A 57,671-nucleotide genomic window follows, 5' to 3' on the forward strand; every position below is an offset into this window, starting at 1 on the left:
CTTTTCTAAAAAAGTAAAAACTATTATTTTCATTAAAAAATACATTTTCTCTACTTGGCATAATAACGTTATTGTAGGCCTTATTCATTAGTATTTTTTCTCTCTCATAAGCTTTTGGCGCTACAAATTCATTAACATAAAACATAATTAATTGGGCAGAAAGAGAAAACATAAGTATGGCTGGTAAAAAATATTTGATAGAAGCTCCAGAAGCCTTCATTGCCATTATCTCACCATGTTCACTAAACTGACCTATCACATAAACCACAGCAAGAAATATGGCCATAGGAAAGGTATATGTTAAATAAGGTGGAATTTTGGTAATAAATAACTCAAGAGCAGTCTTCAAGGGTATAGATCTTGCAACCACAAGATCCATTATTATAAAAAGAGGAGAGACCAGCAAAATTGTAGTAAAAAGTAACAATCCAACAAAAAAAACAGGTATAAAATTTTGGAGAAAATACCTTGAAATTATCTTCATAAATCTAAATTGAGCTATCCAAAATTACTACCGTTGCACCCTCCCCTCCTTCGTTAGGAGGAGCAAGATAGTACTCTTTCACATAAGGCACCTTAGAAAGATAATCATGAACTGCATTTCTCAATTTCCCAGTACCCTTTCCATGAACTATTCTCACCCTTTTTAACCCTGCAAGAAAAGCCTTCTCAAGATATTTTTTAACTTCTTCTAATCCTTCATCCACGGTCATCATTCTTATATTTATCTCCCTTGGTATGCTCTCTTGATTTATTTTCTCCACTTTTACATAGGAAAACAATTGGCTCTCTTCTTTCAAAGAGGGAGCAAGCTCTGTCCATGGAACTTTTATCTTTAAAAGTCCCACTTGTACTAAAGCAATTTTTTCATCAGCATCTACCTCGATCACATATCCTTCCTTTTTTGTAGATCTTAATACTACCCTATCACCTACTTGAGGAACATAACTCAAAGCTTTAGGTTCTTCTCTTTCTTCTAAAACAAGTTCTTTTTTAAGCTTTTTAACTTCTTCTTGTAAACTTTGTGCGTCCTTCATGCTTAAACTTTCTTCTTGTAATCTCCTTATAATCTCTTTTAACCTATTTTCTATTTTAGAGATATCCTTAAATAGCTCTTCTTTATATTTAGTCTTCAATTTTTCCTTTTCTTTCTCTAAAATTTCCCTTTCCTCTAAAATCCTTTTCTTCTCTTCCTGCAACTCTTTTTTCACTTTATTAATCTTATCAATCTCTTCTTGATACTTCCTCCTGTCTTTTTGAAGTTCTCCTATTACCTCTTCTAGTTTTATCTCGTTTTCAGAAAGCAAACTAACAGCCCTATCAAGAATCTTTCGGGGAAGACCCAATCTTTTTGAGATCAATATAGCATTACTTTTCCCTGGAATTCCCATAGCTACTTTGTAAAGAGGTCTTAAAGAGATCTCGTCAAACTCCATAGAGGCATTTTCCATACCTGGATATTTGGAGGCAATCACTTTGAGCTGAGGATAATGAGTAGCAATGACATTTATAGTTCCTTTCTCATGAAAATATTCCAGAAGAGCCACAGCAAGAGCAGCACCTTCTTGAGGATCAGTTCCCGCTCCCAATTCATCTATAAGAACAAGTACTTTTTTATCCCCAGTCCTTTCTAAATAATCTATAAAAGAAATTATATTAGTCATATGAGAAGAAAAAGTACTTAAATTTTGCTCAATGCTTTGCTCATCCCCTATATCGGCAAATACCTGATTAAAAATACCAAGAGTAGTTCCCTCTTTCGCAGGAACAGGAATCCCAGCTTGATTTAACAATACAAAAAGACCAATAGTTTTCAAGGTTACAGTCTTTCCCCCAGTATTCGGTCCTGTGATCACAAGAGTATGGAAATAGCGGCCTACCTCAAGAGTTATAGGAACTGCTTTATCTCCAAGAAAAGGATGTCTTGCCTCTCTTAAGATAACAATAGGCTTATCTTTCTCAAGGATAGGAGTAATAGCCTTATACTTTTCTGCCCATTTCACTTTTGCATAGACAAAATCAAGTTCAAAGGAGGTTCTCAGGTTTTCTAATATCTCCTCTTTATAACTTAACAATACAGAAGTAAGCCTAGTTAATATTCTCTCTATCTCCCTTTTTTCTTCACTTTCAAGAAGAGCTATCTGGTTATTCAATTCTACAATAACTTGAGGTTCTACATAAACTGTAAGTCCTGATGTAGACTGATCATGTACAATTCCTTGAATTTTTCCTCTAAATTCTTGTCTTACAGGAACTACATATCTCCCATGTCTTATGGTTATTATTTGGTCTTGTAAATAGCCTCTCCATTCCTTTTGGATTATATTTTCCAATGTTTCCCTTACCTTTTGATTAAGTCTTTCCTTCTTCTGTCTTATCTGTTTAAGCTCTGGAGAGGCAGAATCTATCACTGCCCCATCCTGAACACATTTTCTTATTTGGATATAGAGATCATGAAGGTTATGTAGAGTATTTTTCCATAAATTGGGAGCTGTTTTCCTGACTTTTTCCTGATAATCTCTTAATTTCCCCCATACTTCCAAAGTTTTTACTATCTCCTCAAATTCATCAGGATAAACAATACCGCCTTTTTCTGCCTTATCAATATATATTTCAATATTCCTAATTCCAGAAAAGGATGGATATCCAAAAGAATAAATAGTCTTAAAAGCTTCTTCATTTAATAAGTGCCATCTATCTATAATTGAATAATCAGTTATAGGTTTTAAAGAACGGATTTTTGCCTTTCCACCTTCTGTCTCAGCTTCTTTCTCTATCTCGCTTATTATCTTTTCCCATTCAAGGATCTTTAACGCCTTTTCCATTACTTCTGCCTTAAATAAACTCCTTTTATAGATAAATCAATTAGTATTTTATTTATTATCTCGTCTACCTCTTTATCTTCAAGAGTATGATCATCAGCAAGGAAGAAAAGAGAAAAAGTTACACTCTTATATCCTTTCTCAACCTTCTCACCTTGATAGAGGTCAAAAATCCTTATCATTTTTAATAGATCTCCTGAGATTTTTAAAATCTCTTTCTCTACACTTTCTACAGGCATTTCTTCAGGAATAAGTAAAGCAAGATCCCTCCTAATTCCAGGATATATAGGAAGAGATTTATATTGAGGTCTTGGCTTCTCAAAATTCAACTTATCTAAATTGATTTCTGCAAAATATACTCTTTCCCTTATGTCCAAATTCTGGGTTATCCACGGATTGACTTCCCCCATAAATCCCACAATCTCATCTTTAAACACAATATAACCCTGTTTAGAAGGGTGCATAAAACTATACTCACTTTTTTTGAAAATTGGTTCCCTTCCCCATATTTTTTCAAATATGGCCTCGATTATTCCCTTAAGGTCATAAAAGTCTGCCTTTCTTATCTCATAAGGAATATTCCAGGGATCTTTGTAAGACTCGCCTGTCATAAGTATTCCTAAGTGTTTTTCCTCAAAATAGCTATTATCCTTCTTATAAAAGACTTTACCAATCTCATAAATAAAAACATCCCTCTGCTGTCTATTGATATTAATTTGAGCAACATTCAACAAAGAAGGCAAAAGAGAAGTTCTCAATATACTGTTTTCTTCACTCAAAGGATTAGAAATTTGAAGGAAAGAATTAAATGGCTCTGTGCTTAAAATACCAACCTTTTCTAAATCTTTAATTGACATGAAACTATAATTTATAGTTTCATATAACCCAAAGTTTGGTAATATTTCCCTTATTTTCCTTTCTATTATCTCTTCCATTAATGGGGGATCTACAATATGTCCTTTTTGTAAAGGAATTGATGGTATGTTATTGTATCCATAAAATCTTGCAACCTCTTCAATAAGATCTATTTCTTCTTTTATATCTTGTCTGTAAGATGGAATTTCAACTTCAAAAAGGGGATTTTGGGATTTTATGTTAAATCCAATCTTTGAGAGAATATTTATAATCTCATCCTCTTTTAAAGTAGTCCCAAGAACCTTATTGACTCTTTCTGGGCGTAAAAATACCTTAGTCAGGCTTGGCAATCCTCTATTAATATCAATTTTATCTTTGGCAATATTTCCTCCTGCAATAAGTCTTATCATCTCTGCAGCATAGTCAAGAATATCAGATGTTCTGTGGATATCCACTCCTCTTTCAAATCTTAATGATGCATCAGTGCGAAGACCAAGTTTTCTTGCACTTCTTCTAATATTTACAGGCAAGAAATAGGCCGCCTCAAGAAGAACATCCTTAGTATTATCATTTATTTCCGTATCCTTTCCTCCCATGATTCCACCTATAGCTACTGCTCTCTCTGCGTCCGCTATCACAAGGACATCACGATCTAATATCCTTTCTTCTCCATTTATTAAAACTATCTTCTCTCCATTTTCCGCTCTCCTAACGATCAACTTTCCTCCTTTTAAAAGATCAAAATCATAAGCATGAAGGGGCTGTCCTGTCTCAAGCATTACAAAGTTAGTAATATCAACCACATTATTTATAGACCTTAAACCAACTCTTTCTATTCTCCACTTTAGCCACAAGGGAGATGGAGCAATTTTTACATCTTTTATAAACCTTAAAGTAAATCTTGGGCATAAATCAAAATCAAGTACTTCGCAAGCTGCAAAATCCTCTATTTTAATATCATTTTTCTCTTGTACTTTTTTAAACTCAAAATTCAAAGGTATATTAAAATATCCTGAAAGTTCCCTAGCTATACCTAAATAACTTAGACAATCTCCTCTATTAGATGGAACTTCAACTTCTACGAGAAAATCGCCTTTTCCAAAATGGCTATCAAAGGTAGTGCCCACTTTAAAATCTTCTGGAAGAATCATAATCCCTTCTTTATCTTCAGAAAATTCTAATTCGTATTCCGAACATAACATTCCTTCAGATTTTACTCCTTCAAATTCTCTTACCCCTATGACCTCTCCTAGTATTTCTATCCCTGGTAAAGCTACAGGTACCTTTGCTCCTACGAAAACATTTTTAGCCCCCGTTATGACCTTGAGATTTTTTTCACCTGTATCTACCTCGCAAACTAATAGGTTTTCAGACTTAGGATGTCTCTCTATAGACTTTATCTCTCCAACTATAATCTTTTCCCAATTTTCTCCTATTCTCTTCTGAATAGTAGCATAAAGTCCAAGATTTCTTAAAGCATTTATAACTTCTTTGACTGGAATCTCTTCTTTAAAATAATCCATTAACCATCTATATGAGATTAACATCTTATACCCCCTTTAAAATTGTTTTAAAAATCTTACATCGTTTTCATAGAAAAGTCTTATATCATCAATCCCATAAATTTGCATAGCTATTCTATCAGGCCCCATTCCAAAAGCAAAACCAGTGTATTTTTCTGGATCAATCCCTACAATTCTAAATACTTGAGGATGAACCATGCCACATCCAAGAATTTCTAAAACTCCTGAGTATCCGCAAGCCTTACACCCTGCACCTTTACATACACCACATTCCACATACATCTCTGCGCTTGGTTCTGTAAAGGGAAAATAGCTCGGAATAAAGTAAACTTTCCTATCTTTGCCAAACAATCTATGAGCAAAAATAGTAAGTACTCCTTTTAATTCTGCAAAGGTTACATCAGTATCTACTACAAGTCCCTCAATCTGATGAAACATGGGACTATGAGTTGCATCAGGAATGTCCCTTCTATAACACTTTCCCGGAGCTACAACTCTAAGAGGTGGTTTCTTATTCTCCATAACCCTTATTTGCACAGGTGAGGTTTGAGTTCTTAAAAGATGCTCTTTATCTATATAAAAAGAATCATGAGATTCTCTTACAGGATGATCCATAGGAATATTTAACGCGGTAAAATTATAGTAATCTGTCTCAAGTTCCGGACCATATACTACCTGAAACCCCATTTCTTTGAATACCATAACTATTTCTTCTATAACTTGATTTATAGGATGAATCCTTCCAAGAATTTTTCTCCTCCCTGGTAAAGTTATATCAATTTTTTCCTCTTCAAGTTTCTTTTGCAAAGTTAAATATTTTAATTCCTTCTCTTTATTCTCATATAGACTCTCAAGTTCTTCCTTCCATTCATTAGCAAGCCTTCCCCATTTAGCTCTCTCTTCTTGGGGCATTTTACCTATGGATCTTAAAATCTGAGTAAGAAATCCTTGCTTTCCTAAATAAACTCTCTTAACCTCTTCCAGTTCAGTCAAATTCTGAGCCCTAAGAATCTTTTCTTTTGCTTCCTTAAACTTTTCAATATACTCTTCATTCATCTTTTATTCCCCCTTCGAAATATCTTTGTCTTTGAGCCTCAAAAAGAAAAACTGAAGCTGCTATAGAAACATTCAATGAATCTACACCTTCCCTTAAGGGAATTTTTAATAATATAGGATCTAAATCTATATATTTTTCTTTCCTAGTTCCCCATGCTTCATTACCAAGAATAAGAACGAAACTTTCCCTTAAGTTTTCTTGAAAATATACCTTACTACCCTTAGGATCTGCTATGATTACCTTCCATCCTTTAAAAAACTCTATAAAGGTCTTCTTGTCAGAAACCCATATGGGAACTCTAAAAATAGATCCCGTTGAACCCCTTATAACTTTATAGTTGTAAGGATCTACCGTATTCTCACTAAGAATAACAGCATCTACTCCTACCCCATCAGCTATTCTGATAATAGTTCCCAAATTTCCAGGATCTTGTATATCATCAGAAAAAAGTACTATTTTATTATTCTTTTCCTCTAAAAGTTCCCATTTAGGAAATAGAAATAATGGAAACACCCCCATAATACCTGGGGGTGTTTCCATAAGGGATATTTTTTCCATTAAATTATCTTCTACAATATATAAATCATAAGAAGAAAAACTTTTTAAAATCTCGTCTCTTCTCTTATTCCATAAACTCTTTGAAATTATTAGCTTCTCAATAAAAATCCCATTTTCTTTTGCGTCCTGTATTAATCTCCAGCCTTCTACTATACACTTTTTAAGTTTTTTTCTCTTATTCTTATCATGGAGCTTTATTACTTCCTTTATAACTTCGTTTGAAGGACTGGAGATAAACTTCATCTCATTTTACTTTGTTCACCAATGCCTCAAAAGCCTTTGGTTCATTTACACACAAGTCTGCAAGAACTTTCCTATTAAGCTTTATATTTGCTTTTCTGAGCAAGCCCATGAATTTACTGTAAGATAAGCCATAATTTCTTAAAGCCGCATTTATTCTTACAATCCAAAGTCTTCTAAATTCTCTCTTTTTTCTTCTTCTATCAATATAAGCATCATATAGAGCTTTAATTACTGATTGATTTGCAATCTTAAAAATTCTACTTCTTCTACCCCTGTAACCTTTTGCTAATTTCAGTATCTTCTTATGCCTTTTTCTTGTTATTGTTCCACCTTTTACTCTCATCTTTCATCTCTCCCCTATTTTTATAAATTGTATGGAAGCATCCTTTCAACTTTCCAGCGATCCACACTTTTTATTTCCCCAGGAATATCAAGTCTTCTCTTCCTGGATTCTGATTTTTTACTTAAATTATGCCTTTTACCAGCTTTTTTGTGCAGAATTTTACCAGTAGCAGTGACTTTAAATCTTTTTGCCGCAGAAGATCTCGTTTTAAGCTTACTCATCTTTTACCTCCTCTAATACAGCTTTTTTTGTAGAAGTTTTCTTTCCTGGAATCAACATAGTAACCAAAGACATACCCACCTGTTGCCCCTTTTTCTCGGCTGTACCCAAGTCAGATATGTCTTGTAAAATTCTTTCTAAAAGTTTATCACCCCACTCGTTATAAATCAATTGTCTTCCTTTGAAAAGTATTATTAAACGTACCTTATATCCTTTTTCAAGAAATTCTCTTATCTTCCTAAGCTTAACTTGATAATCATGCTCTTCAATGTTAGGTCTTATTTTTATTTCTTTAACTTCTGAGGCTATCTTTTGGTTTTTCTTTGCTTCTTTTTCCTTTCTTGCAAGCTCATACTTAAACTTACCAAAGTCCATTATTTTACATACGGGAGGATTAGCATTAGGAGCTACCTCTACTAAATCGAGATTTCTTTCTCGTGCAAGTTTTAAAGCTTCACTAACTGGCATTATACCTAATTGCTTTCCATCTTCATCAACCACCCTAATCTCCCTTGCTCTTATTTTCTCATTAACCCTGTAATCTTTATCTATTGAAATACACCTCCTTGAAAAGATTTTAATCTTCTAAATAATCTTTTATTTTCTTGCTCCTACTTGGATGTCTCAGCCTTCTTAAGGCTTTTGCCTCAATTTGTCTTATTCTCTCCCTGGTCACATTAAATAACTTACCAACCTCCTCTAAGGTTCTTGGTTGATTATCCTCTAAACCAAATCTTAATTTTAAGATTTCTCTTTCTCGTTCAGAAAGTTCGTTTAATAATTCTTCTATATCTTTTTTCAAAGACTTCTGTACAGCAATATCTGCAGGACTCAAATCTTTATTTTCTACAAAATCAGCTAACCTATTATCCTCATCTTCTCCTACAGGCATTTCAAGAGAAAGAGGCTCCTGTCCCATCATACTAATTTCTCTTACCTTTTCAGTTTGCTGTTTTATCTCCTCCTCAAGTACATGTCTTAATTCTTTAGCTTCTTCATTTATCTTCTCTTTGGTTAGTTCCTTTTTTCCTTTTGTCTTAAGGTGCAATTCTACAAGTTTTTTAGCTATTTCATCCAAGGACAACATGCTAATTTCTACAATCTCATCATCGGAAATCTTTTCACCCGATTCCTGGTATACTTCAAATTCCTGTAACTTCTGCTGTATGACAAGGAATTTTGCTATGTCCTCCTCTGTAGGTTTCCTACCTAAGCTCTGGGTAAGGAGTCTTGTAATCTTATGGATCTTGTTCATAGTTTCTACCATATGAACAGGAATACGAATAGTTCTCGCCTGATCAGCAATAGCTCTTGTTATTGCCTGTCTTATCCACCAAGTAGCATAGGTAGAAAACTTATATCCTTTTCTCCAATCAAATTTCTCTACAGCCTTTATAAGACCAAGATTTCCTTCTTGGATTAAATCCAGAAAAGAAAGCCCTCTTCCAATATATCTCTTAGCCACACTTACTACGAGTCTTAAGTTTGCCTCTATAAGTCTTTTCTTCGCATCTTCATCTCCCTGTTCCACTCTCTTAGCAAGTTCTATCTCTTCTTCAGGAGTTAATAAAGGAATCTTTCCTATCTCTTTCAGATACATTTTAACAGGATCATCTAATTCAATTTCCTCAGGAATTTCAACTTCCTCTTCCACACTTTCAGGAAGCTTATCTTCTTTAACATCTACATAAAGATCCTCATTATCTACTAACTCATGACTTTCAAGAAATTCTTCAACTTCTTCTATACTTTCCTCAGGATATGGAAACTCCGCAAGGACTTCCTCAGGAGTCACCTTTTGAATTTTCTTTTTAGGCATATAAAATCATCTCCTCCTCAAAGTTATTTTTTAATCCTTCACTTCTAAAAGACTTCTTAAGAAATAAATTTCTTCCATCAATTCCTTCTCTTTTGCAGGGTCTTCTACTTTAGATAGTTCTTCAATTAGTTTATTAATCTCCTTCTTTATCCTCAATTTTTGAAAATGATCCCATAAAAAGGGAATAACTTCCTCTTGATTAATAAACTCTTCTCCCGACGATATCGCCCTATCTATAAGTACTCTTTTATCCTCATCCCATAAATTCAAAAATTCCTCTAAGGTTCCTTCCCAAATTCTCCATTTTTTTAATACTTCTTGATACAATGGGAAGGAAAAGTCTTCAGGACTCATATTTCTAATCTGCGAATTATTTGTCTTTAAAAGAATCAAACCTAAAAGTACTTCCTCCGTTTTTGAGACTCCAAAATAACGTGTTATCTCAATTTTAACATCATTCCTATAACTCCTATCAGAGAAAATCCGCTTTTGAATTTCTCTTTGAAGACCCTCTTCGGGAACTCCCAGTTTCCTACTTATTACTGGGAGATATTGCTTTATTTTTTCCTGCTGGACTAGTATATTTTTACTACGAAGAATTGAAGATGTCAATATTTCTATAATTTCTTCTAATTTTTCTTTAAAGTTCATGGGAAGATTTAAGGTATTTTCAATTAAAAAATCTAAGGATGTTTTACTTTCTTTAACGAACCTCAAAAATTCTTCTTTTGAATACTTCTGAACAAATTCATCTGGGTCTTTTACATCATGAGGCAAAGAAAGCCAATAAACCTCAAGCCCCTCTAATTCAAGAAGAGATAAAGCTCTTTTTCCCGCTTGGTAACCTGCAGAATCTTGGTCATATCCTAATATTACTTTGTTAGTATAACTCTTTAACAGTTTTGCTTGATGGGAAGTAAATGCAGTACCCAAGGAGGCAACTGCATTAGTAATTCCTGCCTGGTGGAGAGAAATAGCATCCATATATCCTTCTACTAAAATAGCTTCTCCTTCCTTTTTAATGCTTTCCTTTGCCTGATATAAAGCATACAGATTTTTTCCTTTACTGAAGAGATCGCTTTCAGGAGAATTTAAATATTTTGGCTCCTCGCCTGTTAGGGTTCTACCTCCAAACCCTATAACTTTTCCCCTTGGATTCATTATTGGAAAAACAACTCTCCCAGCAAAAGGATCCTTCCATTCATCTTTTATAAAATAAAGTACCTTTGCTTTAAGAATATCATCTTTTGAAAATCCCTTCTTCTCAAGATATTTTAACAGTAGGGTTGGATTTAAAGGAGCATAGCCTAATAAAAATTTCTCTTGGATTTCTGATGACACACCTCTTTTTTTTAAATACAACCTACCCTCTGCCCCATATTTACTATTAAGGTATATGTGATAGAAAGTAGCTACTGCCTTGTTTATCTCTAAAAAAATATTAGCCTCAGCCGAAATCCTTTCATCTTTTTTTGGGAGTTCCAAACCAACTTCTCGAGCAAGTTCCTCCAAAGCTTCTCGAAAGGTAAGATTTCTATAATTAATGAGAAAGGAAAAAACATCTCCTGCTGCTCCACATCCAAAGCAATGATAAAGCCCTTTATCAGGACTAACGTAAAAAGACGGAGTTTTTTCTTGATGAAAAGGACACAACCCTACGTAATTTTTTCCTGTCTTTTTTAAATTTACGTACCTTGATATGACATCAACTATGTTAACTCTTTGTTTTACCTCTTCCACAAAATCTTCCCATGCAAGACTCATTTAGAAAAACCTCCATGGTTTTGGTATAAATACATTCTCATAAAGCTCTATGGCATATCTATCAGTCATTCCTGCTAAAAAATCTCTTATCTTTATTATAATATTCTCTTCCTCGGAAAGATTTTGAGGAAGCTTTTGAGGATTTTTCATAAAATATTCAAAGAGACCTGTTAATAATAATTTAACTTTATCATTTTCAGACTTCACATGTGGATTCACATATAATTTCTCATACAAAAAAGCTCTCATCTCCTCAATAGCATCAAGGATTTCAGAATCAAATACCAATCTATCTTTATTAATACTATTTGCCACAAGATTTTGGACCATAGTATTAATTCTTTCTCTATGAGTCCTTCCCAAAACATCTAACACCTTTTTAGGAATGTCTTTTTCTCTTATAACACCAGCCCTTATGGCATCATCAAGGTCATGATTCAAATAAGCAATAACATCAGAAAATCTAACCACTTCAGCTTCCAAAGTCTCGCATACTCGACTCCCAAAACATTTCCTAAAATCTTGCTGTCCTTTGCTATGTTGAAGAATGCCCATTCTAACTTCATAGGTTAGATTTAATCCCTTTCCATTATTTTCAAGCCTATCTACAATCCTTAAACTCTGCTCCGCATGAGAAAATCCTAAAAGTCCATAGGATTTAGAAATCTCATCTAAAACATCCTCTCCCATATGTCCAAAAGGAGTATGTCCAAGATCATGTCCTAAAGCTATAGCTTCCGTTAAATCTTCATTTAAAAATAAAGCTCTCGCAATAGTTCTTGCTATCTGAGAGACTTCAAGGGTATGAGTCAAACGAGTTCTATAATGATCTCCTTCAGGAGCCAGAAATACTTGCGTCTTATGTTTTAACCTTCTGAAGGCTTTAGAATGTATAATTCTGTCTCTATCTCTTTGAAAACGGGTTCTTATAGAACATTCTTCTTCAAAAAATAGTCTACCTTTACTATTACAACTTAGGGTTGCATATGGGGACAAGAATAGTTTTTCTCTTTCTTCTAATTTCTCCCTAATAGTCATTTTTCAGGGGAGGGAAATTTTTCCCTCCCCTTCTTTTATCACCTCTCTAAGCAGTTCTATCTACAAACTCCATTTTCTTTTGATGTTTTAAAGTAGCTTGAGCAGCTGCTAATCTCGCCACAGGCACCCTAAATGGGGAACAACTTACATAGTCAAGTCCAATAATATAACAGAACTCAATAGATTTTGGATCTCCACCATGTTCTCCACATATACCCACTTTAAGATCGGGTCTTGTACTTCTACCTTTTTGAACCGCTATCTTCATCAATTCTCCTACACCCTCAGTATCTAAATGTTCAAATGGATCCTCTTCCACATATCCTTTCTCTCTATATCTTCCTAAGAATTTACCTTCTGCATCATCACGGCTGAATGCAAAGGTCATCTGGGTTAAATCATTAGTTCCAAAAGAGAAGAATTGAGCAACCCCTGCAAGTTTATCTGCAATAAGTGCTGCTCTCGGAACTTCAATCATAGTACCAACTTTATATTCAATATTGACCCCACTTTCCTCAATCACCTGTTTTGCTACTCTATGGATAAGATCACCTAACACTTTCATTTCGGACTCTAAAGCCACAAGAGGAATCATTATCTCTGGTTTTACAGGCAATCCTTCTTTGGCTACTGCTACTGCTGCTTCCATAATTGCTCTAACTTGCATTTCAAAGATTTCTGGATATACCATGCCCAATCTACACCCTCTAAATCCTAGCATTGGGTTAAATTCATGCAATCTTCTTACCACCGAAAGGAGTCTCTCTTTCTCTTCTAATTCTTTACCCGTGATTCCCTTTGCTTTCATCAGCTCTACTTCTACAGTAAGATCTAAAAGTGGTGGTAAGAACTCATGAAGAGGAGGATCAATTAATCTTATAGTTACAGGTTTTCCTTGCATTGCTTTAAAGAGTCCAATGAAATCTTCTCTTTGAACAGGAAGAAGTTTATCAAGAGCTTTCCTCCTATCTTCTTCTGTCTCTGCAAGAATCATTTCTTGAACCAAGGGAAGTCTATTTCCAAGGAACATATGTTCCGTTCTTGCAAGTCCAATACCCTCTGCTCCGTACTCAAAGGCTTTTTGTGCATCTTCAGGAGTATCTGCATTAGCTCTTACTCCAATCTTTCTTATCTCGTCAGCCCAAGAAAGAAGCTCTTTAAGCTCCTCACTTAATGTGGGTGGAATCATTGGGACTTCTCCAAGTATAACTTCTCCAGTAGAACCATCTATAGTTATAATATCATCTTTCTTGATTACTACATCTCCTACTGTGAATTCCTCCTTGTTTAGATCTATTTTTATGGCTTCGCATCCTACCACTGCTGGTTTACCCATTCCTCTTGCCACTACTGCTGCATGACTTGTCATTCCACCTCTACTTGTGAGCACACCCTGAGCAGCAGCAAGCCCGCCTATATCATCGGGAGTTGTCTCAGGTCTGACAAGTATAACTTTCTCTCCTTCTTTACCTCTCTTTTCAGCTTCACGAGAAGAAAACACTACTTTACCTGATGCAGCCCCAGGAGATGCTGGAAGACCTTTTGCAATAACTTTCTTTGGAGCATTAGGATCTATCTGGGCATGAAGAAGCTGATTTATTTGATCAGGAGAAACCCTTAGTATAGCCTCCTCTTTAGTAATTAAGCCTTCTTTTACCATATCTACTGCAATTTTTACCGCTGCCCTTGCAGTTCTTTTTGCATTTCTCGTTTGAAGCATATATAACTTTCCTTTTTCAATAGTAAACTCAATATCTTGAACATCTCGGTAATACTTTTCAAGTAAATCTCTTACTTCAAGAAGCTGCTTATACACTTCAGGCATCTCTTCAGCAAGTTTAGAAATAGGTTGTGGTGTTCTAATACCTGCTACTACATCTTCTCCCTGTGCATTGGTTAAATACTCACCATAAAACTCTTTCTCGCCTGTAGATGGGTTTCTTGTAAATGCTACTCCTGTCCCACTATCATTCCCCATGTTTCCAAATACCATAGTAACAATATTTACTGCAGTACCATAGTCCTCAGGGATATTATGGAGTTTCCTATAAATGATTGCCCTTTCGTTGTTCCAAGAATCAAACACTGCTCTAATCGCCATTTCAAGTTGCTCATAAGGATTTTGTGGGAAATCTTTTCCCGTTTCTTTCTTTACAAGCTCCTTATATGCCTCTACTACCTTTTTCAACGTATCAGCTGAAAGCTCACTATCAAGTTTAACCCCCTGTTCTTTTTTGTAATGATCTAAAATTTCTTCAAATTTTTCATGAGGAATTCCTAAGACCACATTACCAAACATTTGAATAAATCTTCTATAGGAATCATAAGCAAATCTCTCATTGTTACTTCTTTTTGCAAGACCTTCTACTGTCTCATCATTTAAACCAAGGTTTAAAATTGTATCCATCATGCCTGGCATGGAAACAGGTGCACCAGACCTAACAGAGACAAGAAGTGGATTTTCCGGATCGGCAAATTTCTTTCCGGTTTTTTCCTCTAATTTTTTCATTGCTTCCAATACTTCTTCCATTAGTCCTTCTGGAAGCTTTTTACCATTTTCATAATATTCCTTACATACTTCTGTAGTAATTATGAATCCTGGAGGAACAGGAAGTCCTGCTTTAGTCATGTCAGCAAGCCCAGCACCCTTACCGCCAAAAAGCAAACGATTTTTACCATCCGCCTCTTCAAATAGATATACTCTCTTTTTTGACATATTCCATCCTCCTTACCTTTATATTTTTTTAAAGCTCTTAAATTTATCTTAAAGAATTATATCATAATCCCTCTGAAACTTATTTTAATAAAAGTTTAAAAAGCTAATTTAATTTACTCCAATCCAAAACTTCCCAAAACAAAGACTTTATTGCAAAAAGGAGAGACAAACGATTTAACTTCTCCTCCTCATTAGGAGACATGACAAGAACATGGTCAAAGAAGCTTTCAATATGATCAGAAAATTCCTTTAGGAAATCATAACCAAGTAAGACTTTATAATTACCTTTTAAAATCTCTTTAGAAATTTCTTTATTAATTTTCACATAATCTCTATAAAGCTCTTTTTCAAAAGGAGAATTAAACAGGTTTTCATTAATCTCCTTAGGACTGAAATCCTTTGGTAGTATTCTATAAAGCCTATTTAATGCTCTCTTTAATTTTTCATAGGGGTCCTTTTCTTTAAATTCCCTTATAAAGTCTACCCTTCTTTTCAACTTCCATAACTCATCATATCCTACTTCCATCACCGCTTCTACTATATCATTGGGATACTTATCTAAAAGAAGGTTTCTCAACCTTTGTCCAATAAAGAGCATGCCTTTTTCAATCTGAGATATAGGACATTTATCACTAAATTTATAAACCTCAAAGGATTTCATAAAAAGATTTCTCAAATTTAATTTGAAATCTGTTTCTAAAAGAAGTCTTAAAAGCCCCCCACTTATTCTCCTTAGACCTATAGGATCCTCAGATCCTGTCGGAAACAAATCTAACGCAAAATATCCAGTAAGACTATCTACTCTATCTGCAATTCCTAAAACTGTTGAAAGAGGATTTTTAGGAATCTGATCCTCTAAAGTACGAGGATAAATATACTCCCCTATTATCTGAGGTATAGGCTCTCTTTCTCCACTAATTTTAGCATAAATACTCCCCATGATACCATGTAACTCAGGATATTCACTGACCATCAAGGTTCCCAAATCAGCCTTATAAAGATCTACTGCTCTTTCCAAAATTTCCTTCTCCTCAGTACTAAGCTCTAAAATATTTGCTATCTCTCTTACAAGGATTCTTACTCTTTCTACTTTATCTTTAATAGTCCCTAACTGTTCTTGAAAAATGATCCCTGACAGTTTTTCAGAGTATTTCTCTAAGGGACACCTTATATCCTCATTATAATAGTACTCCGCATCAGCAAGCCTTGCCTTTAGCACCTTTTCATTCCCTTGTATCACTACTTCCTTATAATTTTCTGTCCCATTTCTTATCACAATAAACTTGTTAATTAAATTTCCTTCTTTATCTCTCAAAGGAAAATATCTTTGTTTCTTTTCCATGGTAACAATAAGTACAATTTCAGGAAGAGTTAAATATTTGCTATCAAATTGACCTAAAAGAGCAGTAGGATATTCCACAAGATAGGTAACTTCCTCTAAGAGATCTTCATCATAAGAAAGAGTCAAAGAATTGCTGTTAGCGATCTCCTTAATATGTCGCAAAATTTCGTTTTTTCTTTCATTTTGATCTACAATAACATAATTTTCTTTCATCAAATCAATATAGGAATCAGCATCCTTTATTTCAATAGGAGTTTGGGGCAAAAATCTTGGTGGTCTTGAATATCTTGAAGATTTCACACCTGCCACTTCAAACTTTACCTCTTCACTCCCATACAATGCTACGATCCATCTTATAGGTCTGCCAAAATAAAAATCTACATTTCCCCATTTCATCATTTTAGGAAATCTGATGTTTTTTAAAAGAGAAACAGCATAATCTGGAAGTATTTCTAAAGTATTTACTCCCTCCTTAATCCTCTTTAAAAATATGTATTTACCTCTTGGGGTTTCTTTTATATAGAGAGCCTCTAAGGATGCTCCATATTGTTCTGCAAATCTTTTAGCAACCTCTGTCCATACTCCATTTTTATATCCCACATGAGCTGCAGGACCTCTAATTTCTTCTTCTTGAGATTCCTGTTTTTCACTAAGATTCTTTATATAAACCACAAGCCTTCTGGGAGTAGCCCAGGTCTTAATATCTTCAAAACTTATCTTCTGGTTCTCAAAGTAGTTCAAAGAGAAATCATAAATCTGCTTTATAGCAGGATCCAGAAAATGGGCAGGCATTTCTTCAGTTCCTATTTCTAAGAGAAAATTCTTACCCAAGTCGAGCCTCCTCCTTTCTCCATGCCTTGTTGAGAAGAGGAAAACCAAGAGCTTCTCTACTCTTTAAATAATTTTCAGCAGCCCTTGCAGCAAGACGCCTAATACGAGATATATATTGACTCCTTTGTACCACGCTAATGGCTCCTCTTGCATCCAACAGATTAAAAGTATGAGAACATTTTAACACATAATCGTAAGCGGGAAAGGTCAAACCCTGATTTAAGAGCCTTTCTGCCTCTTTTTCATATTCATTAAATAAAAGTCTAAGCCTTTCCACATCTGCTAATTCAAAATTATAAATACAGTTCTCAACCTCACTTTGAAGATGAACATCTCCGTAGGTCACATTATCTTGCCATTTTATAGCTTTGAAATCATCTACCCCCTGAATATACATAGCAATACGCTCAAGTCCATAGGTAATCTCTGCTGATACAGGGAAAAGATCAAATCCACCGCACTGTTGAAAATAAGTAAACTGAGTAATCTCCATCCCATCAAGCCAAACTTCCCATCCTATCCCCCAAGCTCCAAGGGTTGGAGATTCCCAATTATCCTCTACAAACCTAATATCATGCTTTTCTATCTCTATTCCAAGATACTTTAAACTTTCAATGTAAATTTCCTGAACATCAGCAGGAGAGGGTTTTAAGATTACCTGATATTGATAATAGTGCTGTAGTCTATTTGGATTCTCACCATATCTTCCATCAGTAGGTCTTCTTGAAGGCTCCACATAAGCTACATACCAAGGCTCAGGACCAAGCACCCTAAAAAAAGTTGCAGGATTCATAGTTCCTGCTCCTACTTCAATATCATAAGGTTGTTGAATAATACATCCCTGATTATGCCAAAATTCATTTAATTTAAATATTATTTCCTGAAAGAGCATACTCATACCTCCTGCTCAATTCTTTCTATCATTCTATCTATTAAATTAAAAATCTTATCACTAAAACCAGTCTCTCCCATAATTAATTCATCAAAAGTTCTATCTAAAATCTCATTAAACTTAATAACTTCTTCAGACTTTATCTTCAGAGACTTCAACGTCCTACAATCTTCACAGTAAATTTTACGATTATCTAAATCAAAATAAACATACTCATCTTTTAATAAATCTTTATCACATCCTTTACATTTTAGTTCTACCTTACTAATATACCCCAGTTTTTGTAAAAGTTTTATCAAAAATACATCTCCTGAATATTTATTTATTAAATTCCAATTTTTCAGAAATTTATAAAGGTACTCATAAATTTCTAAATCTTTGACCTCTAATGGTATAAACTTATCAGCCTTTTTAAGATATTTGGAAAGGATAATAAATTTGTCTACATCTTTTATAATCTCAAAAAACTTCTCATAAGAATCCCAGAAAATTAAAAGATCTACCTCTCTTCTCTTTACAAAATACCCCTTTCCAATAGAAAAAATGTTTACTTTTCCCCTTAAACGGTTTTTAATCTTTAGAGCCCCTCTCGCTATGGCAAGAAATTTTCCCTTTTCTTTGCCGTAAATTGTTAACAAAAGATCTCCCTCTCCTACTTTTTTTTTAAACAATATTATGCCCTCTTCATAATAATACCTATTTTCCAAGCCCATTTATTATACTCACTCCACTGGAGGTTCCAATCCTATCTGCTCCTGCATTTATCATTTCTAAAGCTTGTTCAAAGGTTCTAATACCTCCAGATGCTTTAACCTTCAGGTCATTACCAGCAATAGATTTTAGTAATCTAACATCCTGTACAGTAGCACCTTGAGGACCAAAACCAGTAGATGTTTTAACAAAATGGGCTCCACCTTCTTTTATTATTTCAGTAGCATAAATCTTCTCCTCATCTGTCAAATAGCACGTCTCAATTATTACCTTAACTACCTTGCCTTCTGCAGCTTTTACTACCTCTCTGATCTCAGATATCAAATAGTCTCTTTTCTTGTCTTTTAAAGCCCCAATATTTATAACCATGTCAAATTCTTCTGCTCCAAGTTTAAGAGATTCCCTCACTTGATAAACTTTCATGGAAGTAGTACTTGCTCCCAATGGAAAATCAATCACTGTACATATCTTAACTTTGGTATCTTTTAGTAACTCTTTTGCATAAGGAATATAATAGGGATTTATACATACAGAATAAAAACCGAACTCTTTTGCTTCGTTACACAGTCTTTCAATATCCAAAAGAGAAATATTGGGCCTTAAAAGAGTATGGTCTATCTTCTGAGCAAGCTCGTATCTATTCATTTTTTCACCTCACTCGTATCCTAATTCTCTTAATATTTCTGGTTTCTTTCTCCATTTTTCCCTAACCTTTACCCAAAGATCAAGATAAACTTGCTTTTGATAATAAGACTCAATCTCCATCCTTGCTAAAGTACCTATTTTTTTAAGCATTTGACCATCTTTTCCAATAATAATTGCTTTTTGTGTTGGTCTTTCTACAATAATAGTTGCTCTAATGTACAGTAGATTACCATCTTTTTTTTCCTCAATGTCATCTACATAAACAGCCACAGAATGAGGAACCTCTTGATAAGTTAAGTGGATAATTTTCTCTCTTATTATTTCAGCAATAAAGAATTTATCCGTTTGGTCTGTCAACATATCAGGAGGGTACAAAAATTCACCTTCGGGGGCTATTTCTTTAAGTTTTTCTATAAGTAATTCTTTATTCGTGCCATAAAGAGCTGAAATTTCAATAATCTTTTCTTCTGATACCCCTAAGGCAATAACCTCTTTTTTCCTTTCCTCTATAGATTTGGATGAAACCATATCTATCTTATTTAACAACACCAAATAAGGTTTACCTTGATCTTTAACAAATTTGAGTAAAGTTCTATTATCATCGTCTAACTCTACCGAAGAGTCTATAACATATAGTACAATATCTGAGTCTTCAATGGTTTTTTTAATAGTCTTTTGCATATACTCTCCCAATAAGTGTTTAGGAGGAAACCAACCAGGAGTATCAAGAAAAATAAATTGGGCATCCTCTAAAGTGAGAACTCCAAGAATACGCTGTCTTGTAGTTTGAGGTTTATCAGCCACGATAGAGACCTTTTCCCCCACTAAAAGATTGATTAAAGTAGACTTTCCAGCATTAGGTTTACCCACTATACTTATGTATGCAAGCTTTGTCTTTCCCATCATTTGTTAGCCTCCAAATCAAATCCTAAAGGTAATATATCCTTTACTCTATAAGTCATAAATTTGCCCTTTTCTTTATCATAAAGCAATATTTCCATATCTGGTGAGAATTCAAACATAACCTGTCTACATGCACCACAAGGAGGAACCCCACTTCCATCCTTACCTACTATAACTATTTTTGAGAACTCTCTTTCTCCTTCACTTACTGCCTTAAATATTGCTACCCTTTCAGCACAAATAGTCAATCCATAAGATGCGTTTTCAATATTAGTTCCAAGATATACCTTACCATTTTTAGTAAGTAGGGCAACTCCCACAGGAAAATTAGAATAAGGGGAATAAGAATTTTCTAAGGCTTTTAATGCCAATTCATATAGCTTTTTGTTATCCATTTTTTTTCTCTTTCTCCTTTATTACATTCTCTATAAATCCTTTAAACAAAGGATGGGGATTTAAAGGTCTTGATTTATATTCTGGATGAAATTGAGTAGCTATGAAAAATGGATGATCAGGAATCTCAATTATCTCAACTAATTCTCCATCAGGAGATTTTCCTACAATCTTTAATCCATGCCTCTCAAATAATTCCCTATACTTATTGTTTACCTCATATCTATGTCTATGCCTTTCATATATAATTTCCTTTTGATAATATTTATAAGCTAAAGAGGACTTATCAAGTACACATGGATATGCACCAAGTCTCATAGTTCCACCCTTTTCATTGATATTCTTCTGGTTAGGCATCAAATCAATTACAGGATCTGGTGTATTTTCATCAAATTCACTGCTGTTAGCATACTTTAACCCAATACTTCTTGCAAATTCAATTACAGCACATTGAAGTCCTAAGCATAATCCTAAGAAGGGAATTTTGTTCTTTCGAGCCCATCTAATACCTTCTATCATTCCTTCTATTCCTCGAGCTCCGAATCCGCCAGGAACTAATAATCCCTCAGTACCTTTAAGTACATCATCTACATTTTCAGAATTAACCTTATCACTTTCTACCCATCTAATATTCAACTTTACTCCATAAAATCTTGTAGCATGTTTTAAAGCCTGTACTACACTTATATAAGCATCAGGCAAAGTAACGTATTTACCCAAGATTGTAATGTTTACTTCACCTAAAAGTTCTTTATTAACCATTGCTTTCCAATCTTCAAGATTACTTTTTCTATTTTCCAGACCTAAGAGTTTACAAACCAAATCCCCTAATCCCTCTTCCTCAAAGTAAAGAGGAATTGCATATAGATCTTCCACATCTACACCTGTAATTACTGCCTCTGGCTCCACATCAGTAAACAAAGCAATTTTTTCTCTTATACTCTTTGGAAGTTTTGTCTTTGCTCTACAAAGGATTATATCAGGCTGAATACCTATACTTCTAAGCTCCTTTACACTATGCTGGGTGGGTTTCGTTTTTAACTCTCCTGTAGGAAAAAGTGAAGGCACAAGAGTTACATGAAGATATATAACATTATCTTTACCCACATCTTTTCTAAACTGTCTTGCAGCTTCTAAGAAAGGTAATCCTTCAATATCGCCTACTGTTCCTCCAATTTCAACAAGAACTATATCTGCTCCCGTTTCTTTTGCTACTAATTTGATACTGTTTTTTATCTCTTCAGTTATATGAGGAATGATCTGTACTGTTGACCCCAGGTATTTACCTTCTCTTTCTTTCCTAATCACTGAAGAATAGATCTTGCCAGTGGTTACATTGTTTATAGCAGAAAGATTAACATCTAAAAACCTTTCATAATGCCCTAAATCAAGATCAGTCTCAGCCCCGTCTTCTGTTACAAACACTTCTCCATGTTGATAAGGGTTCATAGTTCCAGCATCCACATTTATATAAGGATCAAATTTCAAAGCTGTAACATTAAAACCTTTACTTTTTAATATCCTCCCTAAGGAAGCTGTAGTTAAACCTTTTCCAAGAGAAGATATAACTCCACCTGTAACAAATATGAACTTTGTATCACTCATCTTTTTCCTCTTCTCCTTCTTTTTTAATTTTTCTTATTATTTTCACCTTTTCTATTCTTTGCCTTCTAACGCTATCTATTACTATAATTAAATTTCCAAGATCAATTTGTTCCCCTCGAGAAGGCACCCTGTTTAATAAGTCTAATATAAGACCACCTAAAGTATCATACTCCGTCTTAGGCAGAGTCATACCCCATGCCTCCTCAAGAATATCATTTAACTCATAAATATTTATCTTTGCATCCACCACTAACGTATTTTCGTCTATAAAATTAAACTTATTTTCCTCTTTATCATATTCATCTTCAATTTCTCCTACAAGTTCTTCTAATACATCTTCAAGGGTTACAAGTCCTGCTGTACCTCCATATTCATCTACAACTATAGCTAAATGAGCCTTCTTCTTTCTCATCTCATTAAAAAGCTCATTTATCTTCATATTCTCAGGCACATATATAACATCCCGTAAAATGTCTCTTACTTTTATATTAGGATCCTTCTCTGCAAGAGCTTTTAACACATCCTTTGCATGTACTATACCCACTATATTATCAATACTACCCTCATATACTGGAATTCTTGAATGTCCCTCTTCTATAATTTTTCTCCAAACTTCCTTTAAAGGACTGTCTACACTAACACAAACCATATCTATTCTTGGAACCATAATTTCATGAACTTCAGTATCAGTAAATTCTAAGACATTATTTATGAGTTCTTTTTCTTCTTTCTCAATAATACCCTCTTTTTCTCCTACATTCACAAGGGTTAAAAACTCATCTACAGTAGCAAAAGGAGAGATATTTTCTTGAGTCTTACCTACAAACTTGTAAAAAATATTACTAAATCCTAAAATCAATTTTGTAATTGGTATAAATATTATGTAAAAGGGATAAAAAACATTAATCACTGCTAATGCATATTTTTCTTTTAACTTCAAGCCAAAACTCTTAGGAATCACCTCTCCAAATACCACAATAAAAAAGGTACTCACGCCCGTAGCAACAGCAACACCAAAATTCTTAAATGTAGCAAGAGCTATTTTGGTGGCTATTGCCGAGATTAAAACATTCACAAAATTATTGGCAATAAGAATTGTGCTAAGCACTCTTTGACTATTTTCCATAAGTCTAACAATTTTTATTGCCCTTTTGTCTCCATTCTCAGCCAAATGATGAAGTCTAATCTTAGGAAGAGAAAGAAGAGATGTCTCAAGAGCTGATAAAAAACCCGAAATAATTAATAGAATTAAAAGCGATAAATATTCCAGTTTAACTTCACACCCCTTTAAATTAATCTCGACAGGTATTTAAAAAAGATTAATAATCCTGAAACTAAAGCTATTAATGCCAGTATAAAAACTGCTGAAGCAGAAAGATCTTTGACTATCTTTATTTTAGGCGAATATTCTTCGGAAAGCACATCCATAGCCCTCTCAATAGCGGAATTAAAAAACTCAGCACTTATTACCACACCACACCACATAAATATTAACAACTTATCCGTTAGATCAAAGTTTAGAATTAAGGAAAATAATACAACTAGTAAAGCTATAAATGCTTGAATTTTTATATTTCTTTCATATTTCAAGCCAAATTCTAAGCCTTCCACAGCCTTTGTAATACTTTCAATAAGATTCCTATTCCTCATTATCTCCACAAAGATATTAGCTTTTTTGTTTCCTTTTCCATTTTCTCATATTCTTCATCATTCTCATGATCATAACCAAGTATATGTAAAAGCCCATGCAAAGTCAAAAAAGCAACTTCATCTATAAGAGTCTTATTATTTTCCTTTGCCTGAATTTTAGCAGTATCTATAGATATATAGATCTCTCCTACTATTCTTCCCTTAGGATCCTTTCCAAGAGAAAAAGAAAGAACGTCGGTAGGTGTATCTTTCCCTCTATATTTGCTATTTAGCTCTCTTATTTTTTCATCATCTACTAAAACCACCGAGATATCATATTTATTCGGAAGAAAACCTTCCTTCTTAAAAACTTCTTTTACAAAGTTTTTAACTCTATCTTCTTCTTTTTTGTCAAAACATCCATATAGATCAAAGATATTAACACTCATTTATTTATCTCCCATCTTTCGTAGGCTTTTATAATCTCCTTCACTATATCGTGGCGTACCACATCTTTTTCTGTAAGCTCTACAAATCCTATACCCTTTATTCCTCTTAATATCTCCCACGCATGAGTTAATCCAGAAGTTCTTCCCACATCAAGATCTGTTTGAGTTACGTCTCCAGTCACAACCATCTTACTTCCTTCTCCAAAACGAGTAAGGAACATCTTCATCTGCATAGGAGTGGTATTTTGGGCTTCGTCCAAAAGAATAAAAGAATATTTAAAAGTCCTTCCCCTCATATAAGCAAGAGGGGCAACTTCTATCATACCCTTTTCTATGTACTTATTAAGTTTCTCTGAACCTAATAGCTCCTCCAAAAAATCATATAGAGGTCTTATATAAGGATCTACCTTTTGTTGAATATCCCCAGGGAGAAAACCTAATTTTTCTCCTGCCTCCACCACTGGTCTCGTTAAAATCATCTTTTGCACCAAATTATTTTTCAACATATTCAAACCCACTGCTATAGCAAGAAAACTTTTCCCTGTACCTGCGGGACCTTTTGCTAATACTATATAGTTTTTCTCGATTTCTTCCACATAATTTTTCTGCCCTGGGGTCAAAATCCTAACTATTTTTTTATCAAAAACAAGTACCTTATGGACTAGAAGGGTCCCACTTTTCTTGGAAATAGAAATTTGATCTAATAAAAAAGCTTCCACTCTTTTAACAGACTCTGGCTCTCCATAGATCACTAATTTATTATCTTCCACTTTAATTTTTACATTATCTATTTCTTCTATTTTCTCAATGTTATTCAATATTTCTTCTCTATAACTTTCCACATCCTTTGGAATTATTATCTCTGTCCTTAATAGTGACCTTTCCATAAAACCTATTTACTTCTTTTTCTTAGATTGAGCCTTTTTTCTATTCCTTTTTTCGCTAGGTTTCTCATAATATTCATGCCTACGAATATCTGCAAGAACACCATCTTCCTGCAATTTTTTCTTAAATCTCTTCAATGCACTATCAAGACTTTCATCTTTTCCTACTCTTACTTCAGTCACAATCTTCCCTCCTTTCTTATAATGTAACTTTTACTTTACTCTCCAAAACTTCGCCCCATACTTTTTCTTCTTTATTATCTACCTTCAATAGTCTTACCTTTATATATTCACCCTCCTTTAATAATAAATTACTTTCAAACTCTACTTTTATATAGTTATCAGTTGTACCTCTATATAGATTTTCCTTTCTTTCTTCAACCATAACTTCTAATTCTTTCTCTATGAATTTACTTACATATCTCTCCCATAAGTCATTACTTAATTTTATCAATTTTTCCTTCCTTTTTGTAATCACTTCATAAGGTAAAGGCTTTAATTTATAAGCCGGAGTAAAAGGTCTTGGTGAATATGGGAAAACATGTATCCTCATAAACCCCATTCTCTCTGCAAAAAGATAAGTGTTATTAAAATTTTCCTCACTCTCTTCAGGATAACCCACTATTATATCAGTAGTTATGGCCACATCGGGCACCTTTTCTCTTAATTTATAGACTATCTGCTCAAAATATTTAGTATCATACCTTCTGTTCATCTTCTTAAGAATCTCATCATCACCACTTTGAAGAGGTATATGCCAATGTTTACATAACTTAGGATGATCCGCAAGTTTTATCAACCCCTCTGTTATATCCATGGGTTCTATAGAGCTTAGTCTTATTTTAACTAAACCATCCATCTCAAAAAGTTTTAAAAGGAGTTTGGACAAGGCATCTTTGTCTCCCAAATCTCTTCCATAAGCTCCTAATCTTATCCCTGTCAAAACTATTTCCTTAAAACCATTTTCAACAAGTTTTTGGGCTTCCTCCATTACCTTGTCAAAAGGTTTACTTCTTTCTCTACCTCTTAAGTAGGGGACTATACAATAGGTACAAAAATTATTACATCCATCTTGAATCTTCAATATTGCTCTTGCTCGATCTTCGGAGGTTACAAAAGCTGAGTCTTCACTTCCCCCAAAAAACTCCCACTTTTGCTTATTATCTAGAACAAAATCTAAAACAAGCTTTTCCGAGGACAAGTTAAGCCTTTCCGCATAACAACCTGCAAGAGCAATTTTAGCATTAGGAAAGCGATTTTTGATAAGATTAATTAGTCTCCTTGCTTTTCTCTCAGCAACATGCGTTACAGCACAACTGTTTATAAATATTAAATCTGCCTCTTTTCCAAAAGGAACAATCTCAAAACCAGCATTTCTTGCTAATATTTTTAAGTTTTCAGTTTCATATTGATTTACCTTACACCCAAAGGTATAAAAAGCAACTTTTCTCAAGATATTAAAATAAACCTAAGCCTCCTTTCTCATAGAGAAGGAGAGCAGAAGCCACAATTGCAGCTGTCTCAACCTTTAATATTCTTGGACCCATATTAAAAAAAATACCATTATACTTCTTCATAAGGTTAATCTCTTCATCAGTAAAACTTCCTTCAGGTCCTATAAAAAGAAAAATTTTATCTCTAATATTATTTCTTATAATATTTTTTAAACTCAACTCCGCCCCTTCCCAGGCAATCAATATATCAGCATTCTCCTTTTTAGCCAAATTTAAACTTTCCTCTAAGGTTTGAACTTTATATAATAACGGTAATTTATTCCTTCCACACTGTTTTACAGCTTCTTTGATAACTTTATTCCATCTTTGATATTTTTTATTCAATTCGTCTCTTGATAAGTTTACAATACTCCTTTGAGTTTGTAAAGGAATAAATCCTACGACACCAATTTCGGTACATTTTTCTAAAATGATCTCCCAGGACTCCTTTTTAGGCAAACTTTGACATAAATAAACTTCAACATTAGCCTCCTTATTCCCAATTTTCTCAATAATCTTACATATTACCCTATCTTCTTCAATTTTCTCAACATAAGCTCTAAAAATCTTTGAATTATAATTTACATCAATTTTTTCTCCCTCTCTTATTCTTAAAACATTAACCATATGGAAAATATCCTCTTTATCCTCAATATAAAGTAAATCAGGTTCCTTAAAAGTGGTGGCAAAAAACATTGGAGACATGATTATTAATACTCACCCAAAATTTGTGTAAGTCTCTCGGATAATGTCTTTCCTATTAATTCTACGAAGGCAAGGATTCTTTCGTATTTCATCCTTTTGGGACCTATCATACCAATAGATCCCGTAATATTATCCCCTAAGGAATAAACTGTAGTGATAACACTACAATCACTAAGTTCTGGAATATTTATCTCCTGACCAATAAGTATAGTAAGTCCTTTATTAAGAAAAGCGGTAAAAAGTAAAGAAGACAAAGTTTTTTCTTCTTCTAAGACATCAACCAATGTCTTCACTTTATTAATATCCTGAAATTCCAAATGTTTCAGTATTTTAGAAAGACCAGAGACAAATACTCCCTCTTCCTTTCCCGTATAAATCAATTCTTTCAATATGTCCTTCAAGGTCTCTATAATCTCAGAAGGAATATTAATCCTCTTTTCTTCTTTACTTAAATTCCAATATACCTTTTGAAGCTCTTTATTTCCAAACTCTTTATTTAATTTCACTCTTATTCTTTGTAATTCTTCTTCTGTAATAGACCTCGATAACCTTATAATTTTCTCCTTTACTATCCCTGTCGCGGTAGTGACAATAATAACTACAGTTTCCTCCCTCAAATCCACAAACTCTATTTTCTTAAGAGTGGTATTTCTCAATTGGGGGTATAAAACAACCCCAATAAAAGTGGTTCTTTCGGACATCAACTCTGCTACCTTCTTCAAAAGGCTCTCCCAATCAAGAACAGAAAAAATAATACTATTTGCAACCTTTATATCTTCCTCGTAAAGCTCATATCCATCCAACAAAAAATCTACATAGAATCTATATCCTCTATCAGAGGGGATTCTTCCCGCCGATGTATGGGGTTGTATGAGATAACCCTCTTCCTCAAGATCTGCCATTTCATTACGTATAGTAGCAGGACTCCATCCTAAAAGGTACTTTTTAGCAAGTACCCTTGAGCTTACTGGATGGGCAGATTCAATGTAATCTTTTACAGTTATTTTTAATATTGTTTTTTTTCTTTCATCTAACAAATTTAGCACTCTCCCTACTAAATTGCTAAAATTTTCAATTAAATATTAACACTTAGCTTTAATAAGTGTCAATAGTAATTAATAATAGTTATAAATTAAATTACAGACTTATGATTTTTTATTATTTGCACCACCTTTATAAGGCTGATAAGGCACAGGTATGTACTGTACAGAAGGTCTTGAACCAGGAGATTGAGGATATAAATTCATGAGAGCATAAATTTCTTTTGGTAATCCAACTTTTACAGGAAGACCTAATTTCTGTGCCTCTTCGACCGTTATAGGATAATCATGAGTCCAGGTACCTGTGGAAAGAATTTCTGCAATCTCCTTTGCTTTCTCTTCAGGCATTTTATCTTTTAAAAGCTCAAAAACTGATTCTTTTACCTGTCTAATTGCTTTTTCTGCCACATCTCCCAGAATAAGGGTTTTATCTTCGACTTTATCTGCCCCCTTTCTATTAATAGCATTTAAGATAGAAGCAGCAGGATATTCTCCAAGTTGAGGATCTACAGGACCAAGTACTGCATTCTCATCCATTATAATTTCGTCTGCAGCAAGAGCTATAAAAGTTCCTCCTGACATAGCATAATGAGGTACAAAGACTGTAACCTTTCCTTTGTGATTTTTTAATGCATGAGCTATCTGCTCAGCTGCTAATACTAAACCACCAGGAGTATGGAGAATTAAATCAATAGGCATATCCTCAGGAGTAAGTCTTATAGCTCTCAAAATCTCTTCTGAATCTTCAATGTTAATATACCTTGCTATTGGGATACCAAAAAGATTCATAGTTTCTTGCCTATGAATAAGAGTAATAACCCTAGAACCTCTCTTTCTCTCCAGGGTCTGAATTAATCTAAATCTCTCTGCTTCTATAACTCTCTGCCTTACTATGGGAGAAATACTACTCAAAATAAATATGATCCAAAAAATATCCCAAAAGTTCATAAAAAGTCACCTCCCTTAGTAGTAATAAACCCAATATCTTCTTCTCCTAAAATGCTTTGCTAAGATGAAACCAAAAACAAACCCCCCAATATGTGCCCACCAAGCTATTCCACCACTAATATTAATTAAAAGAGAGAATATCCCTGATGAAATTTGCATTATAAACCAAAGACCTATATATAAAAAAGCAGGGATATAAATAAAATCTATAAAAAATACAAAAAAAGTCATAGTTAGAACCTTCGCTAAGGGAAAGTATCTCATATATGCTCCTAAAACACCTGCAATCGCTCCGCTCGCTCCTATAGCAGGCATATAAGGGTTAGTATTAAAGAAGATTTGAGTCAACCCAGCAAGAATTCCAGAAAGAAGATAAAAAACAAGATATCTAAAATGCCCCATAGCATCCTCTACATTGTCACCAAATATATACAAATAAAGCATGTTACCAATGATGTGAGACCATCCACCGTGTAAAAACATAGAAGTAAAAAGGGTTAAAATCCCATGAGGAAGTAAATTTAAACTGAAAAACCTATATGGGACTACCCCATATTTAAATATTATACTTTCTAAGACCCTTTGAGGTAATAACATCTCCCATAAAAAAACAAAAATATTCAAGAAGATAAGAGTCATATTAACTATAGGACACCTTCGAGACGGTATATCATCTCGCAGAGGAATCATACATCTTTCTCCTCTTAAATAAAAATTTAAAAGACCGCTATTGCTTCAATTTCAATTTTTACATTTTTGGGAAGAGCAGAAACCTGTATAGTTGATCTTGCAGGAGGATTGTTAGGAAAATATTCTTTATATACCTCATTCATCTCAGAAAACTCTTCCAAATCTACCATAAATACTGTAGTCTTTACTACATTATTTAAACTTCCACCTATGGATTCTAATATAGCTTTTACATTCTCTAAAACTCTTTTGGTTTGTTCCTTTATTCCTCCCTCTACCACATTTCCCGTATCTGGATCAATTGGAATTTGTCCCGAGATAAATACCATATTCCCTACCTTTATTCCTTGAGAGTAAGGACCAATAGCAGAAGGAGCTTTTGAGGTCGAAATTATCTCTTTCATAGCTTACCCCCTTTATAAAAACATTCTAAAAATAATTTTAACTTATTAAAAGCCATAAATCTATGGCTATATTTGTTTTTCTCAAACTCGTTTATTTCCCCAAAGGTCTTACCCAATGGGGGAAAATAAAAAATAGGATCATAACCAAAACCCCTTTCTCCTCTCGGCTCATAAGCAATATACCCCTCAACTTTCCCACCTGTAATAATTTTTATGTCTTCTTTTTCATCATAAAACACTGCCTTACATACAAATCTTGCTTTTCTATCTTCCCATGGAATATCTTTCATCTTCTCCAAAACCAATCTTATCTTTTCCTTATATCCCACACTTCCTCCAAACCTTGCAGAATGAATGCCTAATTCTCCTTTTAAAGCATCAATTTCAAGACCCGAATCTTCTGCAATAACAGGATAACCTGTAAGTTCAGCAATATACCTTGCTTTGATAAAAGCATTTTCTTCATAACTTTCACCTAACTCTTCAGGAAGTTCTATGTCAAGATTTAAATCTTTCAAAGTTTTTATCCAACTTCTATACTCTGAGAGAATATCCAATATTTCTCTTATTTTACCTTCGTTTTTTGTCGCCAATATAATAAACTTATCCATCTAAAGTAACCCAAGAGTTTTCTTTTGAATTTCAATTAATCTCATAATACCCTGCTTAGCAAGGTTAAGCATATGTTGCAACTGTTCATGGGTAAAAGGAGTTTTCTCAGCAGTTCCTTGAATTTCCACAAATTTACCACTTTCTGTCATAACCACATTCATATCCACTTCGGCCCTCATGTCCTCATTAGCAGAGAGATCAAGAAGAATTTCTCCATCTACGATTCCCACACTTACAGCAGCAACAAATTCTCTTATAGGTATCTCTTTTATGATTCCCTCCCTCTTCAACTTTTCTAAAGCATCATAAAGAGCCACAAAAGCCCCAGTTATAGCAGCGGTCCTTGTACCACCATCTGCCTGAATAACATCTGCATCAATCCAGATAGTTCTTTCCCCAAGCTTGCTAAAATCAACTACTGCCCTTAGAGATCTCCCTATAAGCCTTTGAATTTCTTGAGATCTCCCATTTATCGCACCTTTTACTACGTCTCTCACCTTTCTTTCTGGAGTAGAACCTGGAAGCATCCCATATTCAGCAGTCAACCATCCCTGATTTGTACCCTTAAGAAAAGGGGGAACTTTTTCTTCCATGGAAACAGTGCATATAACTTTTGTTTCTCCCATCTCAATTAAAACCGACCCCAAGGGATACTTTAAATATTTTCTTGTTATTTTCACAGGTCTTAAATCCGTATTTGATCTTTTATCAATCCTTACCATATCTATCTTCCTCTTTCTTTAAGTTTATTAACTATTTTATCATATTCCAACTTATCGACAAATCCAACAAGCAAATAATCCTCTTCTTCTTTGTCAAAAATGAAATCGGGATATAAATAGAACTCTTTTATATCTCTCGTATTTTTCACATGAAGTCTTGGTCCTGTACAGGGTATAATACGCTCACCTATCTTTATGTGTTGTCTATCTAAATAAGATACTTCTACACCCTTTTCAATATAATTTTTAACCTCTCTTTCTAAATCTGAAATATCTACTTGAAGTTTCTCTTTCAATCTTATAACAAATCCATGTTTCACATCACTGTGTCCTTCAATATATCGTAAATAACCATGATCCTCCAAAATCATTCCTGTCAGATCCTCAGCTGTATGAGCCTGCAATCTATAACTTAGAGAGGGAAAAACAATGGCTACAATTTCTTCTGGCAAAGGCCCAAAAATATTAGGTCTTGCTACAATAACTTCTTCACCTACCCCTATGAGTAGGTCTGCATTCCTCTTAATATAAGAGTAGATCAGCTCAAAATGTTCACAAACAATTTTTCTATCTTCTTCTAAAGCTTTTAAAATAGCTTCTGCTATAAGATATATAGGATAAAAAGCTAGCTCAAATCTTACATCAAGATGGTATATATATTCGTAAAATCTTCCTCTCTCATAATCTTCAATAAGAGGTAAGGGCCTTCTATATACTCCTTCATCATCGTTAGTTAGATTAAGTCCTGGAAACATCCCTCTTATTAATAAGGATTTCCCTGAACCAGAATCCCCTATTAGTCCTATGAGTTTATCTTCGTGAGATAGGAAATTTTGAGCAATAATAGATCCAAGAAGCTGAAGTCTTGCTTCCCCTCGTGGAGCATAATAAATGGCCTCCCTTAATAGAACTTTTGGATGTATCATTATATCTTCCAGAAGGAGTTTCCTTTAGAGTCAATAGCCATCATGGCAGGAAAATCAAAAACCTCTAAATAATAAATGGCTTCAGGACCAAGTTCAGGAAAAGCCAAAATTTCCATATTCTTAATTCTATCTCCAAGATACGCTCCCGCTCCTCCTACTGTTACGAGATAAAAACCTTTATATTTTTTTATTGCTTCAATTACTTCTTTACCTCGCATTCCCTTTCCAATAAATCCCTTTACTCCATTCCTCATGAGCTCTGCCACAAAAGGATCCATCCTTTTGCTTGTAGTAGGTCCTGCAGAACCTACCACTCTACCGGGTGGTGCAGGAGAAGGTCCCATATGATAGATAATAATATCCTTTAAATTAAAAGGTAGTTCAACTCCTTTATCTATCATATCTACTAATTTTTTACAAGCTTGGTCTCTTGCAGAATACAACACCCCATTTAAAAGTATCCATTCCCCTACCTCAAACCTCTCCAATTTTTCAATATCATCAGGAATATAGATCCTTTTCATATCTCAACCCACCCATGCCTTACCGCACAGCATTGGAGATTTATTGCAAGAGTAAATCCTGCAATATGAACAGGATAACTCTCTATATTTACCGCTAAAGCTGTAGTTTTTCCCCCAAGCCCTCCAGGGCCTATATTGAGATTATTTATCTTCTCCAAAAGTTCATCTTCCAAAGATGCCCAAAAAGGATCATCATTATGTTTACCTATAGGCCTCAATAATGCTTTCTTAGATAAAATTGCAGCCTTCTCTAAAGTACCTCCTATACCTATACCCACAATTAATGGAGGACATGCGTTAGGCCCGAAAAGTTTTATATGCTCTATAATCTCATTAATTAACTCCTCTCTTGATACAGTAGGAAGTAAATTTTTTACCACACTCGCATTTTCACTTCCAAAGCCCTTTATCAGTATATTTATTCTCAACTTATCTCCATCAACCACATCATAGTGAATAACTGCAGGAGTATTGTCCTCTGTATTAATTCTCCTTAAAGGATCCCTAACTACAGACTTTCTGAGAAAATCATTTACATAAACTGTTCTTACTGCATCATTTATAGCATTCTCTATATTCCCATTAATACATAAATTTCTACCAATCTCTACAAAAGCCACCACCATTCCACAATCTTGACATACAGGAATCTTTTTTTCTTTAGCAATTTTTGCGTTTTCTATAAGAATATCAAGAACAATTTGAGCATTTTTATCTTCTTCTTTTTTTCTTGATTCTAGCAAAGCTTTTTCTACGTCCTCAGGTAAAGAAAAATTTACTTTTTCTATCAAATCTACCAACTTCTTATAAATTTCCTCCTGATTAATGACTCTAAACATCTATCTCCACCTCAAGAAGAGGAGCATGTTGTTGGGCTCCATAAACATCAGTATCCCCAGGACTTCCCGATGGAACCCTCCTTTTTATATTAGCCTTAACAGCACTTACAGGATCAAAATAAATTACAGAAATAACATCATCTAAATTTATCCCATAAACCTGAGCCCACCAAACTTTAGAAAAATAATCTATTTCTTTTAATCTCTTATACACATAAGAATCTTTAAAAATAATGTCTATGGTAAGAATGAAGGGACCACTATTTTTAGTACGTATTACTTTTGCCAAATCAATTAATTTATGCCTCATAGGCTAAACCTCTACAACCTCTATTGGAAATTCGTAATCTTCAAGTTTTATAAGATGGTAAATCTTAAATTCAAAAACCTCTCCCCAGATAACTTCGGAGGGAGAGAATGGAAAAGCAAGGTTTCCAGCTGTGGAAATACGGTTTTTATAACCATAATGAAGAAGCGAAGATCTTAAAAATCCAAGTATTGTCTTTACATGATCTTGATTCTCACCTATCACCTCAATAACAATACAAAGTTCGTGGGAAAGATTCTTTTCCTTCTCCCAACTTCCCATAACTCCATTTTTCCCATATACATGGAAAAATATTTCATACTTATTTAAATCTTTAAAATTCTCCCTTAGAAGAATTTTCTGTTTTTCTAATATTTCATCTATTTGAGAAATCATGATAGGATCTCTAATTCCAGCTATACAGACCCCTCTTATACCAAGATATTTGGCTCCCTCTATCTTAATCCACTTATCCTTAGATTCTATAAACTCTGAACCCATAACCGAAACAGTTCTCTCATCTTTTTGTATAAAAACCGACTTGGTAAGATCAATAACCCCATCGGGACCAATAAGATGATAGGGATCACTTTTCTCATATAGAGTATGAGCAGCCACAGAAATAACAGTACATTTTCTATCTTCGTTAAGGGGATAAACCTCAAAACGATCCTCAAAAATTAATCCCATGAGCCCATCTCTTCCACTACCAGGTTCAGCTGCAATTGCCCCACATTCAAGAATTTTTCCTAAATGGTAGGAAAGCCCTTTAGGATATCCTTTATAAATTGGAATTGCAGAGAACGGGGCTGGATCATAACTTCTTCCTGCTAAAATTATATTTACTCCCTTTTTATAAGCCTCAATAAAGGGCGATATACCTATTTGAGCCACAATATTATTTACATTTTGAAGATCTTCTACAGTTAATTTCGAAGACCCATCAAGTTCTTTAATTTTATCCCCTAAAATAGCTTTTCTAACTATCTCTTTATCAATATCACTATAAATTTTGGCAACCTTTGCCTTGATATTTTCTGTCCCTAAAATCTCCTTAACTATATCAAAAGTCCAATCTAAAGAAGATTTTGTACCACATCCTCCTGAACTTCCGACTAATATTGGTATGTCAAACTTTAAAGCCATTTTTATTAAATAATATAGATCCCTCTTAGTAGCGTTCCTATCAACAAAAGAAATACCTTTACCTAAGTAATAAGGTCCAGGATCTGTCGAACCTGCATCTACAGCAATAATGTCTGGCTTCTCTGAGAGGGCATTGTAATAAGTTTTTTCAGGAAAACCATATCCTAAAATAGCAGTAGGAGAGAAAATCTTAAGCATCTATAACATTCAATCCTTTCTTTTTTAATATTTTTAAAGTCCTCATCATTTCGTTATAAACTATCATCAGTCCTTCATCTACGCCCATTCCTGGTTTTGCCAAAATTTGATCCGCCTGAGTTGCCAATGCAATGTGGACGGAAACCTGAGCCGACCTATCAGTTTCATTACAACTACCACCTAAATAGGCTCCTATATTGTTTTCTTTGCAATAAAGCACAGCCTCAATAGAATTGTGAATACTACCTAAAACAGGAGTCTTTATCTGGATCATATCCACTGCTTCAGCTTTAATAAAATCCTTGATATCATCTAAGCTATTACACCATTCATCTGCTACAATATCCACATTTATACCTCTTTCTTTGAGTTTTCTCTTTATTTTGCTCAAGAAATCTATTTGTAACTCTTTACTCTCCATGTCTACAGGCCCTTCAATTCTCAACTTATATGGATAACAAATCTTCTCAAGTTTTTCCATATATTCTACTATCTCATCTATATTATACTGAAAAGCAATTCCAATGGTTCCGTAAACGTCTATATGAAATATAGGATGATAATTCTCGTCTCCAAGTATTTTTACTCTCTCTTTCAACCATCCCAAATACTCTATTAACTTTTCTCCACGCCATCCTAACTTTGTCTCTACATTATTGATGAGAGCATGAGGTAAAACATCTACTCTCTTAAGAATCATTTTATCCACATTAATATATCTTTCATCTCCTGATTGAGCAAAAATTGGAATCTTTTTAATGTCAAAATTTAGCAAATACTCATCCCGAATAATTTCAGTCATGGTCTTTTTATAATATTTTGAAAAAGCATCAAGAATAGCTTGAGAAACTCCATACCTCAAAGCAGTATGAAGTTTCCTACCATTGATACTCAAGGTTTCTAACTTCTGACATATGAATCTAAAACTTTCCCATTTCTCCTGGAAAAGAAAGGGAAATACTACATTCTCTAAATCTTTAACCAATTCTTTTGCTTTAAATAACGGTTCTCTCCCTCCTGCTCCCGAGTATTGAATAGCAGCACAATCCCCAAAGGCTATCTGATCATCATCAAGAATTAAGATTACCGATATACTTTCTCCTTTCTGTCTTACAGATTCATAGCCTGAGGTTAAAGGAATTCCCCTATAAGCAAAGCCATCTTCTTTTGCTCCTGCTTTAATAGCCCTTTGATCATCAAAATAAAAACCTGAAAGCCCAATGGAATATAAAGCATCTTTTATCATAATAAATCTCCTTAACCTACTTAGGTCTTCCCACTAATCTACCTTTACTTATAGCATATATGTCATCTAATACCATTTGAAAACTAATTTCTCTCTTCTCATACTTTGCTCTCTCTTCAATCTTCTTTCTATGAAAATCTTTAATTTCTTCATCAAAGGGCAAATTTCCAAAATCAAAAAATCTTACAGCACCCTCATTATCTCTTATAGGCATAACTCTTCCCAGAGTAAACCTACTTGGAGCAAAAGGAACATCAAGCAAACCAGAAGAAAAAGCCCTTACAGTACCTAACACAAGATCTCCTTCACCAATAGAATACACACTATTTAAAATGCTTCTCACTTCTCTTTCAATGATGTATTCCTCTTCTTGAAGTTTATTCTTATCAATAAAATCCTGCGAGTCTAACATTTGAAGAACTTGTCTTGTGTTTCTTAAAGCTGCAGCATTAGCCTCTTTAGACGGAATACCAATTGCTTCTTGAGGTGTTTTCACTATTACTTTCGTAGCTTTAGATAATACCGCTGGAACTGTACCTAAGCTTATTACCGCATAAGCCCTTGCCTCATCCTCTGGAAACCCACCCATAAAATGATGCAAAACAGTGGTAACATGTACATCATAATATCCGAAACTTGCCAAATACTCCTTTGTTAACCTATAGAGAACATTAATAGAAGCGGTATCTTGAATAATATTCCCACATTGCCCATATCCCACACTAAAACTCTTTACTCCCTGCTCAGCAGCAAGTAGAGCTTCTATAATTCCAATACTTATAGAGATAGATGGAGGAACAAGGGTACCCGTCAAAGGACCAAAAGACTCTCGATTTATTATTACTCCATTTTCAGCATAGAGTCCAACAAGGTAATCCACATATTGCCAATAGAGAATTGAGTTTTCCAGAGAAACATCTTTAGCGTAAGGAATGTTATAGGTAATGCCCCCTCCTTCAAAGGAGGTAAATCCAGCTGCAAGAGTTATTTCTGCAAGCAATCTTGCATCAGGAGTTCCATGTCTCACCTCTACTGGTACATCAACACTTTCTATTATTTCTCTACAAGCCCTAACACCATAATTTACTGCAGGAAATCCATTGAGTAAAGATCTTCCCTCTCTTAAACTCTCTTCAATACCTAATTGTGCCTCTCGGTATCTATTTTGTCTTGTATAGCTATCAATAGTAGTTGGTAATATATCTGCTCCACCCTCTTTTTGGAGGTATTGCAAAAGAAGGATATGTTCTTTTAATATAGGCACTCCTGCTCTTGGCTGAAGCAGGGTTTTTTTACTTTCATCTGCTTTTCTCAAAACATAATCTGCATATTTTTCTCTTGGTAATGAGCTTAAATATGAAACCGCTTCTTCAAAATTTACCTCCCTTCCTGTTTCCCAAGAATTTAGAACTTCTTCTCTCATCTTCAAGAAATATTTATGATCCCATTTCTTATTTTTTAAGACCATTCCCAAGCCTCCATTCTCTTCATATATCTCTCAATAAGTTTTTTAGCCTTTTCTTTACTGATCTCAGATATTACACCTATAGAAAATAATATATATTCTTTATCAATAAAAACTTCAGGAGATATAGGCTTTAAAACAAAAGGCTCATCCTTAGAATAAATAGCTCCTTTCAATATTGTTTTTTTGTGAGGATTATAAATCAAAGGTCCACCAGTAAGAAGCAATTTTTTAACCCCCCTCAAATCTTTCCCATACTGAAAATATAAGGTTCCCATTGGAGTATAAATTACCTCTAAATGACCCACGTGTCTTTCTACACTTATTTTTACAGCATAATAAGAAAGTATTGCATCAAAATAAATATCTTCATCCTTCTCAGGTATAAAATTGGTATTTTTACTAAGAAAATATGCCCTTTCCTTTGGATTTATTTTTAAATCATTAGCTAATTTTTCTAATTCTCTTTCACCAACCGCTTCCAATAAAGATACAGCAGAAACCCTTACTCCAAGATCCCCTTCAACGGTCCTTTTTACTATTGGATCTTTCAAACCTTTCCACACAACTCCCGACTGAGTTGGTGCTCCCTCAGCCACAGAACAAACATCAGTGGTTGCTCCTCCTACATCCACCAATATACTTTCTCCGTACATCTGCGAGAATGCCTCTAAGCCTTTTAAAACCGCAAGAGGTGTTGGCATTACTACTCCATCAATTATCTTTTTCACTTTGTCCAAACCTTTTGCATGAATTATATTTCTTAAAAAAATCTCTCTAATTAATTTCTGTACTTCATTAATATTTATAACTCCATATTCTGGCATTACATTTTCAGTAATATACATCTCTTTATTATTTTCTCTGAAAATTTTCTCTATTCTATCTCTTAAATCCTTATTTCCAGCATAAATAAAGGGAATATTTAAGGGTAAAGTAGAAAGTTTTTGAGCATTTACCAAAGGATAATACCGGTTTCCGCCATCAGTCCCCCCTGAAAGTATTATTATATCGGGTTTCAAAAACAAAATTTCCTCAAGATCCAAGCTTGTAAGCTCATAAGAATATACTTTTAATACCTTTCCTCCAGCAGAAAGAGCAGCTTTTTTAGCAGCCTCTGCAGTAAGATCAGGAACAAGTCCAATAGCAATTATCTTTAAGCCTCCTGCAGCACTACTAGTGGCTCTTTTTATTTCAAATTCTTCTATCCTATACCCTGTTTGAGCCTTTATATCCTCTATTACTTTACTTAGTCCTATGTTTACATCCTCACTTACTGTAGAAGGATATTTTGCCTTACCTATAATCTCTCCTTTCTCTAAATCATAAGCCACACCTTTAGTAAAAGTACTTCCAATATCAAATATTAGAGCTTTCATGACTTTCTATTCTAATCCCAAGTCCTTTTTTAGGTCTCTAACCACATCTTCGGGCGAAGTTTTAGGAGGATATACTCTGTGAAAACCTAAATCTTTAAATTTCTTTTCTACTTCATTCCAATCTTTTTGTCCTACGCCTAAATTTCCACCTATATAGAGGATTATATCTTCAAGTCCTGCTTCCTTTAGTTTCTCCTTAAAACCCTTACAGTCAAGTTCTGCATGTCCATAAAGAGATGAAACTAAAATAGCTCTTGCTCCCGATTCAATCGCTGCTTTTATAAAATCCTCTTGTGATGATAAAACCCCAATATTCACCACATCAAAACCCGCATTTCTCAATACATAATCTAGAACTCTTAAGCCTACAGCATGAACATCTGCTCCAATGACTCCCAAAACTACTGTCCTTTCACCCATATATATCACCCTCTTATAAGGTTATAAATCAATACTGCAGTATCATAAAGATTCTCTATTTTTATGCGCTCTTCCTTAGAATGAGCATTTTCCATTCCAATTCCTACATTTACTGTCTTTATCCCATAGGAGTTCAAAATGTTAGCGTCACTTCCCCCCATAGTATATGTCAAATTAATTTTCTTTTCCATCTGGTTTAAAACATCCACTATTCTTCTCACAACTTTTTCCCTCTCATCAATGTTAAATCCTCTATAAAGAGTTTCTTTTCTCAAATCATAACTAGCACCTTTTTTTACCAACTTAATAAGATTATCCTCAAATCTCCTCCACAGAGAAGAAAGATTATCCTCATCAAGACTCCTAAACTCACCTTCCAGATACACTTCATCGGGGACTATATTAGTTGCTCTACCTCCTTTTATAATTCCTACATTTGCAGTAGTAAAATCATCAATCCTACCCCAAGAAAGGTTAAGAAGAAAATCCGAAGCTAATAATATGGCATTTATACCCTTTTCTGGGGAAGTTCCAGCATGGGAAGCTTTACCATATATGTTAAGATAAAACCTATCATGAGTTGGTGCTCTTAATATTAAAGTACCCACATCTCCTTCTCCATCTAACACATAACCCTCCTTTGACTTTATTAAAGAAGGATCTATGTTTTTAGCTCCTACAAGCCCTATCTCTTCTCCAATAGTAAAAAGAAATTCAATCTTTTTAGTTCTTTCTTTTTTTTCTTTTATAGTTTGAATAGCTTCCACTATAGCAGATATGGCAGCTTTATCATCAGCTCCTAAAATTGTATTTCCATCACTTAGGATGTAATCACCAGCAATCTGAGGATTTATATTCTCCCCTGGAGATACTGTATCCATATGAGCTGAGATTAAAATTGGTTCTCCATCACCATCAAGATAAGCATATAAGTTCCCCGAATTTCCACCTAAAGTTTTTCCAGCGTTATCTTCAATAACTTTTAAGCCTAAATTTTCAAGTCTATTCTTCAAAAAAGAAGAAAATTCTTTCTCTCTTAAAGAAAGAGAGGAGATTTTTACAAAATCTATAAAGGTATTAATTAGTCTATCCTTTGATAACACTTACATCACTCCTATCCAAAGTTACTTTTTTGACAATCCAATCCATACCTAAGAGTTTGTTAAGAATCCCCTGAAATTCTTCTGCTTCTCCGGTGACAAAAATCTCTACCTTTGTATTAAAATTACTATCACTTCTTAAAAAATTTATTACCTCTAAGGAAGGATCAACTACAAAAAGATTAGGATATAAGTCTTTTATAACTTTTTTTACAAAAGGAAGATGAGTACATCCTAAAATTAACCCTTCAATGTTTTTCTCTACTAATGGATCAATACACCTCATGATTTCTTTCTCAATAAGTTCTCCTTCCACTATTCCCTTTTCAATAGTCTCAAGAAGAGGTCCCTCACTGCAAGATTGAACATATACCTCGATTTTGTCTGAAATCTTTTCGTGAATTAATCTAGGATAGATATTACTTTCCATAGTTCTTCTTGTAGCTAAAACCCCTATCTTTTTAGCCTTATAATTTTTTGCACCTTCTATAGCTCCTAAGACAATACTATGTATTTTAAGATCTCTAAATCTATCTTTAAGAAAATCATAAGCTACTGACGATGCAGTATTACAAGCTATGATAACCTCTTCTACACCAAGACTTTTAAAGAAACTTACTATCTCAAAAACTCTTTCTTGAATAAACTCTACAGGCTTAATCCCATAAGGAAAGTATTTTGTATCGCCTAAGAAATAGACCTCATCGGCTAAATTATTTAGGTAAACTTCTTTAAGAACCGAAAGCCCACCTACACCAGAATCCAGAATACCTATTTTACTCATTTTTACCTCCTTCTACATATTTGTCTATCACTTCTATAATTTTATCTATTAACTTGTCTTGATATTCATCGTTCAATAACAAATTTCTATCAAATTCATTAGTGATAAACCCCATTTCAACAATTACAGAAGGTATAGAGACACGGGATAGAACATAAAATTTTCCTTTGATAGATCTCCTTACCATAAGATCATTAGAATTAAAAACTTCTATAAAAGTCTTGACTAAACTTTCCGATATATCATTAGCATAACATATCTCTATGCCTCTTACATCAGGAGAAAAAGCGGCATTTGTATGTATACTTATTAAAATAGAAGAGGACAAAAGTAGATTATTGGAATTTATCTTATCATTAATAAACTTAACCCTGTCATCCAAGGACAAAGTAATGTCATTTTCTCTAAGAAGATATACTATATAACCTTTGTTTTTTAATTTCTCTGCAAGTTTAAGAGAAACTTTCAAATTTATATCTTTTTCTTTTAGCTCTCCATATATAGCACCAGGATCAGAACCTCCATGCCCTGGATCGACAAAAACTGTATAATTTATGGAATTTTCTCTTATTAAATTTCCTTTTTTTGAGACTTTAAAAGAAATTTTAAGAGTATTTGAGTATACTTCCTCACTTATATCTGATTCGGTATATGTTTCAAAAACAACCCTTAAACTATAATCCTCCTTTGTCCTTTCGCCAATTCTCACAGAAATAATAGGATCCCTTTGAATAATAATACTAGTATAAGTCAGAGAGGATTCTGCGTTGGAAATATCATAATAATACCTATTAGGATTAGGTAAAAAGTTTTTAGTATAAGTAAAATTATCAGAAAACCTCAAAAAAAAATTCAAAGTATCAGCATTCTCTTCCCAGGAAAGATCATAAAGTCTTACCATTTCTTGTCCATCATTTTCTCCATATTTTACAGGAAACTTTAAGATTAATTTTCCTAAATCCTTCTTAATCTCAGGTGTCATGATTTGGTTTTTAAATTCGACAACCACTCTTACTACGTATGGAGCCACATTAAATTGAGAATACCTTATACTTTTTATATACGGATCATTTAAATTTATCTCTCCTTTATTATCGATAAAAACGACATTCTGGAGATCAATTACAAACCGTGGAGGTGCGCTTAAATTTAAGGTATTAAAATTTATCTGGGACTTCCCTTTAAAGTTTATAGTTAATATCCCCTTTGAATAATCCACATTTGATATTTCATTTACTATATATAGAGTCTTATTCTTCAGATATGCTCTATACCCTATAAGTCGATAAAAAGAGGAAAGAGGAAAATAAACTATATCACCTTCTTTTAAAATAGGATTAACTAAAACCCCGTTTCTTCCATGCAAGATTACCTTTTTCTCTCCTACTTTTGCTATAAGAATTTCATTGTTAGAGTCATAAAGATGTATTTCGTCGGCAACTTGTTTGTAAGCATATCCAAAAGTTGAGGAAAATAAGGGTAAAGGAATATAGATCTCATTATTAATCTCTTTAAGGGTAGTAAGGATTTTTATCTTTTCTCCTAAATAATCAACTTCAAGAAAAGATAACTCATCACTTAAAATGTAGTTATTGGCTAACAAAATAAAAACAAAAAATAAAACAAATAAAAACCTTTTTAAAGACATTTCCTAAGAGCTCTTCCTTTCTTAGCCCGAATTTAATTTTTGGTGGAGGCGGCGGGAGTCGAACCCGCGTCCAGAGAGCAAGAATCAAAAGCCTCTACAAGCTTAGCGGGAGTTTTAACTTTTCGGTGCTTACAGACTCCCTCCCGCAGGATTCTATAAGCACCTATCCCCTTACTTCTTTCCCTTCCTTAGGGGAGTCGGAAGGGGCAGCTGGCTTACTATGACACCCTTCTAACCCTGCCAGCCCGGGTTAGAAGAGCGTAGCTGCTAAATTAAGCAGCTAATGCTAAATTTGTGTTGGCACTTCTTTTTTGCCGTTGTTTTACGAGGTAACGGCACCTCGGCTTGCAGCTTTTGATCCTTGTACTCCCTGTCGAAACCAATCGCCCCCATTAGTACTTTAGCTTATATAGTCTCTCTAATTCTCGTCTTTCATCTCTTTCTGCTATATCTCTTCTCTTGTCATAAAGCTTTTTACCCTTTGCAAGCCCTAACTCTACTTTTGCCCAACCCCGCTCATTAAAGTATATAGAAAGTGGTATTAAAGTCAATCCTCTTTCCCTTACTTTTCCCACAAGATATGCGATCTCATCTTTATTAAGTAGAAGTTTTCTTGGCCTCTTAGGATCATGGTTATAAATATTTCCATGTTCGTAAGGACTTATATGCAGATTATAAATCCAAACTTCTCCATTTTTTACATCTGCATAGCTATCTTGCAAACTTACCTTACCCCTTCTTAGAGACTTAACCTCGGTACCTGTAAGGACTATTCCAGCCTCAAAAGTCTCCAGAATAGAATAATCATGCCTTGCCTTTCTATTAACTGCCACAACCTTCTTTTCTTTTGCCATTTCCGATATCAATTATATCAAATTTTATTCAGAATATCCAAAAGGATGCTTTTTCATCCAATTCCAAGCGGATGAAATCATGATTTCTAAATCATTAAATTTGGGTTGCCACTTAAGTACCTTTTTTATCTTATTAGAACTTGCAATAAGAATAGCTGGGTCTCCAAGTCTTCTTTGTCCCTCTTTAATAGGAATCTTTTGTCCCACTACTTTTTCGGCAATATTGATTACTTCTCTTACTGAATATCCTCTCTCATTCCCCAAATTAAAAACTTCTGAACGCATTCCATCAAATAGGGCTTCTAAAGCAAGAATATGAGCTTCAGCTAAATCCACTACATGAATATAATCTCTTATACATGTGCCATCAGGAGTTGGATAATCGGTTCCATATATCTCTATATATTCCCTCTGTCCTAAGGCTGTTTTTAAGACTATAGGAATTAAGTGAGTTTCAGGTCTGTGATCTTCTCCAAGTTCTCCCTCAAGATCTGCTCCCGCTGCATTAAAATATCTTAAAGAGACATATCTAAGCTTATATATTTCATCATACCAACTTAATATCTCCTCAAACATCAATTTAGAGGATCCATACACATTAGTGGGATTTTTGGGATGATCCTCTGGTATAGGAACTACTTGAGGCTCACCATAAACAGCAGCAGTAGAAGAAAAAATAAAGTATTTTATATTATACTCTCTCATTAACTCTAATAAATTTAAGCCACCTAAAATATTATTTTCGTAGTATTTGAAAGGCTCTTTCATGGACTCAGCTACCGTGCTTAGCGCAGCAAAGTGCATTACTGCATCGATATCATACTTTTCAAAAACTTCTCTTAGAGAATCCATCTTCTTTAGATCCACAATCTCAAAATACGGCGTCAAGACCGCTTTTTTGTGACCTTTGTGTAGATTGTCCAATACCACCACTTTATAATTTCTCCTAAGTAGTTCTTTAACCACATGACTTCCTATATAACCAGCTCCACCTGTTACAAGAATAAACCCCATAACTATCCTCCATACTTATCATAGAATTCCCTTACAGTTTCAATCACATAATACACTTCTTCATCGGTAAGCTCTGGCCACATAGGTAAAGCGAGAACCTCCTCACTCGCCTTCTCTGCCTCAGGAAAATCACCTTTTTTATAACCTAAATCTTCATAACATTTTTGTAAATGAAGTGGTAGTGGATAATATATGGCTGTACCTATTCCTTTAGAGGAGAGATAATTTTGAAGTTCATCTCTTTTCTTAACTCTTATTACATACTGATGATATACATGTTTTAAATAAGGTCTCTCTTCAGGAACTACTATATCAAAATTTTTTAAATTCTCTGAGTAAATCTTTGCAATTTCTCTTCTTCTCTCTATCCAAGAGTCTAAATATTTTAACTTTACTCTTAGTATCACTGCTTGAATCTCATCTAATCTACTGTTATGACCTATTATGTCATGATAATATTTTTTAGAGCTTCCATGCACCCTTAAAAGTTTGATTTTTTCGTATATTTTTTCATCATTGGTAGTTATGAAACCTCCATCCCCATAGCCTCCTAAATTTTTTGTGGGGAAAAAACTAAAACAACCCGTATTTCCGATACTTCCTGCTTTCTTACCTTTATACTCTGCTCCTATAGCCTGACAAGCATCTTCCACAATAAAAAGGTCATACTTTTCAGCAAGGTAAGTCAAATCATCCATTTCAGCCATTTGTCCAAAAAGGTGAACGGGAATTATGCCTTTAGTTTTAGGAGAAATAGCATCTTCTACCTTTTCTGGATCTATATTATAAGTAGTAGGATCAATGTCTACAAAAACTGGCTTTGCCTTCAATAGAGATATAACTTCAGAAGTAGCAAAAAAGGTAAAAGGTGTGGTTATAACCTCATCTCCCTCTTTAACTCCTAAGGCCTCCAAAGATATAAGAAGAGCATCAGTACCAGACGCAACTCCTAAACCATATTTTACATTACAATAATCAGCAAGTTCCTGTTCCAATAAGTGAACATTTTCACCTAAGATAAATTGACCTTTGGAAAGAACTTGCTCCAAAAGAGGCAGAAGATCGTTTGAAATTCTTTTATATTGCCTCGTTAAGTCAAAGGCTGGAATTCTCATGTTATCCTCCCAATTTTTTCCATTCTCTCTTAAAATTTTCCCAAAAATTAAGGAAAAAGGCTAAAAATATCCCCAAAAATATACTGCTTACCCCAGCTATAAGCACGTTTAAAACAGTAGAGGGTTTAGACTTCTTAGAGGGAGGTACAGCAGGATCAAGAACTGAAACTACGGCCGTTTCTTTTGTCTCATCAATTTTTGCTTGTTCATATTGAGAAAGAAGCATGGTATAAATAGTCTCTTGAACTTTCACATCTCTCAAAAGTTTAGATAAAGTAAGACCAAGCTCTGGCAAATTAGAAAGTCTCTTCTGATATTCATCTATGACATCAGAAAGAGCTTTTAATTTAGATTCATTAACAAATATATCCATTTGTAAGCTAAAAAGTTCATATAAAGAAGAATTATTAATCGCTTTATAAATTCTATCAAGTTCGTCTCTAATTACCCTCTTGGTCTCCTCAATCGCATACTTCATGGAAATAACTTTTGGGTGCTCTGGACCATAATCCACAGAAAGAAGAGCAAGTTCTGATTCCTGAGAGATTAGCTTATTCCTAAGGTCAGAAAGTACAGTAGATGTGGCGGTAAGAGAGGTTATAGCGAGCAGATCTTTTTGTTGAATTCTTTGCTGATTAATAAGAGCTCTTTTTAAATTCTCAAAATTCTCTTTTTCCACCTTTAAAGTTATGGATGTCATTTGTTTTTCTGATTCCAATTTTGCAAGAGCATCAACTACGGCTTTTGCCTCATCGTTTACATCAAATATTAAGTTCTTCTCTTGAAATTCCTTCAATCTGTTCTCAGCTTGCTCTAAATCTTTTTTAACTCTTTCTATCTGCTTTTCCAAAAATTCTTTTGTCCTTTTCGCAGTATATACTCCAAGAGAAGCATTTATATTACTTAAAGCTTCTACATAAGTATTAGCAATATCTGCAGCTAATTTAGGATCCTTAGCCTCCGCAGTTAGAGTAATAGTATTTTCCTTATCATTAGTAGTGACTTTTATGCTCTTCATCAACTGCTCTAAGGCGTCCTCATAGTTTTTCGCTTTAAAATAACCCTCAAGCTTAAGTTTTTTAAAAACATACTCAGCTGCAGACCTACTTTTTAAAATAGCTACCATATTCGCAGATGGGGTTGAAGATAAAGGAATTCCTAAGGATATAGGTAGACTTTGAGCCAAAGCACTTAAGGCAGAAGTACTTCCTGATTGTTGAGGTAATAAGATCACAGTTTTAGCCTCGTAAATTTTAGGAGCTAACAAACTGTAAATTAGAGCTACTGTTATAAAAACTATGAATAAAGTAATGATTAAAATTTTTCTTTTCCAAATGATATAGAAAAGTTCTGCTAAGCTAATTTCATCTTCATATATTCTTTCTTCATTCATAATCTTCCCCCAAAAATTACTTGTAAATTAAAGTTCCTTCTTCCATATTCCATGCCTTTGAAAAATCCAATCCTCCCCATATTTGCACTGTTTTTACTCCATTTTCTATAGCCACAATTGCTGACTCAAGCTTTGGAATCATCCCACCAAAAACTTCTCCTATCTCAATCAATCTTTTAGCCTCTTCTACAGATAATTTATTTAAAACCACCTCTTCACCATTCTGCTTTAAAATAATTCCTGGAACATCAGTGCAAAATATCAACCTCTCTACCTTAAGATGAACCCCCAAAGCTAAAGCAGCAGAATCAGCATTTACGTTATAAGAATTACCCTGTTCATCAATCCCCAAAGAGGTAGTGACTATAATGTATCTTTCTTCTAAGAGTTTCTCAATAGCCGAAACTTCTACTCCCACTACTTCCCCTACATATCCTAAATCTATACCGTCAATAAACAATTTTCTACAATTGAAAATTGACTTTCCATTAAGACCTACAACTTTTAACCCTACTTTTTTAATTTCTGATATAACTCTTCCTTGTATCTCTCCTGAGAGGACCATCTCAACTATTTTTAAAGTATTTTCATCGGTTACTCTTCTGCCTTTTACAAATTTAGGCTCAAGACCAAACCTCTCCATCCAATAATTTATCTCGTTTCCTCCACCATGTAAAAAAACAAAATCATACCCTTTATCGTAAAGATCTTTTATAAAGGATAAGAAGAGAGAAAATTTATTTAAAACATTTCCACCAATTTTTATAAGTACTAAATTCTTATCCACGAGTAAGCTTTAAAAGTACCTCCTGAGAAATAGCTTTTAAAGTTTCCATAACTCCTTTTCCCTCGATTGCAACAGCCTCAAAATATTTATACTTCCCATCAGGATTTAATTTTTGATTTAACTCCTCAACACTAACAATATCTGGCAAATCTCTTTTATTATATTGAAAAACAAAAGGAAGCGTGTTAAAATCATAACCCACAGCAGCAAGCTCCTTTTTAAGAGCCTCAAATATCCTTACATTTTCATCTAATCTACTTTTCTGAGAATCTACCACAAAGACGAGTCCATCAACACCTCTTAAAATTAATTTCCTACTTGCCTCATAGAGAGCTTGACCTGGTGTGGTATATAATTGAAATCTCAGCTTAAAACCTTGTACTGTTCCAAGATCTAAAGGTAAAAAATCAAAAAACAAAGTTCTTTCGGTTTCGGTAGCAAGAGAGACAAGCTCGCCACGTCTATCAGGAGAAACCATCTTATAAATTTGCTGAAGATTTACCGTTTTTCCACTCAAACCAGGTCCACAATAAACAATTTTACAAGTGATTTCTCTTGCAGCATAATTTAAAACCGCCATTTATCTTCACCTTTCTATTCTTATTTTTTTTATTTTTTGAAAAAATCCTCTATATCACTAAAATTAAACTCTGCTTTAGGTATGTCCTTCTGTTTTTCTTTAATTTTCTTTATTATTTTCGCAAGGTTTTCACAAGCCTTTTGTGCAAAAAGTCTCACCATACCAAGGGTGGTAGAATCATCAAAAATCACAAGAAGTAAAACCTGTTTCTCTATATGAGATATGTGAAGATGGTTTCTCTTTCCTTGATGAAAAATTAACGAGAACTCTTCCTCTCCCAAAAGCTTAGCAAGCTCCTGAGTAGCCGAAAAGGCACCTGCGGCTAAAGCAGAAATGGTTACAAAATCAAATTGAGAAGCAGTTCCCCTACCACCAATTACAGTACCACTTTTATCTATTAAGAGAGCAGCTTTAGCTTTAGACTCCGCAAGAAATTGTCCAAGATATCTTTCTATTTCTTCCTGATCCTCCAATGAGATTACTAATGATAAAATCTGTTCTCTTTCGTCCATCAAATAACCCTCCTTAAATTTGTTAATTATCTATTTTTTTAAACTTGAGAAAATTATAAATCTTTAAAAATCTATAGTCAAATCTATCACGCCTCTTCTCTTAAACTCAGGGATTTAAAAGAAGTTGAATTCTTCATAAACAATAGCTTTACAGTACCAGTAGGTCCATTCCTCTGTTTAGCTATTATAATCTCCACTTCTTCAGGCAAATCTGAGTCTATCTCTGATTCTTGCGCCTTGTAATATCCTTCTCTATAGATAAATATTACTACATCAGCGTCTTGCTCTAAACCTCCTGAACCTCTTAAGTCTGAAAGTTGAGGTCTTCTTTCGGCTCTTGTCTCCACAGCTCTTGAAAGTTGCGATATAGCAATAACTGGCACTTCGAGCTCCCTCGCTAAAGATTTAAGTCCTCTTGAAATCTCAGAAATTTGTTGATGCTCACTTTTATCCCTGTCGAGAAGTCTTATAAGCTGTAAGTAATCCACAATGATAAGAGAAAGTCCTATTTCTGCTTTTAGTCTTCTTGCCCTTGCTCTCATCTCAATAACATTAAGATCAGGAGTATCATCTACAAAGATAGGCGCCTCTGCTAATTTACCAAAGGCTCTTGCTAATTTAGGCCATTCCTGTTCCCGAATCTGTCCTGTCCTTAATCTATGAATATCTATCTGAGCCTCCGAACCTAAAAGCCTTAAAGCTAACTGAAAACTTGACATCTCGAGACTAAATATGGCCACTGGTAAATGTTCCTCTAAAGCTACATGTTGAGCAATATTTAAACAAAAAGAAGTTTTGCCCATTCCAGGGCGAGCTGCTACTATAATTAGATCCGAAGGTTGAAATCCTCCCGTTTTTCTGTCCAAATCCCAAAACCCCGTAGGAATACCAGTAAAAGGTTTTCCTGTTTGATGAATTCTTTCTATTTCTTTAAAGCTTTTTGCCAAGATATCTCTAAGAGGGACAAGGGTTCTAAATCTATGGTGCTGAGCTATATCAAATATCAATTGTTCTGCCTTATCAACTAAAAGTTCTGGATTTTCATTTTCCCTATATCCTAAAGAGACTATCTCAGTACCAGCAGTAATTAGTCTTCTTAAGAGAGCTTTTTCTGCCACAATGTTTGCATAGTACTCTACATTAGCAGCAGTAGGAACTACATCAAGAAGGGAGGCAAGATAAACACTACCTCCAACCCTCTCAAGAAGATTTCTACTCCTCAGCTCTTCTGTAACTGAGACCAAATCTACAGGAAGACCTTTTTCAAACAGTTCTACAATAATTCTAAAAATTATTCCATGATGCTCGTAGTAAAAACTATCTGGATTTAATATTTCAATAACCTTGGCTATAGCATCCCTTGAAAGAAGCATTGCACCAAGTACAGCTTGTTCTGCTTCTTCATTATGAGGGGGAACTCTTCCGAGGATATCTTCCTTATTCTTCATCTCTATTCAGCCTCAATCAACACTTTAGCATTAGCTACAACTTGAGGATGCAATTTCACCTCAATGTTATATTCTCCCAAAGACTTTATAGGTTCATCAAGATTAACTTGTCTTTTATCTATCTCTATCTTCAACTTCTTAGAGATAATCTCCGCAATGTCCTTGCTTGTTATAGATCCAAAAAGCTTTCCTCTCTCTCCAACTTTTGCCTTAATCACAAAAACTTCTTTCTCAATATACTCCTTTTCTTTCCTAAATTTTTCCAAAAGCTTCTCTTCTTTTTTCTTTTGAGAGATCTCCTGCAATTTTAAATGTTCTAACATTCCCTCATTAACTTCTTGTGCTAGTCCCTTAGGAAAAAGATAATTTCTAGCATATCCATCACTTACATCCACTATTTCTCCTTTTTTTCCTAAGTTATTTACATCTCTTAAGAGTAGAACTTTTACTTTCTTCATATAACTACCCCTCTTTTAGAATTAATTTTTCTCTTAAAGGAAAGAATATGTCAACAAAACCTACTATAAATATTATACTCCCAAAAATAGGATTTAAAATAAAAAGGATGAAAAGGAGTATACGTAAACTCTTACGTGAAATATAATGTTTTAACAAAATCCATGCAAAAATATAGCCGTTAAAAAGTATAATAGTTTGTAAAAAAAGATACAAATTAGAAAGGATTATGTTTTTGGAAGGAATATTAACAAAAATAAAGAGGATATATAAGGCAAGAACAGAAAATAATAATTTCTTGGATATCCTAAAACCTTCAAGATTAGGTAAAGATGGCGCTTCTATTTTAAACCTTTTTAATACTCTTTCCACGATTATATAGTTAAGAAAAACCTGAAATAAGGTGGAGATTATCAAGAAATAAGGTACAAAGATGTGTAAATTTTCCATAAACTTGTTTTGCATATCAATATATTCGTTATTACTTTCCCCTAAATAATTCCTAAATATCTCCAAAGATTTTCTCCAACCTTCTTTCATAGCATCAATTCCTATAACTTTCTCAAAGGGCATCTTAAAAAGTATCATGGACAGATATATGCTTAAAATTTCAAAGAACAGAAGAAGTGTAAAACTTCCAACAATTAACAGTCTCAAATTAAATTTCTTTTGTAGTCCATATCCCAAATATAATCCAAGAATACCTGAAGGTAGCATAAGAAAAATGGCACTAAAAGGACTTAACATTAGGGATAGAAGAATAATAGAAATAATCAGAGACAATATAGATATTCTTAATCCATGTCTATAAGTTAAAATCAAAGAGGGTAAAGGAATGAAATATATCATAGGAAAAAACCAATAAGAAAACCACGCAAGAACAATATTTATAGCAGTGATTAAACTCCCTTCAACCAAACCTTGAAGACTTCTATTCATAGATTCTCTCCTCACATAATAATAAGGAGGGCAAAGTGCCCTCCTTTAATCTTTATAAAACTACCAAATTTAAATAGTCTATTTAACCACATAAGGTAATAAAGCCATATACCTTGCTCTCTTGATGGCAGTACTTAACTGTCTTTGATGTCTTGCACAATTTCCACTGATTCTACGAGGTATTATCTTGCCTTTTTCAGTCATAAATCTTTTCAATCTTTCCACATTTTTATAATCAATATAATCTATCTTTTCACTACAAAAAATACAGTATTTTTTCTTTGATGGATAAGCGAACTTAGGAGCTTTTGTAGAAGCCTTCTCATTACTCATTACTTTCCTCCTCACTTTCCTCTAATATTTCATTTAATATCTCTTCTTCATTTTCTATATCAATATCAAGAATCTCCTCTGAAGGTTCTTCAATTGAAATACTTTCTGTATTCTCACTCTTTTTTCCCAAAAAGTGTACATTTATTGCTTCTACCTCAACCACTCTCCTTCTTTGGCCATCGGGAGTCTGATAAGTTCTTGTCCTAAGTCTTCCCTCCACAGCTACAAGCCTACCCTTTTTAAGATAATCACCACATATTTCTGCCAATCTTCTCCATGCCACAATATCAATAAAATCTGCAGTACTTTCCCCCTTACTATTCTTAGGCCTATTCACAGCAATTCTAAAAGTAGTCACAGGTATACCAGAAGGTGTATACCTCATCTCAGGGTCTCTTACCAAATGTCCAATAAGCAAAACTTTATTTAACATTTTTTACTCTTCTTTCTCCAAGAGAGTAATCATATAGCGCAAGAGTTTTTCTCTTAATTTTAATCTCCGCTCAAATTCTGGAAGCTGAGTCTGAGGAAACAAAAAGTTCATAACCACATAATAACCCTCGGTAAATTTTTTAACAGGATACGCAAGGGTTCTTTTACCCCATACGTCTACATTTTGTACTTCGCCACCCAAATTTTGAATATCTTGTTGGATACCCTCATAAAGTGTTTTGAAATCTTCTTCGGATAACTCAGGACTTATTAAACACATAATCTCGTATTTACGCATCTCCTACCTCCCTTGGACTTATTTGGCCCCATACTCTCGGTATGGAGCAGGATTTAGCTCAAAAATTATACTATTATTTTAACAAAATGCCAAGAGATTTCAATTGAAAAATTTCCATTCTAAATGTATAATTTTACCTTAAAAAAAGGAGGGAAAAACAAAATGGGATTAGTTTATATTAATGGAGAATTTATTCCTACAGAGAACGCAAAAATTTCTGTTTTTGACCGTGGACTTCTTTATGGTGACGGCGTATTTGAGGGAATAAGATCATATAACGGAAGTGTTTTCAAACTCAAGGAGCATTTGGAAAGATTATACGCATCGGCAAAAGCAGTATGGCTTAATATACCTTTATCTTTTAAAGAAATGGAAGAGGCAGTCTTAGAGACTGTAAGAGTGAACAATTTAAGAGATTCCTATATAAGGCTTATTGTTACAAGAGGAGCATACGGACTTGGAATAGATCCTTGGGAATGCAAAGAGGGTACTGTCATAATCATAGCAGACAAGATAAAGGTCTTTCCTGAAGAGTTTTACCAAACTGGCCTAAATGCTGTTACTGTTGCTACCAGAAGATCTCCCACTGATGTTTTAGATCCGAGAATAAAATCTCTAAACTACATGAGTAATATTCTTGCAAGAATAGAAGCAAGAATTGCTGGTGCTGCTGAGGGAATAATGTTAAATCATCAAGGATATGTAACTGAAGCAACTGTAGATAATATATTTTTCGTAAAAAATGGCATATTATTTACTCCATCAGTAACCTTAGGTGCTCTTCCAGGTATAACAAGGGCAACAGTAATAGAACTTGCAAAGAAAGAGCTTGGTCTTGAAGTTGTGGAAGGATTTTTCACAAGATACGATCTTTATAATGCCGATGAAGTATTTCTGACAGGTACTGCAGTAGAGATAATCTCAGTTATAAAGATTGACGAAAGAATTATTGGAAATGGAAAACCAGGAGAAATTACTCAAAAGATAAGAAAAATCTTCCACGAATATGCAAACTCTGGAGTAGCAGGAAGTCCGGTATATGGAAAATAAAGTATATCCTATAACCTTTAAGAAGGATGAAGACTATAAAATAGGAGGAGTAAGTATACCTTATTTAGGAGAAAAATATGGAACTCCTCTTTATATATTAGACAAGGAAACACTGATTTTTCAGGCTCAAAAATATATAAACTCTTGGAAAAAATATTACAAAAACAAATATAAGGTATTATTTGCAATAAAAGCTCTGCCTATTTTAGAAGTCATTAGAATATTTAAAAATTATGGTTTAGGAGCTCTTGTTTCTACAGGGGGAGAACTGTATATAGCCTTAAGTGCTAATGTACCATCTGAAGACATATACTTCCATGGAAATGCAAAAACTCTAAAGGAGATTGAATATGCCATCGATCAGAAGGTTGGAGCAATAATTATAGATAACTTTGATGAATACGAAAAGATAAAATATGTATTGTCTAAAAAAGATACAAAAGTAAAAGTATTGGTAAGGATCATACCTAATATAGAAGTTAATACCCATAAATCTATCCGTACGGGGCAAACGGACACTAAGTTTGGCTTACCCATAGAGCAGGCTTTAGTGCTCATAGAAAAAATAAATACGGAAAAAAACATAATTTTTAAGGGAATACATTCCCATATAGGATCCCAGATATTTGATATCTCAGCATATGTTAAACTTTCCGAAGTATTAAGCGAAGTATATAAAGAGCTAAATAGTAAAAACATAACTGTAGAAGAGATGAGTATAGGTGGTGGATTAGGAGTAGCCTATACAAAAGAGGATAATCCCCCTGACATAGAGGACCTTGCCCGAGAAGTATCAAATAAATTTAGTGAGACTATTGGGCATAATTTCAAATTAATCTGTGAGCCAGGAAGATCTCTTGTAGGTAGAGCAGGAATTACTCTTTATAGAATTGAGAGTAGGAAAGAACTTGGCATAAGAAAATATGTTTCGGTAGACGGAGGAATGTCAGATAATATAAGACCATCTCTATACGGAGCAAAATATTCGGCCCTAATTATAACTAAAGGAGATAGGGAAGAAATTTTTTCCATAGCAGGAAAGCATTGTGAATCAGGAGATATTTTAATAAAAGACTTTTCGGGTTTATGGCCTAATCCTGGAGATTATTTAATAACCTTTACAACTGGTGCCTACAACTTTTCCATGTATACGTGGTACAATGCTACTCCAAGACCTGCAGTAGTATTAGTAGAAAATGGGAAAGATAGGATTATAGTAAAAAGAGAAAATTATGAGGACCTATTAGGGGGACAGATATGAAGATCGGGATTCTTGGAGGAGGACAAGTGGGGCAGGCTCTTTGGGATACTATCCACATGGAGAAAGAAAATATCCTAAATATTCTTGGAGAACCTCTAGAGATTAAAAAAGTACTTGTAAGAGATCTTTCTAAAAAAAGAGATATACCTAAGGATTTTTTAACTAACAATCCTGACGAGATAATTTATGATAAAGAGATATCTCTTATTGTAGAAGTAATGGGAGGAGAAGAGCCCGCTCATACTTATATAAAAAGGGCCTTAGAAGAAAAAAAGTTTGTAGTTACTGCAAACAAAGAAGTAATTGCTCTTCATGGTGATGAACTTCATAAAATAGCAAGAAAAAAAGGAGTAGATATAGCTTTTGAAGCAAGTGTAGGTGGAGGGATACCGTTAATAAAAACTATTAAAGAAGCTATGGCTGTGGATAAAGTCAAGGAAATATGGGCGATTGTAAATGGAACTACAAATTATATATTAACAAAAATGGAAGAAGAACTTAGAGATTTTGAGGAAGTATTAAGAGAAGCTCAAAAATTAGGATATGCTGAGCCTGATCCATCAAAAGATATATTGGGACTTGATACAAAATTCAAATTAGCAATACTCTCTTCTTTTGCTTATCATACAACAATAAAACCAGAAGAAATCTATACTGAAGGAATCGAAAAGATTTCCTTAAGAGATATCCAATATGCAAAAGAACTTGGATATAAAATAAAACTTCTTGCAATAAGCAAATTCTATAATGGTGAAATAGAAGTAAGAGTTCATCCAACTATGATTCCCTTATCATCTCCTTTATCTTCTGTAAATGGTGTCTATAACGCCATATTATTGAGGGCAGAAAAAAGAGGAGATGTGTTGCTATATGGAGAAGGAGCAGGACCCTATCCTACCGCAATGGCTCTTCTTTCTGATATTTTGGAGGCAACTCATACCATCCTTTATTCGGTTCCTCGGTATTATTCCTTTGCTTATCTCTATCCTTCTAAAATAAAACCTAGCGATGAGATATATACCCGATACTATATAAGATTATGGGTAAAAGACCAACCAGGAGTTTTAGCTCAAATAGCTAAAATATTAGGAGAAAATCACATAAGCATTTCCTCAGTCATTCAGAAAGAAACTTCAGAAAAAGAAGGAAAAGCAGAACTCGTAATTTTAACTCATAAAACCTACGAAAAAAGTATGTCAAAAGCAATTGAAGAGATAAAGTTGCTACCTATTCTTGAAGAATGGGGAAGTTTAATAAGAATTGAGGTGTGAAGAAATGAATGGCGTAATACCGAGATACAGAGATCTCCTCCCCATAACCGATAAAACCCCTCTAATAACCCTACATGAAGGTAATACTCCA

At 34.1% G+C, this 57,671-nt stretch carries 61 protein-coding genes and 1 other RNA gene (2 of these 62 running past the window's edge); 4 read left to right on the forward strand and 58 right to left on the reverse strand.

The genetic code is table 11. The features are described from left to right. The 58 genes from DTUR_RS06770 to rpsF form a co-directional block, all read right to left on the reverse strand. A protein-coding gene (locus DTUR_RS06770; RefSeq protein WP_012583663.1) for an LptF/LptG family permease crosses the window boundary here: on the reverse strand, positions 1 to 484 show its beginning. Its footprint begins 587 nt before the window's first position; the window shows 484 of its 1,071 coding nt (coding positions 1–484); it begins with the start codon at positions 482 to 484; its stop codon lies beyond the left edge, outside the window. A gap of 4 nt (positions 485 to 488) precedes the next feature. Next, entirely contained in the window at positions 489 to 2,825 is a 2,337-nt protein-coding gene (locus tag DTUR_RS06775; protein WP_012583664.1) for an endonuclease MutS2, read from the reverse strand. Further along, positions 2,825 to 5,224, reverse strand: a complete 2,400-nt coding sequence (pheT, locus tag DTUR_RS06780) for a phenylalanine--tRNA ligase subunit beta (protein WP_012583665.1) — start codon at positions 5,222 to 5,224, stop codon at positions 2,825 to 2,827. The genes DTUR_RS06775 and pheT overlap by 1 nt, the downstream gene beginning before the upstream one ends. A gap of 12 nt (positions 5,225 to 5,236) precedes the next feature. Further along, complete coding sequence (gene pheS / locus DTUR_RS06785; RefSeq protein WP_012583666.1) at positions 5,237 to 6,256, reverse strand: phenylalanine--tRNA ligase subunit alpha; 1,020 nt, start codon at positions 6,254 to 6,256, stop codon at positions 5,237 to 5,239. Next, on the reverse strand, positions 6,249 to 7,058 hold the full coding sequence (locus DTUR_RS06790; protein WP_012583667.1) for a TrmH family RNA methyltransferase: 810 nt from the start codon (positions 7,056 to 7,058) through the stop codon (positions 6,249 to 6,251). Before DTUR_RS06790 ends, pheS begins: the two co-directional genes overlap by 8 nt. A gap of 1 nt (position 7,059) precedes the next feature. Beyond that, on the reverse strand, positions 7,060 to 7,401 hold the full coding sequence (rplT, locus tag DTUR_RS06795; RefSeq protein WP_012583668.1) for a 50S ribosomal protein L20: 342 nt from the start codon (positions 7,399 to 7,401) through the stop codon (positions 7,060 to 7,062). Positions 7,402 to 7,421: 20 nt separating this feature from the next. Continuing rightward, the gene (gene rpmI, locus DTUR_RS06800) at positions 7,422 to 7,622 is read right to left on the reverse strand and encodes a 50S ribosomal protein L35 (protein ID WP_012583669.1); all 201 of its coding nucleotides are present in this window, start codon (positions 7,620 to 7,622) and stop codon (positions 7,422 to 7,424) included. After that, entirely contained in the window at positions 7,615 to 8,172 is a 558-nt protein-coding gene (gene infC / locus DTUR_RS06805; RefSeq protein WP_012583670.1) for a translation initiation factor IF-3, read from the reverse strand. The genes rpmI and infC overlap by 8 nt, the downstream gene beginning before the upstream one ends. Positions 8,173 to 8,197: 25 nt before the next feature. Beyond that, on the reverse strand, positions 8,198 to 9,439 hold the full coding sequence (locus DTUR_RS06810) for a sigma-70 family RNA polymerase sigma factor (protein WP_012583671.1): 1,242 nt from the start codon (positions 9,437 to 9,439) through the stop codon (positions 8,198 to 8,200). Between the two features lie 30 nt (positions 9,440 to 9,469). Beyond that, entirely contained in the window at positions 9,470 to 11,203 is a 1,734-nt protein-coding gene (dnaG, locus tag DTUR_RS06815) for a DNA primase (RefSeq protein ID WP_012583672.1), read from the reverse strand. Further along, positions 11,204 to 12,241, reverse strand: a complete 1,038-nt coding sequence (locus DTUR_RS06820; protein WP_012583673.1) for a deoxyguanosinetriphosphate triphosphohydrolase — start codon at positions 12,239 to 12,241, stop codon at positions 11,204 to 11,206. A gap of 46 nt (positions 12,242 to 12,287) precedes the next feature. After that, positions 12,288 to 14,957 (reverse strand): pyruvate, phosphate dikinase, encoded by a 2,670-nt coding sequence (gene ppdK, locus DTUR_RS06825; protein ID WP_012583674.1) that lies wholly within the window; start codon positions 14,955 to 14,957, stop codon positions 12,288 to 12,290. Between the two features lie 103 nt (positions 14,958 to 15,060). Then, entirely contained in the window at positions 15,061 to 17,130 is a 2,070-nt protein-coding gene (glyS, locus tag DTUR_RS06830; RefSeq protein ID WP_012583675.1) for a glycine--tRNA ligase subunit beta, read from the reverse strand. Then, positions 17,123 to 18,022 carry a glycine--tRNA ligase subunit alpha gene (gene glyQ / locus DTUR_RS06835; RefSeq protein ID WP_012583676.1) on the reverse strand — a complete coding sequence of 300 codons (900 nt, stop codon included), beginning with the start codon at positions 18,020 to 18,022 and terminating at the stop codon, positions 17,123 to 17,125. The genes glyS and glyQ overlap by 8 nt, the downstream gene beginning before the upstream one ends. 2 nt (positions 18,023 to 18,024) lie before the next feature. Next, positions 18,025 to 18,735 carry a DNA repair protein RecO gene (gene recO / locus DTUR_RS06840; protein ID WP_012583677.1) on the reverse strand — a complete coding sequence of 237 codons (711 nt, stop codon included), beginning with the start codon at positions 18,733 to 18,735 and terminating at the stop codon, positions 18,025 to 18,027. Then, entirely contained in the window at positions 18,719 to 19,378 is a 660-nt protein-coding gene (gene deoC / locus DTUR_RS06845) for a deoxyribose-phosphate aldolase (protein WP_012583678.1), read from the reverse strand. The genes recO and deoC overlap by 17 nt, the downstream gene beginning before the upstream one ends. A gap of 9 nt (positions 19,379 to 19,387) precedes the next feature. Then, positions 19,388 to 20,284 carry a GTPase Era gene (gene era / locus DTUR_RS06850; RefSeq protein ID WP_012583679.1) on the reverse strand — a complete coding sequence of 299 codons (897 nt, stop codon included), beginning with the start codon at positions 20,282 to 20,284 and terminating at the stop codon, positions 19,388 to 19,390. Beyond that, positions 20,281 to 20,676, reverse strand: a complete 396-nt coding sequence (gene cdd, locus DTUR_RS06855) for a cytidine deaminase (protein WP_012583680.1) — start codon at positions 20,674 to 20,676, stop codon at positions 20,281 to 20,283. Before cdd ends, era begins: the two co-directional genes overlap by 4 nt. Further along, positions 20,669 to 22,279 (reverse strand): CTP synthase, encoded by a 1,611-nt coding sequence (locus DTUR_RS06860; RefSeq protein WP_012583681.1) that lies wholly within the window; start codon positions 22,277 to 22,279, stop codon positions 20,669 to 20,671. The genes cdd and DTUR_RS06860 overlap by 8 nt, the downstream gene beginning before the upstream one ends. Further along, on the reverse strand, positions 22,272 to 23,588 hold the full coding sequence (locus tag DTUR_RS06865; protein WP_341271213.1) for a hemolysin family protein: 1,317 nt from the start codon (positions 23,586 to 23,588) through the stop codon (positions 22,272 to 22,274). The genes DTUR_RS06860 and DTUR_RS06865 overlap by 8 nt, the downstream gene beginning before the upstream one ends. Beyond that, positions 23,567 to 23,929, reverse strand: coding sequence for a diacylglycerol kinase (locus tag DTUR_RS06870; RefSeq protein ID WP_012583683.1), 363 nt, complete (start codon positions 23,927 to 23,929; stop codon positions 23,567 to 23,569). Before DTUR_RS06870 ends, DTUR_RS06865 begins: the two co-directional genes overlap by 22 nt. Then, positions 23,929 to 24,357: an rRNA maturation RNase YbeY gene (gene ybeY, locus DTUR_RS06875; RefSeq protein ID WP_012583684.1), complete on the reverse strand. Its 429-nt coding sequence runs from the start codon at positions 24,355 to 24,357 to the stop codon at positions 23,929 to 23,931. Before ybeY ends, DTUR_RS06870 begins: the two co-directional genes overlap by 1 nt. Further along, complete coding sequence (locus DTUR_RS06880) at positions 24,354 to 25,244, reverse strand: PhoH family protein (protein WP_012583685.1); 891 nt, start codon at positions 25,242 to 25,244, stop codon at positions 24,354 to 24,356. The genes ybeY and DTUR_RS06880 overlap by 4 nt, the downstream gene beginning before the upstream one ends. 9 nt (positions 25,245 to 25,253) lie before the next feature. Beyond that, positions 25,254 to 25,424: a 30S ribosomal protein S21 gene (gene rpsU, locus DTUR_RS06885; protein ID WP_012547397.1), complete on the reverse strand. Its 171-nt coding sequence runs from the start codon at positions 25,422 to 25,424 to the stop codon at positions 25,254 to 25,256. Between the two features lie 16 nt (positions 25,425 to 25,440). After that, the gene (gene mtaB, locus DTUR_RS06890) at positions 25,441 to 26,694 is read right to left on the reverse strand and encodes a tRNA (N(6)-L-threonylcarbamoyladenosine(37)-C(2))-methylthiotransferase MtaB (protein ID WP_012583686.1); all 1,254 of its coding nucleotides are present in this window, start codon (positions 26,692 to 26,694) and stop codon (positions 25,441 to 25,443) included. A gap of 4 nt (positions 26,695 to 26,698) precedes the next feature. Continuing rightward, positions 26,699 to 27,439: an RsmE family RNA methyltransferase gene (locus tag DTUR_RS06895; protein ID WP_012583687.1), complete on the reverse strand. Its 741-nt coding sequence runs from the start codon at positions 27,437 to 27,439 to the stop codon at positions 26,699 to 26,701. Positions 27,440 to 27,444: 5 nt separating this feature from the next. Beyond that, positions 27,445 to 28,476 carry a heat-inducible transcriptional repressor HrcA gene (gene hrcA, locus DTUR_RS06900; protein WP_012583688.1) on the reverse strand — a complete coding sequence of 344 codons (1,032 nt, stop codon included), beginning with the start codon at positions 28,474 to 28,476 and terminating at the stop codon, positions 27,445 to 27,447. 108 nt (positions 28,477 to 28,584) lie between these two features. Then, positions 28,585 to 29,427 (reverse strand): SDH family Clp fold serine proteinase, encoded by an 843-nt coding sequence (locus tag DTUR_RS06905; RefSeq protein WP_012583689.1) that lies wholly within the window; start codon positions 29,425 to 29,427, stop codon positions 28,585 to 28,587. Between the two features lie 15 nt (positions 29,428 to 29,442). Beyond that, entirely contained in the window at positions 29,443 to 30,117 is a 675-nt protein-coding gene (locus DTUR_RS06910; RefSeq protein ID WP_012583690.1) for a rhomboid family intramembrane serine protease, read from the reverse strand. 26 nt (positions 30,118 to 30,143) lie between these two features. Further along, positions 30,144 to 30,521 carry a RidA family protein gene (locus tag DTUR_RS06915; protein WP_012583691.1) on the reverse strand — a complete coding sequence of 126 codons (378 nt, stop codon included), beginning with the start codon at positions 30,519 to 30,521 and terminating at the stop codon, positions 30,144 to 30,146. After that, positions 30,518 to 31,132 (reverse strand): RdgB/HAM1 family non-canonical purine NTP pyrophosphatase, encoded by a 615-nt coding sequence (gene rdgB / locus DTUR_RS06920; RefSeq protein ID WP_012583692.1) that lies wholly within the window; start codon positions 31,130 to 31,132, stop codon positions 30,518 to 30,520. Before rdgB ends, DTUR_RS06915 begins: the two co-directional genes overlap by 4 nt. Next, on the reverse strand, positions 31,133 to 31,855 hold the full coding sequence (rph, locus tag DTUR_RS06925; RefSeq protein ID WP_012583693.1) for a ribonuclease PH: 723 nt from the start codon (positions 31,853 to 31,855) through the stop codon (positions 31,133 to 31,135). A gap of 2 nt (positions 31,856 to 31,857) precedes the next feature. Beyond that, positions 31,858 to 32,781: a hypothetical protein gene (locus DTUR_RS06930; RefSeq protein ID WP_012583694.1), complete on the reverse strand. Its 924-nt coding sequence runs from the start codon at positions 32,779 to 32,781 to the stop codon at positions 31,858 to 31,860. Then, entirely contained in the window at positions 32,781 to 33,305 is a 525-nt protein-coding gene (locus DTUR_RS06935) for a FumA C-terminus/TtdB family hydratase beta subunit (protein WP_012583695.1), read from the reverse strand. The genes DTUR_RS06930 and DTUR_RS06935 overlap by 1 nt, the downstream gene beginning before the upstream one ends. Beyond that, positions 33,302 to 34,144, reverse strand: coding sequence for a fumarate hydratase (locus tag DTUR_RS06940; RefSeq protein ID WP_012583696.1), 843 nt, complete (start codon positions 34,142 to 34,144; stop codon positions 33,302 to 33,304). The genes DTUR_RS06935 and DTUR_RS06940 overlap by 4 nt, the downstream gene beginning before the upstream one ends. After that, on the reverse strand, positions 34,137 to 34,454 hold the full coding sequence (locus tag DTUR_RS06945) for a DUF4387 domain-containing protein (RefSeq protein WP_012583697.1): 318 nt from the start codon (positions 34,452 to 34,454) through the stop codon (positions 34,137 to 34,139). The genes DTUR_RS06940 and DTUR_RS06945 overlap by 8 nt, the downstream gene beginning before the upstream one ends. Positions 34,455 to 34,457: 3 nt before the next feature. Then, a complete protein-coding gene (locus tag DTUR_RS06950) occupies positions 34,458 to 35,795 on the reverse strand; it encodes an acyclic terpene utilization AtuA family protein (RefSeq protein ID WP_012583698.1) in 1,338 nt (445 codons plus the stop codon). After that, on the reverse strand, positions 35,788 to 37,041 hold the full coding sequence (locus DTUR_RS06955; RefSeq protein WP_012583699.1) for a methylaspartate ammonia-lyase: 1,254 nt from the start codon (positions 37,039 to 37,041) through the stop codon (positions 35,788 to 35,790). Before DTUR_RS06955 ends, DTUR_RS06950 begins: the two co-directional genes overlap by 8 nt. Positions 37,042 to 37,057: 16 nt before the next feature. Further along, complete coding sequence (locus tag DTUR_RS06960) at positions 37,058 to 38,509, reverse strand: methylaspartate mutase subunit E (RefSeq protein WP_012583700.1); 1,452 nt, start codon at positions 38,507 to 38,509, stop codon at positions 37,058 to 37,060. After that, complete coding sequence (gene glmL / locus DTUR_RS06965; protein ID WP_012583701.1) at positions 38,500 to 39,885, reverse strand: methylaspartate mutase accessory protein GlmL; 1,386 nt, start codon at positions 39,883 to 39,885, stop codon at positions 38,500 to 38,502. Before glmL ends, DTUR_RS06960 begins: the two co-directional genes overlap by 10 nt. A 6-nt stretch (positions 39,886 to 39,891) precedes the next feature. After that, complete coding sequence (glmS, locus tag DTUR_RS06970) at positions 39,892 to 40,305, reverse strand: methylaspartate mutase subunit S (protein ID WP_012583702.1); 414 nt, start codon at positions 40,303 to 40,305, stop codon at positions 39,892 to 39,894. Positions 40,306 to 40,310: 5 nt separating this feature from the next. Then, positions 40,311 to 41,408 carry a tripeptidase T gene (locus DTUR_RS06975; protein ID WP_012583703.1) on the reverse strand — a complete coding sequence of 366 codons (1,098 nt, stop codon included), beginning with the start codon at positions 41,406 to 41,408 and terminating at the stop codon, positions 40,311 to 40,313. Continuing rightward, on the reverse strand, positions 41,392 to 42,189 hold the full coding sequence (gene murI / locus DTUR_RS06980; protein ID WP_012583704.1) for a glutamate racemase: 798 nt from the start codon (positions 42,187 to 42,189) through the stop codon (positions 41,392 to 41,394). The genes DTUR_RS06975 and murI overlap by 17 nt, the downstream gene beginning before the upstream one ends. Beyond that, positions 42,182 to 43,837, reverse strand: a complete 1,656-nt coding sequence (locus tag DTUR_RS06985) for an N-acetylmuramoyl-L-alanine amidase (protein WP_012583705.1) — start codon at positions 43,835 to 43,837, stop codon at positions 42,182 to 42,184. The genes murI and DTUR_RS06985 overlap by 8 nt, the downstream gene beginning before the upstream one ends. A 40-nt stretch (positions 43,838 to 43,877) precedes the next feature. After that, positions 43,878 to 44,228, reverse strand: a transfer-messenger RNA (tmRNA) gene (ssrA, locus tag DTUR_RS06990). Position 44,229: 1 nt separating this feature from the next. Then, entirely contained in the window at positions 44,230 to 44,691 is a 462-nt protein-coding gene (gene smpB / locus DTUR_RS06995) for an SsrA-binding protein SmpB (RefSeq protein ID WP_012583706.1), read from the reverse strand. A 24-nt stretch (positions 44,692 to 44,715) separates the two neighbouring features. Further along, entirely contained in the window at positions 44,716 to 45,705 is a 990-nt protein-coding gene (gene galE / locus DTUR_RS07000; RefSeq protein ID WP_012583707.1) for a UDP-glucose 4-epimerase GalE, read from the reverse strand. Between the two features lie 2 nt (positions 45,706 to 45,707). After that, positions 45,708 to 46,820, reverse strand: a complete 1,113-nt coding sequence (locus DTUR_RS07005) for a DegT/DnrJ/EryC1/StrS family aminotransferase (RefSeq protein ID WP_012583708.1) — start codon at positions 46,818 to 46,820, stop codon at positions 45,708 to 45,710. A gap of 1 nt (position 46,821) precedes the next feature. Next, complete coding sequence (locus tag DTUR_RS07010; protein ID WP_012583709.1) at positions 46,822 to 48,213, reverse strand: GumC family protein; 1,392 nt, start codon at positions 48,211 to 48,213, stop codon at positions 46,822 to 46,824. 16 nt (positions 48,214 to 48,229) lie between these two features. Continuing rightward, positions 48,230 to 49,000 carry an acetylglutamate kinase gene (gene argB / locus DTUR_RS07015; protein WP_012583710.1) on the reverse strand — a complete coding sequence of 257 codons (771 nt, stop codon included), beginning with the start codon at positions 48,998 to 49,000 and terminating at the stop codon, positions 48,230 to 48,232. After that, the gene (locus tag DTUR_RS07020) at positions 48,993 to 49,580 is read right to left on the reverse strand and encodes a GTP-binding protein (RefSeq protein ID WP_012583711.1); all 588 of its coding nucleotides are present in this window, start codon (positions 49,578 to 49,580) and stop codon (positions 48,993 to 48,995) included. The genes argB and DTUR_RS07020 overlap by 8 nt, the downstream gene beginning before the upstream one ends. A gap of 29 nt (positions 49,581 to 49,609) precedes the next feature. After that, a complete protein-coding gene (locus DTUR_RS07025; RefSeq protein ID WP_012548117.1) occupies positions 49,610 to 50,092 on the reverse strand; it encodes a roadblock/LC7 domain-containing protein in 483 nt (160 codons plus the stop codon). A gap of 86 nt (positions 50,093 to 50,178) precedes the next feature. Further along, a complete protein-coding gene (gene dnaB / locus DTUR_RS07030) occupies positions 50,179 to 51,540 on the reverse strand; it encodes a replicative DNA helicase (protein ID WP_012583712.1) in 1,362 nt (453 codons plus the stop codon). A gap of 2 nt (positions 51,541 to 51,542) precedes the next feature. Then, a complete protein-coding gene (gene rplI / locus DTUR_RS07035; RefSeq protein ID WP_012583713.1) occupies positions 51,543 to 51,998 on the reverse strand; it encodes a 50S ribosomal protein L9 in 456 nt (151 codons plus the stop codon). A 4-nt stretch (positions 51,999 to 52,002) separates the two neighbouring features. Next, complete coding sequence (locus DTUR_RS07040) at positions 52,003 to 52,935, reverse strand: DUF2232 domain-containing protein (RefSeq protein ID WP_012583714.1); 933 nt, start codon at positions 52,933 to 52,935, stop codon at positions 52,003 to 52,005. A gap of 78 nt (positions 52,936 to 53,013) precedes the next feature. Then, entirely contained in the window at positions 53,014 to 53,268 is a 255-nt protein-coding gene (gene rpsR, locus DTUR_RS07045; RefSeq protein WP_012583715.1) for a 30S ribosomal protein S18, read from the reverse strand. Continuing rightward, positions 53,261 to 53,701, reverse strand: a complete 441-nt coding sequence (locus DTUR_RS07050; protein WP_012583716.1) for a single-stranded DNA-binding protein — start codon at positions 53,699 to 53,701, stop codon at positions 53,261 to 53,263. The genes rpsR and DTUR_RS07050 overlap by 8 nt, the downstream gene beginning before the upstream one ends. Positions 53,702 to 53,704: 3 nt before the next feature. Beyond that, positions 53,705 to 53,998 carry a 30S ribosomal protein S6 gene (gene rpsF, locus DTUR_RS07055; protein WP_012583717.1) on the reverse strand — a complete coding sequence of 98 codons (294 nt, stop codon included), beginning with the start codon at positions 53,996 to 53,998 and terminating at the stop codon, positions 53,705 to 53,707. Positions 53,999 to 54,160: 162 nt separating this feature from the next. On the opposite strand from rpsF, the gene ilvE reads away from it, so the two are divergent. The 4 genes in view from ilvE to thrC are tightly spaced (at most 4 nt apart) and all read left to right on the forward strand, a layout consistent with a single transcriptional unit that may run on beyond the window. Further along, positions 54,161 to 55,048, forward strand: a complete 888-nt coding sequence (gene ilvE, locus DTUR_RS07060) for a branched-chain-amino-acid transaminase (RefSeq protein ID WP_012583718.1) — start codon at positions 54,161 to 54,163, stop codon at positions 55,046 to 55,048. Beyond that, the gene (lysA, locus tag DTUR_RS07065) at positions 55,038 to 56,309 is read left to right on the forward strand and encodes a diaminopimelate decarboxylase (RefSeq protein WP_012583719.1); all 1,272 of its coding nucleotides are present in this window, start codon (positions 55,038 to 55,040) and stop codon (positions 56,307 to 56,309) included. The genes ilvE and lysA overlap by 11 nt, the downstream gene beginning before the upstream one ends. Next, positions 56,306 to 57,580 (forward strand): homoserine dehydrogenase, encoded by a 1,275-nt coding sequence (locus tag DTUR_RS07070; protein ID WP_012583720.1) that lies wholly within the window; start codon positions 56,306 to 56,308, stop codon positions 57,578 to 57,580. Before lysA ends, DTUR_RS07070 begins: the two co-directional genes overlap by 4 nt. A gap of 4 nt (positions 57,581 to 57,584) precedes the next feature. Next, positions 57,585 to 57,671, forward strand: the 5' portion of a protein-coding gene (gene thrC / locus DTUR_RS07075; protein ID WP_012583721.1) for a threonine synthase. It continues 954 nt past the right edge of the window; the window shows 87 of its 1,041 coding nt (coding positions 1–87); its start codon is at positions 57,585 to 57,587; its stop codon lies off the right edge, out of view.

Source organism: Dictyoglomus turgidum DSM 6724, from assembly GCF_000021645.1.
GTDB classification, from domain to species: Bacteria; Dictyoglomota; Dictyoglomia; order Dictyoglomales; family Dictyoglomaceae; genus Dictyoglomus; species Dictyoglomus turgidum.

What these genes read in the sequence shown, in the direction of transcription:
- DTUR_RS06775 (WP_012583664.1), bottom strand. Translation starts at nt 2,825, where the DNA reads ATGGAAAAGGCGTTAAAGATCCTTGAATGGGAAAAGATAATAAGCGAG.
- pheT (WP_012583665.1), bottom strand. Translation starts at nt 5,224, where the DNA reads ATGTTAATCTCATATAGATGGTTAATGGATTATTTTAAAGAAGAGATT.
- pheS (WP_012583666.1), bottom strand. Translation starts at nt 6,256, where the DNA reads ATGAATGAAGAGTATATTGAAAAGTTTAAGGAAGCAAAAGAAAAGATT.
- DTUR_RS06790 (WP_012583667.1), bottom strand. Translation starts at nt 7,058, where the DNA reads ATGAAGTTTATCTCCAGTCCTTCAAACGAAGTTATAAAGGAAGTAATA.
- rplT (WP_012583668.1), bottom strand. Translation starts at nt 7,401, where the DNA reads ATGAGAGTAAAAGGTGGAACAATAACAAGAAAAAGGCATAAGAAGATA.
- rpmI (WP_012583669.1), bottom strand. Translation starts at nt 7,622, where the DNA reads ATGAGTAAGCTTAAAACGAGATCTTCTGCGGCAAAAAGATTTAAAGTC.
- DTUR_RS06810 (WP_012583671.1), bottom strand. Translation starts at nt 9,439, where the DNA reads ATGCCTAAAAAGAAAATTCAAAAGGTGACTCCTGAGGAAGTCCTTGCG.
- dnaG (WP_012583672.1), bottom strand. Translation starts at nt 11,203, where the DNA reads ATGAGTCTTGCATGGGAAGATTTTGTGGAAGAGGTAAAACAAAGAGTT.
- DTUR_RS06820 (WP_012583673.1), bottom strand. Translation starts at nt 12,241, where the DNA reads ATGACTATTAGGGAGAAATTAGAAGAAAGAGAAAAACTATTCTTGTCC.
- ppdK (WP_012583674.1), bottom strand. Translation starts at nt 14,957, where the DNA reads ATGTCAAAAAAGAGAGTATATCTATTTGAAGAGGCGGATGGTAAAAAT.
- glyQ (WP_012583676.1), bottom strand. Translation starts at nt 18,022, where the DNA reads ATGCTCTTTCAGGAAATAATATTTAAATTAAATGAATTTTGGCATAAT.
- recO (WP_012583677.1), bottom strand. Translation starts at nt 18,735, where the DNA reads ATGGGCTTGGAAAATAGGTATTATTATGAAGAGGGCATAATATTGTTT.
- deoC (WP_012583678.1), bottom strand. Translation starts at nt 19,378, where the DNA reads ATGAATAGATACGAGCTTGCTCAGAAGATAGACCATACTCTTTTAAGG.
- era (WP_012583679.1), bottom strand. Translation starts at nt 20,284, where the DNA reads ATGATGGGAAAGACAAAGCTTGCATACATAAGTATAGTGGGTAAACCT.
- cdd (WP_012583680.1), bottom strand. Translation starts at nt 20,676, where the DNA reads ATGGATAACAAAAAGCTATATGAATTGGCATTAAAAGCCTTAGAAAAT.
- DTUR_RS06860 (WP_012583681.1), bottom strand. Translation starts at nt 22,279, where the DNA reads ATGAGTGATACAAAGTTCATATTTGTTACAGGTGGAGTTATATCTTCT.
- DTUR_RS06870 (WP_012583683.1), bottom strand. Translation starts at nt 23,929, where the DNA reads ATGAGGAATAGGAATCTTATTGAAAGTATTACAAAGGCTGTGGAAGGC.
- ybeY (WP_012583684.1), bottom strand. Translation starts at nt 24,357, where the DNA reads ATGAGTGTTAATATCTTTGATCTATATGGATGTTTTGACAAAAAAGAA.
- DTUR_RS06880 (WP_012583685.1), bottom strand. Translation starts at nt 25,244, where the DNA reads ATGGAAAGGTCACTATTAAGGACAGAGATAATAATTCCAAAGGATGTG.
- DTUR_RS06895 (WP_012583687.1), bottom strand. Translation starts at nt 27,439, where the DNA reads ATGTCTCCAATGTTTTTTGCCACCACTTTTAAGGAACCTGATTTACTT.
- DTUR_RS06905 (WP_012583689.1), bottom strand. Translation starts at nt 29,427, where the DNA reads ATGAACTTTTGGGATATTTTTTGGATCATATTTATTTTGAGTAGTATT.
- DTUR_RS06910 (WP_012583690.1), bottom strand. Translation starts at nt 30,117, where the DNA reads ATGATTCCTCTGCGAGATGATATACCGTCTCGAAGGTGTCCTATAGTT.
- DTUR_RS06915 (WP_012583691.1), bottom strand. Translation starts at nt 30,521, where the DNA reads ATGAAAGAGATAATTTCGACCTCAAAAGCTCCTTCTGCTATTGGTCCT.
- rdgB (WP_012583692.1), bottom strand. Translation starts at nt 31,132, where the DNA reads ATGGATAAGTTTATTATATTGGCGACAAAAAACGAAGGTAAAATAAGA.
- rph (WP_012583693.1), bottom strand. Translation starts at nt 31,855, where the DNA reads ATGGTAAGGATTGATAAAAGATCAAATACGGATTTAAGACCTGTGAAA.
- DTUR_RS06930 (WP_012583694.1), bottom strand. Translation starts at nt 32,781, where the DNA reads ATGATACATCCAAAAGTTCTATTAAGGGAGGCCATTTATTATGCTCCA.
- DTUR_RS06935 (WP_012583695.1), bottom strand. Translation starts at nt 33,305, where the DNA reads ATGAAAAGGATCTATATTCCTGATGATATTGAAAAATTGGAGAGGTTT.
- DTUR_RS06940 (WP_012583696.1), bottom strand. Translation starts at nt 34,144, where the DNA reads ATGTTTAGAGTCATTAATCAGGAGGAAATTTATAAGAAGTTGGTAGAT.
- DTUR_RS06945 (WP_012583697.1), bottom strand. Translation starts at nt 34,454, where the DNA reads ATGAGGCATAAATTAATTGATTTGGCAAAAGTAATACGTACTAAAAAT.
- DTUR_RS06950 (WP_012583698.1), bottom strand. Translation starts at nt 35,795, where the DNA reads ATGCTTAAGATTTTCTCTCCTACTGCTATTTTAGGATATGGTTTTCCT.
- DTUR_RS06955 (WP_012583699.1), bottom strand. Translation starts at nt 37,041, where the DNA reads ATGATAAAAGATGCTTTATATTCCATTGGGCTTTCAGGTTTTTATTTT.
- DTUR_RS06960 (WP_012583700.1), bottom strand. Translation starts at nt 38,509, where the DNA reads ATGGTCTTAAAAAATAAGAAATGGGATCATAAATATTTCTTGAAGATG.
- glmL (WP_012583701.1), bottom strand. Translation starts at nt 39,885, where the DNA reads ATGAAAGCTCTAATATTTGATATTGGAAGTACTTTTACTAAAGGTGTG.
- glmS (WP_012583702.1), bottom strand. Translation starts at nt 40,305, where the DNA reads ATGGGTGAAAGGACAGTAGTTTTGGGAGTCATTGGAGCAGATGTTCAT.
- murI (WP_012583704.1), bottom strand. Translation starts at nt 42,189, where the DNA reads ATGAGTAAAATAGGTATTCTGGATTCTGGTGTAGGTGGGCTTTCGGTT.
- DTUR_RS06985 (WP_012583705.1), bottom strand. Translation starts at nt 43,837, where the DNA reads ATGTCTTTAAAAAGGTTTTTATTTGTTTTATTTTTTGTTTTTATTTTG.
- smpB (WP_012583706.1), bottom strand. Translation starts at nt 44,691, where the DNA reads ATGGCAAAAGAAAAGAAGGTTGTGGCAGTTAATAGAAAGGCAAGGCAT.
- galE (WP_012583707.1), bottom strand. Translation starts at nt 45,705, where the DNA reads ATGGGGTTTATTCTTGTAACAGGTGGAGCTGGTTATATAGGAAGTCAT.
- DTUR_RS07005 (WP_012583708.1), bottom strand. Translation starts at nt 46,820, where the DNA reads ATGAGAATTCCAGCCTTTGACTTAACGAGGCAATATAAAAGAATTTCA.
- DTUR_RS07010 (WP_012583709.1), bottom strand. Translation starts at nt 48,213, where the DNA reads ATGAATGAAGAAAGAATATATGAAGATGAAATTAGCTTAGCAGAACTT.
- DTUR_RS07020 (WP_012583711.1), bottom strand. Translation starts at nt 49,580, where the DNA reads ATGGCGGTTTTAAATTATGCTGCAAGAGAAATCACTTGTAAAATTGTT.
- DTUR_RS07025 (WP_012548117.1), bottom strand. Translation starts at nt 50,092, where the DNA reads ATGGACGAAAGAGAACAGATTTTATCATTAGTAATCTCATTGGAGGAT.
- dnaB (WP_012583712.1), bottom strand. Translation starts at nt 51,540, where the DNA reads ATGAAGAATAAGGAAGATATCCTCGGAAGAGTTCCCCCTCATAATGAA.
- rplI (WP_012583713.1), bottom strand. Translation starts at nt 51,998, where the DNA reads ATGAAGAAAGTAAAAGTTCTACTCTTAAGAGATGTAAATAACTTAGGA.
- DTUR_RS07040 (WP_012583714.1), bottom strand. Translation starts at nt 52,935, where the DNA reads ATGAATAGAAGTCTTCAAGGTTTGGTTGAAGGGAGTTTAATCACTGCT.
- rpsR (WP_012583715.1), bottom strand. Translation starts at nt 53,268, where the DNA reads ATGAGTAATGAGAAGGCTTCTACAAAAGCTCCTAAGTTCGCTTATCCA.
- DTUR_RS07050 (WP_012583716.1), bottom strand. Translation starts at nt 53,701, where the DNA reads ATGTTAAATAAAGTTTTGCTTATTGGACATTTGGTAAGAGACCCTGAG.
- rpsF (WP_012583717.1), bottom strand. Translation starts at nt 53,998, where the DNA reads ATGCGTAAATACGAGATTATGTGTTTAATAAGTCCTGAGTTATCCGAA.
- ilvE (WP_012583718.1), top strand. Translation starts at nt 54,161, where the DNA reads ATGGGATTAGTTTATATTAATGGAGAATTTATTCCTACAGAGAACGCA.
- lysA (WP_012583719.1), top strand. Translation starts at nt 55,038, where the DNA reads ATGGAAAATAAAGTATATCCTATAACCTTTAAGAAGGATGAAGACTAT.
- DTUR_RS07070 (WP_012583720.1), top strand. Translation starts at nt 56,306, where the DNA reads ATGAAGATCGGGATTCTTGGAGGAGGACAAGTGGGGCAGGCTCTTTGG.